Origin of the sequence: Paenibacillus sp. 1182 (assembly GCF_017833915.1) — a bacterium.
Taxonomy (GTDB): Bacteria; Bacillota; Bacilli; order Paenibacillales; family Paenibacillaceae; genus Paenibacillus; species Paenibacillus polymyxa_D.
Map to the genome: position 1 here is coordinate 346029 of NZ_JAFICR010000001.1, position 57671 is coordinate 403699.

Annotated in this window: 57 protein-coding genes, 3 pseudogenes and 1 riboswitch (1 of these 61 only partly in view); of the genes and pseudogenes, 45 read left to right on the forward strand and 15 right to left on the reverse strand. The window is 42.8% G+C overall.

The features are described from left to right. Nucleotides 1–178: 178 nt before the first annotated feature. Entirely contained in the window at nt 179–922 is a 744-nt protein-coding gene (locus JOD82_RS01725) for a BclA C-terminal domain-containing protein (protein ID WP_069010593.1), read from the forward strand. Nucleotides 923–1818: 896 nt separating this feature from the next. On the opposite strand, the gene JOD82_RS01730 is transcribed toward JOD82_RS01725, so the two are convergent. From JOD82_RS01730 to abc-f, 5 genes are all read right to left on the reverse strand, one after another. Beyond that, nucleotides 1819–2916, reverse strand: a complete 1098-nt coding sequence (locus JOD82_RS01730; RefSeq protein WP_029517853.1) for a GerAB/ArcD/ProY family transporter — start codon at nt 2914–2916, stop codon at nt 1819–1821. Nucleotides 2917–2945: 29 nt separating this feature from the next. Beyond that, complete coding sequence (locus JOD82_RS01735; protein WP_029517852.1) at nt 2946–4172, reverse strand: Ger(x)C family spore germination protein; 1227 nt, start codon at nt 4170–4172, stop codon at nt 2946–2948. A gap of 12 nt (nt 4173–4184) precedes the next feature. After that, a complete protein-coding gene (locus JOD82_RS01740) occupies nt 4185–5801 on the reverse strand; it encodes a spore germination protein (protein WP_069010592.1) in 1617 nt (538 codons plus the stop codon). Nucleotides 5802–5893: 92 nt separating this feature from the next. After that, on the reverse strand, nt 5894–6103 hold the full coding sequence (locus JOD82_RS01745) for a hypothetical protein (RefSeq protein WP_029517850.1): 210 nt from the start codon (nt 6101–6103) through the stop codon (nt 5894–5896). 635 nt (nt 6104–6738) lie between these two features. Continuing rightward, a complete protein-coding gene (gene abc-f, locus JOD82_RS01750; protein WP_069010591.1) occupies nt 6739–8226 on the reverse strand; it encodes a ribosomal protection-like ABC-F family protein in 1488 nt (495 codons plus the stop codon). An 825-nt stretch (nt 8227–9051) separates the two neighbouring features. Between abc-f and JOD82_RS28945 the strand changes: the two genes are divergently transcribed. The 5 genes and pseudogenes from JOD82_RS28945 (at nt 9052) to JOD82_RS28950 (ending at nt 10656) form a co-directional block, all read left to right on the forward strand. After that, nucleotides 9052–9363, forward strand: coding sequence for a phage holin family protein (locus JOD82_RS28945; RefSeq protein WP_256026039.1), 312 nt, complete (start codon nt 9052–9054; stop codon nt 9361–9363). A gap of 11 nt (nt 9364–9374) precedes the next feature. Then, a pseudogene (locus JOD82_RS29670) lies at nt 9375–9773 on the forward strand (glycoside hydrolase family 25 protein); the annotation flags it as partial. Nucleotides 9774–9897: 124 nt separating this feature from the next. Further along, a complete protein-coding gene (locus JOD82_RS29675; protein ID WP_397376019.1) occupies nt 9898–10098 on the forward strand; it encodes a stalk domain-containing protein in 201 nt (66 codons plus the stop codon). 2 nt (nt 10099–10100) lie between these two features. After that, nucleotides 10101–10508 carry a phage holin, LLH family gene (locus tag JOD82_RS01770; RefSeq protein ID WP_245231630.1) on the forward strand — a complete coding sequence of 136 codons (408 nt, stop codon included), beginning with the start codon at nt 10101–10103 and terminating at the stop codon, nt 10506–10508. Continuing rightward, the gene (locus JOD82_RS28950; protein ID WP_245231631.1) at nt 10489–10656 is read left to right on the forward strand and encodes a hypothetical protein; all 168 of its coding nucleotides are present in this window, start codon (nt 10489–10491) and stop codon (nt 10654–10656) included. The genes JOD82_RS01770 and JOD82_RS28950 overlap by 20 nt, the downstream gene beginning before the upstream one ends. Nucleotides 10657–10759: 103 nt before the next feature. On the opposite strand, the gene JOD82_RS01775 is transcribed toward JOD82_RS28950, so the two are convergent. Next, nucleotides 10760–11833 (reverse strand): TolB-like translocation protein, encoded by a 1074-nt coding sequence (locus tag JOD82_RS01775; protein ID WP_245248882.1) that lies wholly within the window; start codon nt 11831–11833, stop codon nt 10760–10762. A 102-nt stretch (nt 11834–11935) separates the two neighbouring features. Beyond that, the gene (locus tag JOD82_RS28955; RefSeq protein ID WP_245231633.1) at nt 11936–12745 is read right to left on the reverse strand and encodes a hypothetical protein; all 810 of its coding nucleotides are present in this window, start codon (nt 12743–12745) and stop codon (nt 11936–11938) included. A 230-nt stretch (nt 12746–12975) separates the two neighbouring features. Between JOD82_RS28955 and JOD82_RS01785 the strand changes: the two genes are divergently transcribed. Then, nucleotides 12976–14322, forward strand: a complete 1347-nt coding sequence (locus JOD82_RS01785; protein WP_208332695.1) for a helix-turn-helix domain-containing protein — start codon at nt 12976–12978, stop codon at nt 14320–14322. A 442-nt stretch (nt 14323–14764) separates the two neighbouring features. Next, on the forward strand, nt 14765–14998 hold the full coding sequence (locus tag JOD82_RS01790; protein WP_208332704.1) for a hypothetical protein: 234 nt from the start codon (nt 14765–14767) through the stop codon (nt 14996–14998). 35 nt (nt 14999–15033) lie between these two features. Here the strand turns inward: JOD82_RS01790 and JOD82_RS01795 are convergent, their stop codons facing one another. Beyond that, nucleotides 15034–15525 carry a hypothetical protein gene (locus JOD82_RS01795; RefSeq protein ID WP_069012688.1) on the reverse strand — a complete coding sequence of 164 codons (492 nt, stop codon included), beginning with the start codon at nt 15523–15525 and terminating at the stop codon, nt 15034–15036. A 208-nt stretch (nt 15526–15733) separates the two neighbouring features. Between JOD82_RS01795 and JOD82_RS01800 the strand changes: the two are divergent. From JOD82_RS01800 to JOD82_RS01825, 6 genes and pseudogenes are all read left to right on the forward strand, one after another. After that, nucleotides 15734–16158 (forward strand): annotated as a pseudogene (locus JOD82_RS01800) (NucA/NucB deoxyribonuclease domain-containing protein). Between the two features lie 173 nt (nt 16159–16331). Continuing rightward, nucleotides 16332–17384 carry a fibronectin type III domain-containing protein gene (locus JOD82_RS01805; RefSeq protein ID WP_209947419.1) on the forward strand — a complete coding sequence of 351 codons (1053 nt, stop codon included), beginning with the start codon at nt 16332–16334 and terminating at the stop codon, nt 17382–17384. A 180-nt stretch (nt 17385–17564) separates the two neighbouring features. Further along, nucleotides 17565–18611 carry a fibronectin type III domain-containing protein gene (locus tag JOD82_RS01810; RefSeq protein WP_069012686.1) on the forward strand — a complete coding sequence of 349 codons (1047 nt, stop codon included), beginning with the start codon at nt 17565–17567 and terminating at the stop codon, nt 18609–18611. 253 nt (nt 18612–18864) lie between these two features. Next, a complete protein-coding gene (locus tag JOD82_RS01815) occupies nt 18865–20010 on the forward strand; it encodes a hypothetical protein (protein WP_208332706.1) in 1146 nt (381 codons plus the stop codon). Between the two features lie 14 nt (nt 20011–20024). Then, nucleotides 20025–20414 carry a hypothetical protein gene (locus JOD82_RS01820; protein ID WP_029517406.1) on the forward strand — a complete coding sequence of 130 codons (390 nt, stop codon included), beginning with the start codon at nt 20025–20027 and terminating at the stop codon, nt 20412–20414. A gap of 677 nt (nt 20415–21091) precedes the next feature. Then, nucleotides 21092–21199: a sporulation protein YjcZ gene (locus JOD82_RS01825; RefSeq protein WP_080658622.1), complete on the forward strand. Its 108-nt coding sequence runs from the start codon at nt 21092–21094 to the stop codon at nt 21197–21199. A gap of 999 nt (nt 21200–22198) precedes the next feature. On the opposite strand, the gene JOD82_RS01830 is transcribed toward JOD82_RS01825, so the two are convergent. Continuing rightward, on the reverse strand, nt 22199–22519 hold the full coding sequence (locus JOD82_RS01830; protein WP_029517409.1) for a hypothetical protein: 321 nt from the start codon (nt 22517–22519) through the stop codon (nt 22199–22201). Nucleotides 22520–23124: 605 nt separating this feature from the next. Here JOD82_RS01830 and tet point away from each other — a divergent pair. Further along, nucleotides 23125–24502, forward strand: a pseudogene (gene tet, locus JOD82_RS01835) (Tet(L)/Tet(K)/Tet(45) family tetracycline efflux MFS transporter). 221 nt (nt 24503–24723) lie between these two features. Here the strand turns inward: tet and JOD82_RS01840 are convergent. The 5 genes from JOD82_RS01840 to lexA form a co-directional block, all read right to left on the reverse strand. Then, a complete protein-coding gene (locus JOD82_RS01840) occupies nt 24724–25263 on the reverse strand; it encodes a GNAT family N-acetyltransferase (protein ID WP_209947422.1) in 540 nt (179 codons plus the stop codon). Nucleotides 25264–25491: 228 nt separating this feature from the next. Beyond that, nucleotides 25492–25632 carry a hypothetical protein gene (locus JOD82_RS01845; protein WP_165146693.1) on the reverse strand — a complete coding sequence of 47 codons (141 nt, stop codon included), beginning with the start codon at nt 25630–25632 and terminating at the stop codon, nt 25492–25494. Nucleotides 25633–25672: 40 nt separating this feature from the next. After that, nucleotides 25673–25837 carry a hypothetical protein gene (locus tag JOD82_RS01850; protein ID WP_013310546.1) on the reverse strand — a complete coding sequence of 55 codons (165 nt, stop codon included), beginning with the start codon at nt 25835–25837 and terminating at the stop codon, nt 25673–25675. Nucleotides 25838–26072: 235 nt separating this feature from the next. After that, the gene (locus tag JOD82_RS01855) at nt 26073–26375 is read right to left on the reverse strand and encodes a hypothetical protein (RefSeq protein ID WP_029517411.1); all 303 of its coding nucleotides are present in this window, start codon (nt 26373–26375) and stop codon (nt 26073–26075) included. A 283-nt stretch (nt 26376–26658) separates the two neighbouring features. Continuing rightward, the gene (gene lexA, locus JOD82_RS01860; protein ID WP_013310545.1) at nt 26659–27285 is read right to left on the reverse strand and encodes a transcriptional repressor LexA; all 627 of its coding nucleotides are present in this window, start codon (nt 27283–27285) and stop codon (nt 26659–26661) included. Nucleotides 27286–27472: 187 nt separating this feature from the next. Here lexA and JOD82_RS01865 point away from each other — a divergent pair, with 187 nt between their 5' ends. The 4 genes from JOD82_RS01865 (at nt 27473) to JOD82_RS01880 (ending at nt 29735) form a co-directional block, all read left to right on the forward strand. Then, entirely contained in the window at nt 27473–27841 is a 369-nt protein-coding gene (locus tag JOD82_RS01865) for a LysM peptidoglycan-binding domain-containing protein (RefSeq protein ID WP_209947523.1), read from the forward strand. Between the two features lie 108 nt (nt 27842–27949). Continuing rightward, on the forward strand, nt 27950–28156 hold the full coding sequence (locus tag JOD82_RS01870) for a DUF896 domain-containing protein (protein ID WP_029517413.1): 207 nt from the start codon (nt 27950–27952) through the stop codon (nt 28154–28156). Between the two features lie 120 nt (nt 28157–28276). Then, nucleotides 28277–28786, forward strand: coding sequence for a hypothetical protein (locus JOD82_RS01875; protein ID WP_209947424.1), 510 nt, complete (start codon nt 28277–28279; stop codon nt 28784–28786). A 154-nt stretch (nt 28787–28940) separates the two neighbouring features. Beyond that, nucleotides 28941–29735, forward strand: a complete 795-nt coding sequence (locus JOD82_RS01880) for an HAD family hydrolase (RefSeq protein ID WP_029517414.1) — start codon at nt 28941–28943, stop codon at nt 29733–29735. 100 nt (nt 29736–29835) lie between these two features. Here the strand turns inward: JOD82_RS01880 and JOD82_RS01885 are convergent, their stop codons facing one another. Next, entirely contained in the window at nt 29836–30378 is a 543-nt protein-coding gene (locus tag JOD82_RS01885; protein WP_209947426.1) for a 1,2-dihydroxy-3-keto-5-methylthiopentene dioxygenase, read from the reverse strand. 281 nt (nt 30379–30659) lie between these two features. Between JOD82_RS01885 and metH the strand changes: the two genes are divergently transcribed. The 26 genes from metH to JOD82_RS02015 form a co-directional block, all read left to right on the forward strand. Beyond that, the gene (gene metH / locus JOD82_RS01890; protein ID WP_209947428.1) at nt 30660–34100 is read left to right on the forward strand and encodes a methionine synthase; all 3441 of its coding nucleotides are present in this window, start codon (nt 30660–30662) and stop codon (nt 34098–34100) included. Between the two features lie 79 nt (nt 34101–34179). Next, complete coding sequence (gene rnz, locus JOD82_RS01895) at nt 34180–35109, forward strand: ribonuclease Z (RefSeq protein ID WP_029517417.1); 930 nt, start codon at nt 34180–34182, stop codon at nt 35107–35109. Nucleotides 35110–35573: 464 nt separating this feature from the next. Continuing rightward, nucleotides 35574–36422: a TIGR01457 family HAD-type hydrolase gene (locus JOD82_RS01900; RefSeq protein WP_081317588.1), complete on the forward strand. Its 849-nt coding sequence runs from the start codon at nt 35574–35576 to the stop codon at nt 36420–36422. Nucleotides 36423–36495: 73 nt separating this feature from the next. Beyond that, nucleotides 36496–37314 (forward strand): Fpg/Nei family DNA glycosylase, encoded by an 819-nt coding sequence (locus JOD82_RS01905; protein ID WP_025724124.1) that lies wholly within the window; start codon nt 36496–36498, stop codon nt 37312–37314. Further along, a complete protein-coding gene (locus tag JOD82_RS01910) occupies nt 37304–38152 on the forward strand; it encodes a deoxyribonuclease IV (RefSeq protein ID WP_185156338.1) in 849 nt (282 codons plus the stop codon). Before JOD82_RS01905 ends, JOD82_RS01910 begins: the two co-directional genes overlap by 11 nt. Nucleotides 38153–38223: 71 nt before the next feature. After that, entirely contained in the window at nt 38224–38562 is a 339-nt protein-coding gene (locus JOD82_RS01915) for a cyclic-phosphate processing receiver domain-containing protein (RefSeq protein WP_029517420.1), read from the forward strand. Next, complete coding sequence (locus JOD82_RS01920; protein WP_029517421.1) at nt 38559–38873, forward strand: thioredoxin family protein; 315 nt, start codon at nt 38559–38561, stop codon at nt 38871–38873. Before JOD82_RS01915 ends, JOD82_RS01920 begins: the two co-directional genes overlap by 4 nt. Continuing rightward, the gene (locus tag JOD82_RS01925) at nt 38870–39643 is read left to right on the forward strand and encodes an ABC transporter ATP-binding protein (protein WP_029517422.1); all 774 of its coding nucleotides are present in this window, start codon (nt 38870–38872) and stop codon (nt 39641–39643) included. Before JOD82_RS01920 ends, JOD82_RS01925 begins: the two co-directional genes overlap by 4 nt. Nucleotides 39644–39665: 22 nt before the next feature. Beyond that, nucleotides 39666–40724, forward strand: a complete 1059-nt coding sequence (locus tag JOD82_RS01930) for a 23S rRNA (cytidine(2498)-2'-O)-methyltransferase RlmM (protein ID WP_029517423.1) — start codon at nt 39666–39668, stop codon at nt 40722–40724. A 179-nt stretch (nt 40725–40903) separates the two neighbouring features. Beyond that, nucleotides 40904–42397 (forward strand): serine/threonine-protein kinase, encoded by a 1494-nt coding sequence (locus JOD82_RS01935; protein ID WP_029517424.1) that lies wholly within the window; start codon nt 40904–40906, stop codon nt 42395–42397. Between the two features lie 40 nt (nt 42398–42437). Then, on the forward strand, nt 42438–43424 hold the full coding sequence (locus tag JOD82_RS01940) for an SAF domain-containing protein (RefSeq protein WP_029517425.1): 987 nt from the start codon (nt 42438–42440) through the stop codon (nt 43422–43424). Between the two features lie 22 nt (nt 43425–43446). After that, the gene (locus JOD82_RS01945; protein ID WP_039271283.1) at nt 43447–44160 is read left to right on the forward strand and encodes a hypothetical protein; all 714 of its coding nucleotides are present in this window, start codon (nt 43447–43449) and stop codon (nt 44158–44160) included. Next, nucleotides 44157–45014 (forward strand): hypothetical protein, encoded by an 858-nt coding sequence (locus JOD82_RS01950; RefSeq protein ID WP_069011704.1) that lies wholly within the window; start codon nt 44157–44159, stop codon nt 45012–45014. The genes JOD82_RS01945 and JOD82_RS01950 overlap by 4 nt, the downstream gene beginning before the upstream one ends. Continuing rightward, nucleotides 45015–46850 carry an ATPase, T2SS/T4P/T4SS family gene (locus tag JOD82_RS01955; protein ID WP_069011706.1) on the forward strand — a complete coding sequence of 612 codons (1836 nt, stop codon included), beginning with the start codon at nt 45015–45017 and terminating at the stop codon, nt 46848–46850. It abuts the gene before it with no gap. Beyond that, the gene (locus tag JOD82_RS01960) at nt 46840–48924 is read left to right on the forward strand and encodes a hypothetical protein (protein ID WP_069011708.1); all 2085 of its coding nucleotides are present in this window, start codon (nt 46840–46842) and stop codon (nt 48922–48924) included. The genes JOD82_RS01955 and JOD82_RS01960 overlap by 11 nt, the downstream gene beginning before the upstream one ends. Nucleotides 48925–48974: 50 nt before the next feature. Beyond that, the gene (locus JOD82_RS01965; protein WP_023988985.1) at nt 48975–49454 is read left to right on the forward strand and encodes a hypothetical protein; all 480 of its coding nucleotides are present in this window, start codon (nt 48975–48977) and stop codon (nt 49452–49454) included. A 40-nt stretch (nt 49455–49494) separates the two neighbouring features. Next, nucleotides 49495–49890 (forward strand): hypothetical protein, encoded by a 396-nt coding sequence (locus JOD82_RS01970; RefSeq protein WP_029517431.1) that lies wholly within the window; start codon nt 49495–49497, stop codon nt 49888–49890. A gap of 1 nt (nt 49891) precedes the next feature. Continuing rightward, nucleotides 49892–50446 carry a hypothetical protein gene (locus tag JOD82_RS01975; protein ID WP_165146629.1) on the forward strand — a complete coding sequence of 185 codons (555 nt, stop codon included), beginning with the start codon at nt 49892–49894 and terminating at the stop codon, nt 50444–50446. Continuing rightward, nucleotides 50433–51419, forward strand: coding sequence for a hypothetical protein (locus tag JOD82_RS01980; protein WP_209947430.1), 987 nt, complete (start codon nt 50433–50435; stop codon nt 51417–51419). Before JOD82_RS01975 ends, JOD82_RS01980 begins: the two co-directional genes overlap by 14 nt. A 187-nt stretch (nt 51420–51606) precedes the next feature. After that, nucleotides 51607–53160 (forward strand): ABC-F family ATP-binding cassette domain-containing protein, encoded by a 1554-nt coding sequence (locus tag JOD82_RS01985; protein WP_029517433.1) that lies wholly within the window; start codon nt 51607–51609, stop codon nt 53158–53160. A 94-nt stretch (nt 53161–53254) separates the two neighbouring features. Then, nucleotides 53255–53363: riboswitch (TPP riboswitch) on the forward strand. 264 nt (nt 53364–53627) lie between these two features. After that, on the forward strand, nt 53628–54221 hold the full coding sequence (locus JOD82_RS01990) for a thiamine phosphate synthase (protein ID WP_029517434.1): 594 nt from the start codon (nt 53628–53630) through the stop codon (nt 54219–54221). Between the two features lie 64 nt (nt 54222–54285). After that, nucleotides 54286–55434 carry a glycine oxidase ThiO gene (gene thiO / locus JOD82_RS01995; RefSeq protein ID WP_209947431.1) on the forward strand — a complete coding sequence of 383 codons (1149 nt, stop codon included), beginning with the start codon at nt 54286–54288 and terminating at the stop codon, nt 55432–55434. Continuing rightward, the gene (gene thiS / locus JOD82_RS02000; RefSeq protein WP_029517436.1) at nt 55431–55634 is read left to right on the forward strand and encodes a sulfur carrier protein ThiS; all 204 of its coding nucleotides are present in this window, start codon (nt 55431–55433) and stop codon (nt 55632–55634) included. Before thiO ends, thiS begins: the two co-directional genes overlap by 4 nt. A 2-nt stretch (nt 55635–55636) precedes the next feature. After that, the gene (locus JOD82_RS02005; protein ID WP_069011714.1) at nt 55637–56404 is read left to right on the forward strand and encodes a thiazole synthase; all 768 of its coding nucleotides are present in this window, start codon (nt 55637–55639) and stop codon (nt 56402–56404) included. Beyond that, nucleotides 56401–57462 (forward strand): ThiF family adenylyltransferase, encoded by a 1062-nt coding sequence (locus JOD82_RS02010; RefSeq protein WP_029517438.1) that lies wholly within the window; start codon nt 56401–56403, stop codon nt 57460–57462. The genes JOD82_RS02005 and JOD82_RS02010 overlap by 4 nt, the downstream gene beginning before the upstream one ends. A gap of 142 nt (nt 57463–57604) precedes the next feature. Continuing rightward, nucleotides 57605–57671, forward strand: the start of a protein-coding gene (locus JOD82_RS02015) for a response regulator transcription factor (protein ID WP_069011716.1). It continues 626 nt past the right edge of the window; only the first 67 of its 693 coding nucleotides appear in the window; the start codon lies at nt 57605–57607; its stop codon lies beyond the right edge, outside the window.

A 57671-nucleotide genomic window follows, 5' to 3' on the forward strand; every position in this document is an offset into this window, starting at 1 on the left:
GCAGGGGCTGGATCGGTTGATAGTAGGGCTATTAAGCTTTAGAAGGATAAGCAGTAATAATCTAACACGATAGGGTCAGACCTATGCCTATTTTCCCAAGATCAAGTCAACAGCCCAATCTTTTTGGTTAATTGCACAATAAGCTACTTTGACTAGACTTTGGAGGTGATCATTAATTATGTTTAGACATTATTATTGGCAAAAGAAAATGCATCGGAGAAAATTTAGAAGATGTGTAGTTAAAAAAGTCAAAGTTTTACCGAAAGTTATTGTTAAAGGGATCCGAGGACCTCAAGGACCTCAGGGACCGCAGGGAGCGCAGGGAGTGCCGGGTCCACAGGGAGTTCCAGGTGCTCAAGGCCAGCAAGGGCTACAAGGTTTTCAAGGAATTCCCGGACCAACAGGACCCGCAGGAGCAGTAGGGCCAGCAGGAGCAGTGGGGCCAGCAGGACCAGTGGGACCGGCAGGAGCGGTAGGACCCGCAGGAGCAACGGGGGCAGCAGGGCCAGCAGGCGGCGGGATATCAGACTTCTTAAGTGTCTTCCGAGCAGATCCTGGTACGGGAACGGACACAGTTCCGGGTAACTCACCAATTACCTTTACTGGAGTTTTGGCTAATGTTGGTGGTGCATTTACTTTCACTCCTCCATCTACAACGATAACAATCAACGAAACGGGAAGCTATCTAATAGATTTTACAATTCATAACCAAGGTGATGCTGCTTTTAACCTTACCGTAAATGGAATCCCTGTTACTCCTGTTCCCTTCACGGGTAACGGTGGCGGACCAATTTCGGCAGAAGTCATTATTACTGTAGGGGTCGTTCCTACAACTATTCAATTGGTAAATGCAAATGCAACCCCAGCCCAACTTCATAACTTTACCAATACTACTCTTACTATATTAAAGTTGACCGTTTAAGCCATTTTTAATGATATATAGAACATTATATGTAGCCGCTTTAGAAAAGACTGTACGATTTCATATCGTCAGTTTGTCTAATTCACTTATAGTAAGCAGACGAATTTATGGGGGAGGGATTGTATAGCATGGCAAGAGAACGTAGTGGCAGTAATAAGATCCATTAAACACTATCACTACTCCAAAGCCTATCTTTAAAGTTAAAATGGTAAATCCGCAGTAACATTGTAAAAAAAACAATGATATTATTCAAACATTGAAATATGAATGCTAAGAAGGTTAGGAAACTTTTCCTACCTTCTTTTTGTTGTGGCATTTAAAAAAGAAATTTATTCGAACGAAGATCAATAGTAAATCTGGATAAGTCAGACGTTATTCTGTATTTATAGTAGTTTGCGAATGTAGTCCATCCGGCATCGGTTAGCGTCAAAGATGGACATTGGTAGGGCGAACAGTTCCAAGTAACTCCAATCAGTGAGGCATTTTTAACTGGCTGTCAAAAAAGCATCAGCGGGCGTAAATAATTGACCTGAATCACACTAATGGAGATTTGCCGGAGCTACTTGTATCTGTATCGCACACAAGTTCACCAGTGGGAACGTGATCAATATCTGTACTTTACTAAATAGTGAAACCCCTTGGGGCTCTAAGGGATATGGCCCATTGGTGAGATAAACCAAGACACCTTCAAGGTAAATGGAAATTCTCTTTCTGAAAATGCCATAGTGGTAAGCGTAAAGGCACAGCATAGTAAAACAGCAAAGGCAATCGAATCATGAAGCTAAAGATTGCTGACAAATTGTCGAAAACATCAGTAAGTTCTTCAACATTAGTCATTAGAGAATCCAATGTGGCTAAGACAAAGAAGAAATTAGACAGTGTTGAGAAGGCTATAGCTAACTATAAGTCCTTCTCTTTTTCTTCCGAATTAGCATGGTCAGGAAAAGGAGGACAGGCAGAGCAATCTGAAAGATAGGCCAAACTCGAACCAAGGCTACATGAAGACCGAACCACAAAAATTCGGTTAACCTAGAGGAGAGAAACGTAAGGGCGTATATGATGATACTTAGCAACAGTAAAGCAGGCTTATATCTAAAGGGGGTTATCGTTTGAAGCCCAATGACGGCACCAAACATAAAACCAGCCGTTTTGATTCCGATTCCAATAAATAGAATCATCGAAAACAGGACATCAGCTCTCTCAACGATCTTCGGTAGCTGAATTAGTTGTGTAACCTCAAATAAGGGATAGGTGCTTGATGCTGCCCATTCCGGACCTAAAACCAGGATTGTTAGTTCATTCATTACAATAAGGAACACAGCAGTGATCCAGTAAACAATGACGATTGACCGCTGTAATTTACGTTTATCCGTAACAATCTTGAACAGCACAAGAAAAAGAACCGTCTGCCCGAAGGGAAAAGACACGATCTCGGGAATGGCAGCCTTCACTACGGGAGTTAGACCATTCTCCAATACAGGAAATAAAAATTCAAAGTGAATGAGTCCTGTAAAAGGAGTAAGCAATAATAAAATGCCATAACCAAAAACCAATAGAAGAAGGAAGATATGACATAGAAGGAACCAGACCCTCGGTCCAAACCACACTACATCGGCACAGACAATTAACGCTATAAACGTAATAACTTCGGTAGGAGTTCTGTTAAGTAATGTCAATGCGCCGAGCTCACCAATGTCCCTGACACTCCTGGAAGCTTCATAAGCAAAGTAACTGATGAACAGAAGACCACCCAGACTACCTATCCATTTTCCCCAATAATGGCATAGGAGCTCGTACAAATCTCGATGTGGATCAAGTTTATGCATGTATAAATACATGATTAGCAAGACGAAGCCTACAAGTGCGCCGATCAGCATGGCTAGCCATGCATCCTGCTTGGCTGTAGCTCCCAAGAGGAATAAGGTTGTACTGCCAACCTGAAACAAGGAAAAAGCGATAGCTAACCCGGATACCCTGGTGACGGTTTTATTCATACTTTTTAAGCCCCTTTATACAAAATGGGTTAGGTTTGACTTCCGATATGCTTCTGTAGGAGGCCAGGACGCTGAATCCGTGCATCCACTCGAATGTCCAGTTCTATCTTCTTGAATTCCTGATCCCAGTCTTTTTTCACCGTTCCCCACTCCCTTGGGAACCTCCGGTGAATCCGGTCAGCAAAACCAGTTGCGTCTACACCAAGTTCCTGAAGTTTAGCCCAGCCCTTATTTATCGTACTGGTCACTTCTTTTGCAATCTCTTCTTCCAGATCATGTATGGTCTTCGTCTTGGAAATATCCTTAGTGCATGTAGTTTCATTTAAAGTCCCATTAATTTTCACTCCAACCTGCATAGTGTAATGAGAACTGGTTTTTCTGGGTGTAAGCTTTACATTAGCAGAGTTTACTAGTATGGAAGAGTACATTTCCCTACCGGGCTGTTTGCTGCATGGGAACGAAATTTCGCTGTTGTTAATCTTTTGAGACAGATAAGATACACCCAGACTCTCTTCCTTGTTGAGAAACCCTTTGAGCTTTCCTTTTTGGAATACCGCCAATTTAGTCAATGCCAGTTTGAGCGGGGCCGAGGTTTTTTTGAAGACATCCAGACTCTCTGCTTCCTTCACATCCTGATAGTCCCCTTCTCCGGTCAACTCGGCGACCGGTACTCCAATAGATTTGGAATCCGAGTTCATGCTTAATACGAAATCATAAACCCTAACTTTCGGAAACACCGATAAAATATCACTCTCTTTGTCGACTAATTCAGCCATGGCGACGCCTTGAAGTTTTTCAGGCGGCAGTAATTTCTTTAATAGATCGGATGCTAAGCCGTCCGTTACAATCATAGTTACCATCTCCCTTGCTTCCGTATTACGAAGATAAAAATCAATTAAACGGTCCATTCCTTTCTCAGCCGCTCTCTTACCGATAAATACAACACGATTATGTGCTATGTAGATTTGTCTTGATGTTTTTAAATTGCTGTACGATAACGCCTGGTTATAGGTTTTGGACTTTACTGAGAATACATGGGATGCCGGTTGAGAAGATCCTCCCGTTCCTCCTCCGGTACCACTTGCAAGGGCGGAGGGAATAATAATCTGATAGGACATCATCCACTGTCCGTCGTCCATCATATCTACTCCTGTAGCCGCAGTTACCCACAGCTCATTCAGTTCGACTCGGTTCCAGCAACCCGCCAAAATGAATAATATGACCAAGGCCAAAATAAATCTGCCTAATTGGGACATATCGGTTCCTCCTTACGCCATGGGATCTCGGCTGTGTTCCCCCGCTTGTTCTGCAAATGATTCCTGTTCCGTTGCCTGTCTTACTGGATTGACATCCCCAATCATTTTCGGCCGTTTCTTCATCTTCCACCAAGGTACACGCACAAACAGGTCTTTCATATTGCTCGTATAGAAAGGTGCGAGCGGCATCATATAAGGAACGCCGAACGAATTCACAGATACTAATCTAACGAGGATGGGAACCAAGCCCGCCAAAACGCCGTATAATCCAAATAAACCCGCTAACAGCATGAGTCCAAATCTGAGCAAACGAACAGCCCCCGCCATATTGATCGCAGGTAGTACAAAGTTGCAGATAGCTGTGAATGAAACCACAATCACCATAGCTGCAGAAACCAATCCCGCCTGTACAGCAGCTTGTCCAAGAACCAATGCCCCAACGATAGAGATTGCAGGCCCTACGGCGCGCGGCATTCGTACTCCTGCTTCGCGAATAACCTCAAAGGTCAGCTCCATTAGCATTGCTTCAAGCAGGGCTGGCAATGGTGTATTCTCTCTCTGCGCAGCCAAAGTGATGAGCATTGTTGTAGGCAGCATTTCCTGGTGAAACGTTGTTGTTGCAATAAAGAATGAGGGTAATAGCAATGCCAAGAAAAAGGATGCCATTCGAACGATTCGAAGAAAAGATGCCAGATCATAACGTTGGTAGTAGTCTTCACTGGATGCGATGAACCGAAAAAAGGTTACAGGAGCAATCAATACAAATGGAGTCCCATCAACCAATATCGCTACTAACCCCTCAAGCAAGCTGCCTGCTACAGTATCCGGGCGCTCAGTGTTATATATGGTTGGAAAGGGGGTCCATACCCCATCTTGAATAAATTCCTCGATATATCCACTTTCGAGAATACTGTCCGTGTTAATGGAATCTAATCGTCTGGAGATTTCCTTAACCACCTCTGGATCTGCAATGCCTCGAATATATGCCACCGATACCTTCGTCTGCGTGTATGATCCGATAATTCGAGAATCAAAGTGGAGTTCAGTTGATTTGATCCTTCTCCGGAGGAGTGCGATATTGGTGGATATATCCTCTGTAAACCCCTCTTTAGGACCGCGAATTACTGTCTGCGATGTTGGCTCCTCAACCGCTCTTTTAGCCCCCCCGCTCATAGAAGCAGCAAAGGCCTTGGTGCTGCCTTCGACAAGGAGAACCACCTGTCCATAAAGAACGGCATGGATAAGTGCTTTCTCATTTTTAAGGCAAGTGATGCCCCCAATAGGAATACGATCCATCAACCAACTTTCAACATTACGATCGGAGAGATCCCCATTTCGAATACCTGCAGTAAGTTCCTCCAGCAGTGTCGTTAAAATTTGCTGATCAATCAGGCCTTGAAGAAAACCTACAGCGAGAACCGGATTGCCCTGTTTATCGTTCAAACAACGAAGAATGAAATCCGTGCTATGTCCTATTTCCTGCTTCAGCAAGGTCACGTTGTCCTTAAGCGTGCCACTCAGTTCCTTGGATAACTCAGTCGTTTTTTTATCATTAACTGGTTCAGAGCTCGTGCCATTTTTAGATCGTGAAGGCTGCTTAAACAGCCATTTTTTTAACTTGTCAACCATAGCAATACAGTTCCCTTCTAGATAGCGGTTAACTGTAATATGTTGCTATTCCACGATTTATATGTACACACCTTCCAAAAGATGTTTTTATATCAATTTATTTCAACTATGTTTACAATAGTAGAAGCTTTTTTAGTGGCATACGGCAAAAATTGTTGGCCGGTATAGACACAGTCTAAGAGAAGGGCTTGCGGATGTCGTTTTTGTATTGGATGGATTCGTTGTAGCCAAAGACCTTCATTCAGAGTTTTTAAAAGATGAGTCATTTCGAATGGTGGTATCTCCAGATCATCTGCTGGCATCTCGTTCCTCATTGATTGTTGATGACTTTCACAGAGAACAAATTTGGTTGCTTTACCATAGGATTTACCGGATATATCATTTTCTGCGCAAATGCTCTGGCATCGGGAAAAGTGGATTTTCACATCGTTGGCTGCTCTAATACATGTTGCAAAGAATGAATTAAAATCAAATGAAGCATCTGGCTCATAAGAGGAGCACTTGCGAAGTTATTTAAAGCACAAAAAAGTCCTCCGGAAATCACCATTTAAAGACATTCTTGCCAGATGTCATTTTTCGTTGGCTACCGTGAGGGAGGCAGAGCACTTAAATATTGCTTTTTGATAGCTGTCCACTTGACAGGGGTCGCTTCAGTTTGGAGAGGTTTTTACTCTTTTATAAGGGGAGACGATATTATGGAAGCAAAACCCGCTGTAGAATAATATAGCTCTCAGTCTTAGTGAAATAACTATTAGAATGCCCCCAATAGAAAGAATCGGCAGCCATGGATAAGAAAATAAAATAAAATCCTAGACTGCCGATGTTCTATTGAACTCTCGTGTCCCTTAAGTTCAATCGCTTCCCTTTTCATAAAAGTTGTTGTGTAAAGCTTTCTGCCGTTTAAATCATGTCTTACTCCAAGTCACTTTGTAAAATTCTAATCTCCACCGAGTTCAATCGTTTTCGTGGCGACACGGTCATGAAATTCCCGATCATGTTCCACGAATACAATGGTCGGCGTGTACTCAAGCAACAGCTCCTCAATTTGCATCCGGGAAATCACGTCGATAAAGTTGAGCGGTTCGTCCCAAATATGCAGATGAGCCTCCTCACATAGGCTTCTCGCGATTAGAACCTTCTTCTTCTGCCCGCCGCTAAACGCCGATATATCCTTCTCAAACTGGATGCGGGCGAAATCTAGCTTACGTAACACGGCCTTAAATAAGCTTTCGTCAATTCTGTGCTCTGCTGCATAATCGGAAAGCGTTCCTCGCAGATGAGAAGTATTCTGGGATACATAGGAAACGCGAAGCTGAGGCTCCCGTTGAAACGTACCTGTATAATGTAGCGTCTCATCGTTCAGCAGGCGGAGCAAGCTAGACTTACCTGAACCATTTGGACCTGAAATTGCAATCCGATCTCCTGGTTCGATCGTCAGACAAATGTTCTTGCAAACCGCTCTTTCCCCGTAGTAAATCGTGACGTGATCCAGCATAGCCAGTTCCGATTTGGGATACACGAGCTGAGAGATCGCAAGGCTTTCTGACTGTTCGATATTTCGGAGCAATTTCGATTTTTCCTCTAAAGCGGCGTGTTGCCGCTGTTCGATGGATTTCGAGCGTTTCATCATTTTCGCTGCCTTATGCCCGACGTATCCCTTGTCAAGCTTGGAGCCGGAGTTTCGTGTGCCGTTTTTCGATTTTTCGGTCTCGAAAGACCAGCCGCTAGTACGTTTAGCAGAAGCAGATAAACGCTGTATGTCTTTGTACAGCTTTTCGTTTTGTGCCATTTCGAACGTATCTTGGCGAGTTTTGTTCGTCCACCAACTGGAGAAGTTGCCTTTTTGGATTTCGATATTCGTTTTGTTGATCGATAGAATATGATCCACGCAGCGGTCGAGAAAAGCCCGGTCGTGTGAAACAAGAATAAAACCGCGCTTCGTATTCAGATAATCGGCGACAAGCTTGCGTGCGTGCAAGTCGAGATGATTGGTCGGTTCGTCGATGAGCAGAAATCGATTGTCTTGGATGAATAGCACGGCCAGCAATACCTTCGTCTGTTCTCCTTGGGACAGCGATTCGAATGGCCTGTACAACACGTCTTCTGAAACCTTAAGCAGGTTCAGTTCGCGCATCAACTTCCAGCTCTCATAGCTTGGCACGATCTCTTCGACGACGTCTAAGGTCAAATACTCCGGGTGCTCGACGGGAAACGGAAAATAATCAAAGGCGACTGGTGTGGAGATCGTACCGCTGTATTCGTATTTCTCCTGCAACAGGTTTAAGAACGTCGTTTTCCCCCGACCGTTTCGCCCCGTAAAGCCCAACTTCCAGTCTGTATCAATTTGAAAATGAACATTTTCGAATATGGGGTCATAGCTGCCTGGATAGGCAAAAGTAAGATTGGTTACCTGAATGGCGGGCATGGTAGTCATCCTTTCGTTTGGAAATAAAAAAGAACCGCAAGAAAGGTGCTATCTTGCGACTCTAATCCATACGAGGAAATACGGCCCCATTCCAAGGGGCCGTATGACTGTCCGGAGAGGGAGCGCAAACGAAACGCAGACCTTTCTTGCAGAGATGAATAAAACGACCACAGCCGATCGCTGAGTCCGTTCTTTTCGTGATCTCAAAGCAAGAAAGTTCTACATGTATCCGTTCAACTCCCGTCATCAAATTACATCCAGTTTATCACAATAGTAATTTAACTACAACCTGCGTAGCCCTGTTAGGCTGAAGCCTCGCGTAGTTCGACATGCTCCTTAGATTGATTACTGTTATTTAACTATCCTGCTCGTTCGTATTAGGTTGATAACATATAGGTTTTTAAAATACCTAGCGTTATAGCAGCAGAACCAATTTAATATTTAAGTATGGAAGGTCTCTGATAACTCAGGGGCTTATTTTGCGTCTTGAGGAGGTGATGAAACCCATGGCAAAATAAAGTCAACATGGATATATACAACTGGATCTAACAAGACCAGTTGAAGAATTGACTGTTAGTCATTTCTGCTGTCATTGCTTCACAGCCAGCAGGCCGGAAAGAAAAATACTTAAAGGATTGGATATAGCAATAGGAAGTGCATTAGCATAGATACAGGCCCAAGAAGAAAAAGATCAGAAACCAAACGATGATAGCCAAGGAAAAGTTTCCTGAACGGAGAGACGGGGGAAAGAAGGTTGGATGAGTGGGAGATTTTTAAATTTAGTGCCACTTTAGGTAGTAGCGCGGTAACGTATTTCTACGGTGGGTGGTCGGGAGTATTGGGGGTGTTGCTCGAAAGGTATTTATTTTTATAATAGTTGCTGTATCTCATCTAATTAATGGCGTCTTAGGCGATTCGCATCTTTTCCGGGATGCAGTCGCCTATTTTTATATGGCAAATGAGCTGATTGTTGAAAATGGCGGCAGGCTTGGTGCGCCAGTCCCGTCGATCATTCGGCAGGCTGTGGAAGTTTTAAAGAGTAAAAGCGGAGAAAAGGAAGGTGGTGGGGAAAATGCAGATAAGCAAAAAAAGGTATCGCACAGGGAACGACGTATCTCGCTATCAAGGCAATATTGATTGGAACCTGGTCAAAGCGGGAAGCGCGACATTTTGCTGATGTGGTGGATCAGGTAGGCGGTGCAAAAGCGCTGGACCTTCCTGCGGTGATGGATTATGAAAACAACCCCGGCAAGCTGTCCAAAACGCTTATTACTGTGGCGTTGGCCTTCCTGATCAAGCTGGAGCGGATTACAGGACGTAAGCCCATTATCTATACGGGCAATGCATTCGCAGCTAATTTTAATGCTTCATTAGGTGGCTACCCACTATGGATAGCCCGTTACAGTGAAACGCGCGTACCGAGCGATACAGTGACGTGGAAACGTTGGGATATTTGGCAATACAGCGATAGTGGCAAGGTATCCGGGATAAAAGGAAACGTGGACCTGAACGAATTTGATGGAACAACGGACGAGCTGCGTAAATCGATTTGGCGTTATTGTCCCTGGACAAGAGACAGAATCCGTACATCCGGCACATTCCGCGTAAACGGTAAAGAAGCGGGGGAAAGCCCTTCTATATGGCTCCAGAACCTATGTACCGCTGCGGTCTTTGGCAAATGCCTTGGGCGTGTCTTATCGTTGGGACAATACCAGCAAGGAAGCCTATTTAAATGGGTCCAAGCTGCAAACTGTCCAACTTGTAGAGGGTACAGCGTATGTGCAACTCAGACCAATTGCTGATGCTTACGGTACAGTAGTGTCATGGGACCCAAAAAATAAAATTGCAACATTAACGAGAGGGGATAAATAATCATGCAAACAATTATCGAAACTGTACAGCCTTATGTTAATACCAATGTCACAGCCGCTGCTGGTGTAGTACTTACAGCGTTTGTTTTAGGAGGTCTGAACAAACTCAAGACTAAGGTTAACGTGTGGATAGAAGCGCGTACAACGGCAGCGCAACGTGAAGTGATTCATAAAATTGCTGGAGAGAGTTTTGCTCTTGCTCAAACAGCATTTAAAGAAGCTGGGGGAGAACGCAAGCTTCAGGAGGCTTTGCAGTATGCTTCACTTACTCTTTCCAGTCAAGGTATTGTAGTATCCCAAGTAGAGTTAAAATCTGCGATTGAGAAGGCATATCTGGAGTATAAGGCCAAAACAAAAACGGTACTAGCTACTGAAGAACAGCCAAACGAGGATGCAGTACAGGCCAGTTAAGGAGGCTTTATCTGGTCTGGCTGCAAAGCTTAATGATTTCTTGGCTCAGGCTACGGCAGAGGTATCATCCGGTCAGATTCAGACTGCAACTGAGTCTATTCAAGAACCAACAGAATCAGTACAAGCGCCTGCTTTGGAGCAAGGATAATACGGCTAAAGTTACAAAGTAAACACTAAACAGATAAGGAAAGCCGGAAAGATAGCGTAACTTGCTCCTTTCCGGCTTTTTGGCATGTTGCTAATCAGAGCAATTACTTGTTCAGCAGCATGAAGTTATTGATGAAACCCTCTTCTTGTATAAAGATGGGGGTTTGAATTTTCGATGTGAAATCATAATAATATACGCCGCGCCCTTCCTCCTCATTTTTCTCAGAGGCGCTACCCAAATAGTAGACACCCTTGCCGTCGGGGGACATATAGACAAATTGGCGGGTTAAAATAGGCAACTTTATTTTGGTACGTTTACCTGTTGCAATATCAACCAGACTATACTCGGGTTTGCTGTGATTAGTTAGATTGGTAGTTACGAGAAGTAGTTTATCATTACTGCTGGACATTGATGATATTTTCTCTTTTCTCAGTGTGATGATAGAGCGTTCTTGCTTGGTGACGCTATTGATTTCTGTAACCTTGTTGTCCGGAGGGGCCATGATGGTTTGTGTTCGGTTTGAGATGACTCTTTGTTTCTCGTGCTCCTTATCTGAATACTGTGAACTGTAAATTGTTTTTTTGTCTGGATTATAGGTGATAGACCAAGTGGTAGTATCATCCTGATTTTCATCATGCATAATTTGCATGGTACGGGTTGCTTTATTATAGAACATAGTTTTAAGTATCCGCTCTCCTTTTTTGACCGCAACCAGGACGAGGGGGCCGTCTGGAGTAGTTGGTACAATACGATTGATGGCAAACAAATTATCGGTAAGCTGTTCGGTTTTTTTCGTAGTCAAGTCATACGAAAATAATTGGTCTCCCTTATCACCGACATCAGCAGAATAATAAATTTTGTGATCAGGCAAGGATACCACAGAAAGCGGGTATTGAGAGGTATACGGAACATCAGCCAGCTTGGTTATTTTTTTACTGCTTAAGTCGTACGTCATAACTCGCATAACCATGCCTTGATATGCGTTCTTCCCATTCACATATTCTGTATAGGTCATGGATAGATATTGGCCCTGACCGGCTAGAGCTGTCTTTTCCCCTGATTGGTTTTTTTGGGGTACAGCAGATTCTGCTGGTGGGGTAGAAGAGGGGGAGCAGGATGACAATAAAGCTGGCACGAGCAGGGAAAGTATAAAGAATTTGTAGCGGCGTGTTCTCAAAACGATGCATTCCTTTCTGAAATAAGTGATGAATCAAACTGAATATAATGCGAAAGGGGAAAAGGATAGGAACGAGACCCTATCCTTTTTGCTATAAAGATATTAGAAATTATAGGAGTATCTACCTGAAAATGAAGTATACGAATGCCATGTTAAACCTAGATCCTCTACACCAGTTTTCCAAATATCAACGATTGCATCTGGAAGAGATCCATTGTCAGCTTTATTAAAAGTGGCTACGATATCATTATCAGTATTCCTTACCCGAATTTCTGTCCCAAACTCGGGATTATCAATGGCCCCTTTTGTTGCGCAGTCACCTCTTCGGAGAGTATTGCCATTCTCACCTTTCTGGTCCGTGAAGTTGGTTCCTCTCCCTGTGCCTATAACAGAGCCATGCTTGTCTCCACTAATAGAAATTACATTATTAGATGCTCCGTATCTGTAATCCCCAGCTGGGTTTCGTGTTCCGCGTGGCAATGCATTAAGTCCATAAACATCCGAAGATAGTCTATTTTCTTTTGGCAGGATAATGTCCTTGATAAGACCTTCACCATCATAAATTACTTTTAGTCCAGGTTGTGGGGCAGGGTTTTCAATATGGTATACGGGCCGGGGTGTCTTGTCTTCTTCGATTTTCTTAATCATTGCTTCTTCTTTTTCCGATTCAATTTGTTGTTCAGCAGTAAGTGGGGCAATAGCGGCTGGAGATTTTTCTGATTCAGGTACAGGAGTCCCTTTTTCCACTATAACCATATTATTGTTATCATCGTATTGAATGATGGTATCTGCTAACATGCGGTCAGGTATTTTATCTCCTTTCTCAGCATGGGAGATAGCTGGACTGACGACTCCCCAAGAGATGAGTAGCGTTGCAGCCAGAAAAGCTCGTGGTAGAAACTTTACTTTCATAACAAAATGCCTCCTTGAAATATTTGTAAATACATAGCCAGCGTAAAGGACTCTACTGATATTGTCAACCTTTTTATGGCATATATGAATATATTTAATAGATTCGTGATGGGTGGGTATAGGCTTGAAATGAAAAAAAGGAAGGTTATTGACAACTGTTAAATTATGATCAACAATTGGATGCAATAATATAAAATTTTTGGAATTTCTGTGTGAAAGGTGGATATGACATGAAGCATACACCTACGATTCGGGCGGAATTAGACAGATACCTACAACAAGAGGGATTGAGCATAGCACAATTTGGGCAACTTGCAGGCATGAATAGGGGGGCGGTAAGTGCCATTGTGTCAGGAAATAAGTCTATGTCTGTTAATCAGATAGATCGCATTACCGAGGCTATGGGTTTACCTGAGGGCTATTTTTACGACTTGTTTATAGAAAACTTCATCATCGATTATCCTCCGAATATGAGGCGAATTGAGCCATTTTTGTTTCGATGTGCGGAGTTGGACAAGTTAGATGCGATCCGTCGAGTGGTGGGAGCCATCATGGACAATCTACTGTATTCACCCAAGCTATTTGAAATTGCAGAGGAATTGCTGGAGCAGGGAAGACATGCGGCTGCATTGTTGCTCTATGAGGGGGTAGCTGAAGCGGAGAGGTATCAACATTCTGAACGCCTAGCCATCTGTCAATATCGTATGTTCAAGATTCAGATTAGAGATGATCAGGAAAGAAATTTACAAGCAGCGCTCCAGTTTGAGTCATATGTCAAACGTCTCGACGCTATAGACCAGTTAGATGCCTTTGTAGATTTGGCTAATGTATACCGATCTTTGCGTAAATGGGAACGGGTTGAGAAAGTTGCTAAAGAATTAAGAGCTTTAGGCGAAGCGCAATATTCTATGGCACACTCTCTTAAAAGAGAACGAGGTAAGATGCCTTTGCGACCATTATTCTTTTATATAACATTCAGTGGTTCACTTATTGGAGGCGCTAACTATGAACAAGGAAACTATGAGTTAGCATTGCAAGCAGCCTATGAATCTTGTGACTTGGATTGGGTTAAAGAGAACGATGAAGAAACATTGCGCTGGAAAAATTTATTTCGGGAGTGGGGCCAGGCTAATGTGTATTTGGCCAAGCTTATGGCTGGAGATATAGAAGTACTTCCCTTATATACTGATCTCATCTCAACAAATAGAGAGGAATTACTACCAGGCTTGTGGAATATAATGGTTGTAGCCAATCGTTATAAGTTAAATGTAGACGGTCTTCTAAGTCAATTTGAGTGGGAAATATCCAACATACATGATCAAGAAGGAAGACAAACTAATGACAAGCAGAATATTAATGATCAGCTTGTTGGCCTTTTGAGTGAATTAGCTGACTATTATTTGACCAAAGGTCAGTACAAAAAGGGAATTAGTTACTTATTAGATTGTATGAGAATATCCACTATAGTCAATAATGAGCACTCTATTCTTCGTTGCGTCAGAATGTTTGAACGTTGTCGGCAATTTGTCTCAGATGAAGTAAAAGTGCAATATCGTAATTTAGTGGAAATGGGGTAATAGTATGAATCGCTTAATTAAAGGGCTGTTCGCGACTACTTTTTTATTGGTGTTAGCAGCAAGCGCACAAACAATGAGTAGCCAAGATTTAATTATGCCAAAGACTGTCTCTAACGGCGGTATCTCAGTGTTTGGCTGGCATGTAGGAAGTTAGAGCGTTTGTATAAATAGTATGGAGTGTTTGTTCATATGCAGTCTAATAATTGAAAAGGTGTGGATGAACAATGTTAAAAAAAATGGCTCTGATGATCGTCGCGGCTAGCTTTTTGTTAATTGTTACTGTACCTATTCACTCGCATGGCATAGAGCCTCAAGTACAGCATGAAGGGGCTTAAACGTAAGTAAAGCAAATCCCCGCTACCCTTAATTATTGGTAGACGTGGATTGTCTTGTTGAAGGAATTAACATACCATTCACCGAATAGCTATTTGAGGTGATCAGCATGAACCATACATATAAAGTGTTAAAGTCGGATATCGAACTATTTGCAGCTTCGTTAAACCAGGTAAGAGCATATGTAGTACAGCCGTTGGGCGAGGGTTTGATAAATATCGTGGATTACGGTGGAGCAGCGGAGAAGATTACACCGGAGTCGATCAAGATTAACGGATCTTATTTCTTACGTAAGCAGTTTGAATTTAGAGTAGATGTGAAAAAGGACTCCGCTGGTATGTAACCAGTATGGAGTCCTTTGTTATTATTGTAATTCTACTAGCGGTATAAACGGCCATCACCAAAGACATTACTAACTCCACCATAATTAGTGATTACTATTTTATATGTTCCTTCTGGCACATTGGTAAACGTCCTGATTGTATTTGTATTTGTGAATGTTCCGTTTATAAAAATGCTTTGTGAGTAATCACTTGATTGTAATGTGTATTGAATTACAGGACTATATTTTGAATCAGCGGTTCTTTGGTGGACGGATATGTTGACGTCGCCTGATCCATTAATTTGGAATGGTGCACTAGCAACCTCATTAGCCAAGTTTGTAAATGTGAATGTTTTTATGATGCCTGCAGCACTTAAGGTTTCCTGGGTTGCATCATTAGAGAATTGTAAACTCGCTTGAGGCACTACTTGATTAGATGAAATCGTGCTTTCTTGCTGAGTTATTTCTGTAGATCCGGCTGATACACTAGGCGCTAAAGCTCCGAATAACAAGCCCACAGAAAGAATAGTAGGCAATGGTTTTCTCATAATAAAACCTCCCATTTTTTTATTTCAATTTACATATTCCACTTAGTTTTATCATTATCCTTTTATATAACTGTGATTGTTATGTGAACTCAAACGTATAGAACGGCAGTTTGTAATATAGTTATTTATTATGCGACAACATGCACGATACTTCGACATAACTCTTCATTTAGTATAGAGAAGATTCAAATTACTATGGAGGTGTCATATGATCAGAGGAATCGCGCGAGGATTAATTGTATTTTTACTGGCGGCTATCTTTTCCGTACAAGGCGTCTATGCTGAACCGGCAGCAATCAGCCAACAAGCAGCTGGATATACGTTGGAGTTTCCAAGTTCACGGTATCCTGAAACCGGAGCACACATAAGGGACGCTATTGTAGCCGGACATTCTGCGGTATGCACAATCGACCGTGATGGAACTGAGGAAAATAGGAAGAGTCGCTCAAGGGCTATCCAACTAAAAAAGGATATGACCGCGATGAATGGCCAATGGCAATGTGTGCAGAAGGTGGCGCAGGCGCTGATATTCGATACATAACCCCTAGTGATAACCGGGGAGCAGGATCATGGGTAAGTCACCAGTTAGATAAGTATGTTGATGGAACAAAGGTGAGATTTATAGTGAAATAAAGATAAGAGACTCTAACGGTTCGCTACCAATAGAGTCTTTTTTATATCCAATAAAAAATAAATATGCAAAAATATAGAACATATTTATAGATAAGCAAGTTTATGTTTAGACACATTTTTAGAATTAATTTACCTTAGTAATAGTTCAACAAACCCTAGTAGGAGGATTTAATGTGAAGTTAAATTTTATGAAGAGGATAAGTATTTTGTTAGGCATTTTATTGTTTGCAACGAGCTTGATTTTAAATTCAAATACGTATGCAGCGTCGATCGGTGAGAGATTAACTTCTCCCGAAGAAGGTTGGGAAAGATATGACGATATGGACCCTGCCATTAAGTATGAAGGTAGTGGATGGGCATATGTTACAAATGAATCTAATAGTGTTTATGCAAAAACAGGTCACTATATGAAACTATCTGGAGCAACAACAAACGCCATAAAATTCAAATTCTATGGAACTAAATTGCGAATTATTGATCTTTATTGGACCAATAGAGTAAACAATGTGACCATAGAGATCGATGGCAAAGTTTCGACATACAATCCAAATAATCCTGCAAATCTGTATCAAGTACTTGTGTATGAAGTCTTAGATCTACCATCCGCTGTTCATGAAGTAAAGTTAACTACGAATAGCACAAACAACACATTTTCGCTTGATGCAATAGATACAGATGGAAAATTGGTTGATATCTACACTCCCATGAATCTTGTAGCCTCCCCTGGAGACGGTCAAGTTACATTAAACTGGGGGCAGGTTCAAGAAGCTGATGGTTACACAGTCAAATATGGAACAGAATCAGGGAAATATACTGAAACTGCCACAGCTACAAAAGACGTATATGGAAACTTCGTCATCCCAGGTCTGACCAACGGAACAAAATACTATTTTGTGGTCAGTGCTAAAGTTAAGGGAGTAGATTCTAAATATTCCAACGAAGCATCTGCAACTCCACAAGGGGGAGGCGGTCAAACTGATCCTGAGCAACCTGCAGGAAACCGTGCAATTTTAGTAGTCACCATGACAACAGGATTAAAAAAAGAATTCGACCTAAGCATGAAAGAGGTGAATGATTTTATTGCTTGGTATGAGGGCAAGCAGGCTGGTTCTGGATCGGCTTCATATGTGATCAATAAACATAATAACAATAAAGGACCTTTTAGCAGTCGCAAGGATTACATGCTGTATGATCGCATTCTGACTTTTGAAGTAAGTGAATACTAAATAATACGCAACACCAGGCCTGAAAAATGGTAGGGAAAAGATCGTATTTTCTATAGAAATTGTTGGTACCTACCCAACGAACCAGAACGAAGATGATCTCATGAACAACGGTCTGTCCATTTGCGGGTAACATACATTGTAGTCAATTACTGTTCAATAGATTACTTAGGGGGAATATTTGTGAAGATCGGTTTTACTAAGAAATTTGGTATTTTGTTTGGAGTTCTTCTGTTTGTAATGGTTACGTTTTTAAACTCAAGTTCCTATGCAGCTACATTAGGTCAGAATCTTTATACTCCTGAAGTGGGTTGGAAACGTTACGATGATACGCATAAGTTCATCAAATATCATGGATCATGGCTTATATTCAAAGATGGGATCAAACTATACAATGGGGCCATTCATCAAACAACTGATACCGATGCGTACATTTCTTTTTCCTTTAAAGGTACACAATTGAGGATTCTATCAGATAATTGGGATACTAAAACTAAAAGAGCCGTAATCTCGATAGATGGAAATGTTGAGTATTTTAGTGAACATTCTAAGGCTGCCGGACAAACACTCGTTTATGAGAAGAAAGCTTTGACAAATGCGATTCATGAAGTAATGATTAAGTTAGAAAGTGACGATGGACACTTAAATTTAGATGCGATTGATATCAATGAAGATGGAATGTTTGTAGATAATGAGGCTTCGATAAAACTTAATGCTACTGGAAATAATAGTCAGGCTACTTTAAACTGGGACCAGGTTCAAGACGCTGAAAGTTACACGGTAAGATATGGAACTGAGTCTGGTAAGTATACGGAAATAGTAACAGCAACAAAAGATGCATATGGAAACTTTGTTATTCCCGGTCTAACTAACGGAACGAAGTACTACTTTATTGTAAGTGCTAAGGTGAATGGCGTTGATTCTGAATACTCCAATGAAGCTTCGGCAACTCCACAAGGAGGAGGTAGTCAACCTGACCCAAAGCCAACTACTGGAGAGCGTGTAATTCTGGTAGTCACCATGACAACTGGCTTAGAGAAAGAATTTGATCTGAGCATGAAAGAGGTCAATGACTTTATCTCCTGGTACGAAGGCAAACAGGCGGGTTCTGGATCAGCATCCTATGCCATTAATAAACATGACAATAATAAAGGTCCATTCAGCAGCCGTAAGGATTACATGCTGTTTGATCGTATCCTAACGTTTGAAGTAAGTGAATACTCTAAATAAATAAAAAGCTCTGCTAACCTTAATTGGTCGGCAGAGCTTTTAACGTTTCTAACAGGTTCGTGTTAGGCTGAATTATATTTCGTTTTAGCTTCTTCATATAATTTGCCGAGGTTACGAAACTCAATTGATGTCCTTTATCACGTTGAAAATATGTTTACTATTTAATATTTTTCGTATATATTAATATTTGGAAATTAGTCTTCATAAATTTTTCCTGCAAAACCAGATTAATTTAACAAAGGAGATTATTTTAATGAGTATTTCATTAAGAATAGAACGCAAATCCGGTGGTGAGCCAATTGAGTTTGTAAAAGGTGAAATCACTGGCTTTACTTATAAGAATAATAGTTCCATAAACCTTTCAGCTAAGTCTCCAAACTTGGCTCATTCGCTACATATTCGAAGCAAAATTCCGCTTCATTCGCTTCCTTCAGTTATAGACAATGCGGATAATTCCAACATGCTGTATACATGGGCAAATACAGAATATAAACCTGATAGTGAGGATTACTATCGCAAATGTAATATCCAAATCGTTAGAAATGAAAACACAATCCGAGATATTACGTTTACACACGCTTATGTAGTAAAGTATCAAGAACAGATTGATACCAGCAAAGAGATCCTTGAGTTTGAACTCGTTCTAAAACAAAAAGAAGATCAATTGGGAAAAATTCAATACAGTCCTCAGTTAGAACCTAAGGAAACAAGAGAAAAGGATCAGTCTGATGTCTCGCAAAAAGTACTGGAAGGTGCATATAGTAAGAATATGTTAGTGTATGCAGGAAATATTACTTTTCCGTTTGAAAATCCTATGGTAGAACTAGAAAAGACTTGGGTACGAGGCGTAGAGAAGGTAAAAGATTCGACAGATACTGTAATACATTATCCTGATCGTAAAGCATTTACATTAGTAGCTGTTCCTATAGCTCGAAAGAAGTACGGAGACATCACAGCCAATTTACTTCAACATTCACTTGATTACAAACCAGGACATTTACACTTTAACGAGTGGTCGTATGAGGCGCAGCAAATTAAAAAATCCAAAGAACATAATATGTATGTAATTGATAAAGCAGTACAAAAAGCTAACGACAAAAAAGTTAAAAGTTTTTCAAGTGATGGGTCTATTGCAATTGAAAGTGACAGAGATTTGTATAACGCTTTTCACAAAATGAAGTACAAAATAGATGGAACATATGTAAAAGGACAATGGGAAATTACTACAATATATTATGATAAATATAATTTTGAATATAATTTTAAACAAATGTTTACTGGGGACAACAAACTCGGTTGGGCTGCGGCCAATCTAACAAATTTAATGGAATCATGGGGAACACTCAATGAGTATACATCTTATGTTACAGTAACTGATACAAAAAAGGCTTGGAAGTGAGGTGTGAATTGCAGATGAAACGCAGATACAAGATTTACATCTTGATCTCTCTACTAGTTATAACTACTACTATAATTTTTCTAGCGAATTCTGGAGACGATACGATAAGGAAGTACCCATATGGCAAAGATACGTTAGAGTTTTTTGGAGATGGGACTTTTCAGATTTACAGGGGAGGAGGATCGGGTGATCCTCCAATACTATACACTCATCAAATTGAAGCTCCTAATTCAGTGATTGATAACGTTCTGTCTTATAAAATAGAAAAAAATATCGTATATGTGGTTGGTGAAAATAGCTTCATTAAATTGGATTCAAGTACCAACACATACGAACAAAAGAAACTGATTTCTGACTTTACTTCCAAAGATAGAGATATATTTAATGAATTAATGGAAAAATAGAAGCTATCATAAGTAAATGTGATAGCAAGGGAGCTTTAACTTGTTCACAAAGGTTAACTTAACATGTGCTTTAGTTGAGTTATTGTTATGTAAGTATTTTAAATTTATAAGAGAATGGTTACCACCAGTGGTGATATTATGATTATTAAAATTGAAGGTTTCTTTTTTCAGAATTTGATTACTGGTCCCCTATGCACACAAGAAGAACTATATCAAAAGTATATACAAGCAAAAATGCTGAGTCTTAATATTAGAGATTTACCTGATATATTTTGTCGACTTCATAATTTTGATCGATTACGTTTTGAAGATGACACAGAGGTTGGTTTCGTGATTGATACAGATACGGACAGGATATACAGACCGATATATTGATGTTTAAAGCGATGTATTCGAAAGATATCTTCCCATCTCCTTTAATTACAAGTAATGAAGGACTCACATAACTGGCTACTATATTCGATTTTATAATCAAAGTCGATCACAACGAAAGTTAAATAAGTTGCCTCCGAAAGAATATCGAAAGCAGCTTATAGTCTAGGGGCTTTTTTCCGTGTCTATAAAATGGGGACTTGACCACTAGCTAAGCTAGTGTTTTTTTATTTACCTGCATGCCCTATCATAGAACGTATTTAAACATATATTAAGGTAACGACAAATAAAGGAGGTTAAAAGAGATGGGTGCCTATGAAAATACAGGTGGCGGCGGTGTATGGACTTCTACAGCGGCAATTTTAGTGCTCTTTATTCTCTTAGTTATCATCACTAAATCACTTTGGGTTTAGTTTGTAAAAAGAACTGTTGGAAAATATCATTTCACTCATGGATATTCAATAGTTGAGCCCATTGAGCGCATAAGCTATTTGGCAATAGCCACCGTATTCGCTTCTCTTTCGGCAAATACTTGGTGGATTCCTGCCATAATAGTTTTGCGCTTATTGTATTTCATTTTATCTTTTCAGTAGCGAGTCAAGACCACTGCTGGCTTATCAGGCTTCTGTTAGATAAAATTCTCAAAGAGGTGGTAGGATGAAGGTTGAAGTAAACAAATGTAATTGCAGCATCAAAAAACCAATATATCTAAAGAGTAATGTTACTATTACCACAGTGGGTAAGGGGGCTACAGTGCTGCAAATTGATGCTAACTAGGGATAATGGAGCTTTAACTTCGAACAATTCAAACCGGGCATTGAATGTAATTATTAAAAATTTAACAGTGCATGGTGTAGCAACAACCGAGCCTGATAAAGTGCCAAGTTATGTTAGCATTACAAATTATGGTATTCTGTTGGAAGGTAGTAGCTATGTGAACGATAAGGTACTCTTTGAGAAAGAACATAGAGATTAAAAATACAAATATGGGGCTCCATATAAAAGGATTTTCCGACGTAACGGTACAGAATAGTGAATTTCACGACAACGGTGGGGGTTCTAAAAAATCTAGCCAAAGTCCATACATGTATTGTGACGATACGTGAGCTTTAGCTTTAACTAATTGCCCAAAAAGTACCAATAACTCACAATAATGACCTTGCCAGTACGAAATCACAACTAATACATATGGAGAAGTTAGTACCTAGCGAGTGAAAGTTAAGACTGTGAAACTGCTATTAACGGTTGGCAAACCGCTTGACAACGATTGATCCACGCCGGATCGTAGCCTTTTCCACTGCTCTAAAGTCGGCTTGATTCCAAAAGTGTATTTAAGTAAGTGAATACTCTAAATAAATCGAAAAGCTCTGTTACCCTAATTGGTCGGCAGAGCTTTTAACTGTTCACGGTTTTTAAAATATATCCAGGTATTCTTTCTGGAATTTGATGAAATCTTGCACACTGTCGTGATAGGTAAATCTACCGCCATTTTTATCAATAATCCAGTTGATATTCTCGTCATTTAACAAGATTCCATACATGCAGTGATGAAGCAGTTCAATTTGCTTTTCATCCCTAATTCGGATCAAATGTTTTTCTTGTTCGATAATGAGGTACCATTTCGTTTCTGTTTCATCTACATCCGCATCCACATACAGTATTGATACCGACAAGGGGAATGGCCAGTCAAACCATTGTCCTCGCTTGTCTTCTCTATAACCTTCAAATGCCATGGTTATTCCCTCCTACTTGGATAATTTCCTGATTAGTTTAAATGTATCTAACGTGCTGCGATTGTACGCTTAATTAGGTTCTTGTCTTATCCTACTGGCACAGGAATATCGCCCCCATATTCTTCTCCTTGGCTTCACGTACACCATCATAAACATCTGTAAAAGTTCAGTGTCACTTTGGCAACCGTCTAATTCCGCTATTGTTGCACAATAGTTGTATCCGCTTTTATCGTTCATTGTTCTGATCTGTACAGTATACGGAAAACGACAGGTAATAAAGAAGCTGAACGCTTTGTTACCCGATATCAAAACGCTATTACCAATACTGTACAATTATTCTACTGAGCAATGATGTGGTCCAACATGAAGGACTGGAGATAAGAACAGGTAGCAGTGTAATGGACATAAAGGCGCGTCTGCTGGTTTTGGAAGAGGGGACCACAAGAGCGATATACGCTCTATATTGTAATCATAGGGGGCTGGGATGGTGACCAAAAGATCATTACATTTTCTCGTATGGAAATAGGCGCTGTATTAAACCTCCAATGATATGGAGCAAGGATACACTCATGTCTTGAATGTATCTTATTTCTGGAGGGTCAAAAGTGAAAACCCCTTATTCACAGTCCGTTTTGAGCTATAACCAAATTTTAATGTGGCTTTGTGTTCTTTCGTTTTTTAGTGTGTTAAATGAAATGGTTCTTAATATCTCTTTACCTGATATTGCTGATGAATTCAATAAGACACCAGCCATTACAAATTGGGTGAATACTGCCTTTATGCTAAGTTTTTCTATAGGAACAGCTATATACGGAAAGTTATCTGATCAGTTAGGTATTAAAAGGTTGCTCCTGTTTGGAATCATAGTGAATTGCATAGGATCATTAATTGGATTTGTGGGACATACTTTTTTTCCAACACTTATCTTGGGACGATTTATACAAGGGATTGGTGCAGCTGCATTTCCTTCACTTGTGATGGTCGTAGTTGCTCGCTATATCCCAAAAGAAAACAGGGGAAAGGCAATATGGCCTCATCGGGTCTATCGTAGCAATGGGTGAAGGGATAGGACCGGCTATTGGTGGGGTGATTGCTCATTATATTCATTGGTCTTATTTACTGCTTCTTCCTGTTTTAACGTTTGTAACTGTTCCCTTCCTGATAAAATTATTGAAAAAGGAAGTCATTTCAAAGGGCTCGTTTGACATTGCAGGAATCGTGCTTATATCTCTAGGTATTGTATTGTTTATGTTGTATACAACTTCTTACAGAATTTCTTTTCTGGTGATAAGTGTTCTATTTTTCTTGATCTTTTTAAAACATATCAGACAAGTAACCAATCCTTTTGTTGATTCTTCATTGGGGGAAAATACTGCATTTATGATAGGAATCCTTTGTGGGGGGCTTATGTTTGGTACCGTAGCTGGATTTGTTTCTATGGTCCCTTATATGATGAAAGACGTTCACCACTTAAGTACCGCAATGATTGGCAGTGGAATTATTTTTCCTGGAACGATGAGTGTTATTTTCTTTGGTTTTCTTGGAGGAGCACTTGTTGATAAGAAAGGTTCCTTACATGTGCTAGCAGTCGGCGTTGCATTTCTTGCCGTCAGTTTTTTGGTAGCTGCTTTCTTTATTGAAATGACACCTTGGCTGATGTCTATTATTCTAGTCTTTGTTTTCGGTGGTCTTTCTTTTATTAAAACAGTAATATCCACTATTGTTTCAAGTAGTTTAAAACAAGAAGAAGCTGGCGCAGGAATGAGCTTGCTTAATTTTATAAGCTTTTTATCAGAAGGAACGGGGATTTCAGTTGTAGGAGGCTTATTGTCAATACGTCTTATTCATCAAAAATTTATACCAATCATTAATTTTCCATCTGCTTATTTATATAGCAATATGTTATTGATTTTTTCAGTGGTCATTATAATTAGCGGGATTTTATCTGTTATTGTATATAAACGTTCAGTTTCAGATTCCTGATAAGAGCAAAAAAGGATTACATGCTGAAAATGATCTCATCCTCACGTTTGAAGTAAGTGAATACTCTAAAAATAAATCAAAAGCTCTGCTAACCTTCATTGGTCGGCAGAGTTTTGTGTGCTGATCAGTTTGATTTTACTAGATACGGGAAAAGTAGCAATGCAAAGTGTGCGTACAAGATGGTATTGTTTTTAAATTCGGCCTTATTACAGAAGGATAGGCTAATTTGAATACTTAAACTTATAATACCAAAAAATCGCTTTCTCATGGGCTGTGGAAAAGTTAGAATATAGCATAGTATCAACTCCGCCGATTACAAAGTTATTTTTAGCATAGAATCGACAAGCTAAAATATTCACATCCTGTGTTTCAAGCATAAGGCCAACAAGATTATTCTGCTTAGCCCACTCGGTTGCTTTACTCAATAAGGCTGCTCCGATTCCCTTGTGTCTCGAGTCTTTAGCAACGGCAATATCCTCAATTAGAGCATAGCCATTCCAATTAGTACAAAGTTTAATTTTCCCAACACAGTCGTTCTCATCATAATATAAAAAAATAGATTTTCCTTGTTCATTAATATAACTGATATCGACGTCATCATCCTCATACTGTTTAAAATATGGTTCGGGAAAACTTTCTTCTATATATGACCAAATGTTGTTCTCGTATTTAGGTATAATTTTTCCTGACACAATAAAGCCGTTATTCTCATTTGACTTTTTAAAATCCCCCATATTTGAAAGTGACATTTTAATTATCATGGCTTGTCTCCTTCTGGTTTAATTTCTCTATGCACATTATTCTAAAAGAGAACCACTTTTTCCTGTCTGTTAGATTTATAAAAGAGTAAAATAGTAGCGACTGTTCAACTATGTGTGATATTTACGATCTCGTCCGCTTGCTTAAACGATTCATAGCAGTAGTTAGGTGTGCTGCTTAACACAAAAAAGCAGGAAGAATTTCTCCCGCTTTTTGCATGAAAACGATTATTAACGTCTGCGTTGTCTATCGTTTACGCTAAACAAATTAACAGCCAGTGCGTTACCTCTTGCACGCGCAGTGGCTCTTTGATTGGAACGGATGTTCAATCTTCTTCTTCTTAAATCACGTCTGCAATGTCTTCTGCTCATAATATCACCTCCCTTCAAGAAATGAAGGTGCGGTTGAATCTTAGTGGCGTTTATGCTTACGCTTGGAAATTTTGATATTCAAGGCATTGGTTGCTAGTGCATTTCCGCTTCCTGTTTTTGCAGCTGCGGCTTGAAAGACTTTAACGACCAGATATCTGTTTTTCCCGATGCGATGCTTATACGTTTTAACTCTATTTCTGATCATCTGCATATCTCCTTTGCTTAGTTCTGCTATATACATATGTCAATTGTGATAGTAATGTATCAGCATAAATCTATTAGAAGCAAAAAGAAGCTAGTACCTATATCCCTAAAAGTTAACAAAAAAACTCATGCGAACCTGTCTTCGCCTTTTCAACTTTACGTTGCAGGAGATGTTACAGGCAGGTCGGCATGAGTCTAATGTGTAGAATAAAGATAATATGCAGTTTGTATGAAAATTATTTACTATTAAGGGTGTTAAGTTTTTTTTCGTAGTATGCCTCTTGGGCAAGAATATGATTCAGTTGTTCTGAGAGCTGTTTATATTCTTGGCTGGCCTCTGGGTAATTATTTCTTTCGGAAATTACAGCTTCAAGTTGCTTTTCTAAATACCTGAAATGGATGAGTATTTGTATGTACTGAATACGATCGTAGGTTGTTATGTGTGATTTCTCTTCTGCATACAAATGATCCATTGTTGGAACTGCACAGCTTACGACGATAAATATCATAACAAACGCTGAAATTATTATTTTTTTCATTTAATTCCTCCTACAGAGCTATGAGTAATTAATATACCATATTTAGCTAAAAGAAAGAAAGATCTATTAGTTTTGCCCATAACAGTATAGCTGTTCAAGATCAGTGGGGGATTATTTGAGATGATGAGGCTGATTTTATAGTAGATACAATAGGAATAGGTTGCAAAAAGGAAAGAATAGTTGTGAGATACATAGTAAGCATAATAACAATACAAAACCGGCTTGCCCTAGGCAGCCGGTTTTGTATTAGGGGATAGAATAACGGGGAAGGAAGAACGAGAAATCAGTGGAAGTCCCGGAAGAGTCCTACAACTTTGCCCAAAATACTGACGTGTGTCAGACGAAGCGGTTCAAAGGCTGGATTTTCAGGTTGAAGCCGGATATGATCTTTTTCTTTGTAGAAGGTTTTAACTGTAGCTTCGTCTTCATCTGTCATAGCTACAACAATATCGCCATTATCAGCGGTCTGCTGCTGACGTACGATTACATAGTCTCCGTTAGCAATCCCGGCCTCAATCATGCTTTCGCCTACAACAGATAACATGAATATTTTATCCTCACCAACAAAGTGTTGGGGAAGAGGAAAGTAATCTTCAATATTTTCTGTCGCCGTAATAGGAAGACCAGCGGTTACTTTGCCGACGACGGGGACACGACTAATGGAGTAATTAATCAAGTTGCTGTTATCCGATTCGTCTTGACCGAGTAACTCAATAGCCCGTGGTTTTGTAGGATCGCGGCGAATGAGTCCTTTTTTCTCTAAACGATCCAAATGACCGTGAACCGTAGAACTGGAGGCCAATCCGACAGCCTCGCCTATTTCGCGTACAGAAGGGGGGTATCCCTTTAGACGCACTTCATTGCGGATAAATTCAAGAATGGCCTGCTGGCGGCTCGAAATCTTAGACATACCGTATCAACCCCATTTAGTAACGTTTGGGAAAATTATAGCATAGAACCTCCGTTCGTACAAACATAAGTTCTAAATAATCCCTAAAAATAATTGCGAACTTTTGTTCTCTTTTCTATTGAACAAAACAAACGTTCGTGTTATATTGTGAAAACATAAGAACAAACGTTTGGAGGACACAACCATGATGAAATATAGCACCTATCAAAGTATTTTTCCAATGAATATAGAAAATTTACAGGAGACCCGAAAAGAGGGTAGGGCGCGTTATATGCAGATTATTACCCATACTCTTTTACTTAAGCTTCTTATTATAATGATTGTTGCTTGGATTGCAGGAGCAGGTGTACTTACGGTTTTCGCGGCTCCTTCAGCTTCCAAGGAAGAAGTGACTAAACTGACAGTACAACCTGGGGATACGTTGTGGCAGATTGCCGCGAATCATAAACCGGAACGAATGGATACACGGGTATATATAGAAGGAATTGTGCGGATTAACGGTTTAGAGGATCGGGGAGTGCAGGCAGGTCAGGTACTCAAGCTTCCTGACTTATGATCTATAGACTATTAGAGCTTGTCAGGGAGCGTAATGCGGGAGCCTTGACAAGCTCTTTTCTACATGTCAAAGTGTATTATATCTTTGCTTTTATGGAGGGGACACAATTTGGATATAGACAGCTTGGTACAGCGCATTAATGAATTAGCGCGCAAAGCAAAATCCGAGGGATTAACAGAAGAGGAAACCACAGAACGTGCCAACCTTCGGGAAATTTATTTAGGTAACATTCGCCGTAATTTTCGGCAGCAGCTAGAAACGATTGAATTTGTGGACGATGATACATCGAAGGGAAATGACGGGCTGAAGCATTAATGTTGTTAAAGCGCCCAAGCCTGCAATTTGCCTTTTGTTTTAGGTACCTCTCATGGTATCTATATAGATCAGCTTTGAGGCAATTGTTTTAATGTAATATATCTGGGAAGGAATTGAGAGATGGCCCGATCATTTGAAAGAAAAGTACGCAAAAACACAGCGCATTTAAATAAATCGCGCAAAAAGCAAGGTATTCAAACCATTAGCGGCGCAGGTTCTGCAATGGATATTTTCCGTGGACGTAACATTACTGTGCCAATTATGCTGGCTGGTCTTTCTGTATTGTACATGCTTATGAGTTACTTTTTGACTAAGACCGGTATGCAAGGGATGGATTGGCTTGTATTCGGCCTGTACTTGATGCTGGCTGTTATCTTTTTTATCCGTCGTCCTTATCTGAAAGTGGGAAAGGATACTCTCTATATGCTGAAAGGTGGTAGGGAACGTCCAATGACCGCTGGGGACATGAAAGCCATCAAGATTGAAAAGGGTTACGTAACCGTTGAAAGAAAAGGTAAGGGTGGTAATTTTATTTTCACAAAATCATTAGGTCGCTATGACACGGATGCCATTGCAGAGCGACTTGAGAAGTTTGCGCTATCCAATCAGATACAGGTTGACAAGAAATAACTGATTTAGCCTGTACTCTGTAACAAAGGCCGTATGATGTTATTTCATATAACATGCTGCGGCCGCTTGCTTAATATGGGCACACATAACGATTCAAATGCTTAATCAAGCAAATAGGCGTACATATACTGTGGAAAGAGAGTGGATAATTCAGATGACGATTCAGGCGGTAATGTTTGATCTTGATGATACCCTTTTGTGGGATGAACGTAGTGTAGAAGAGGCATTTGATGCAGCGTGTCAAACAGGCTCCCGTGAAGCAGGTGTTGATCCAAAAGCTTTGGAGGAAGCCGTACGTAAAGAAGCACGCGCTTTGTATGAATCCTATGAAACTTTTAGTTTTACTCAAATGATCGGCATTAATCCGTTTGAAGGATTGTGGGCGAATTTTACAGCAGGTGAGCAACCTGAATTCCGTCAATTGGAACAGTTGGCCCCTGTTTATCGAAAGGAATCATGGCGCAGAGGACTCCAGCAACTAGGGATAGATAATGAGAAGTTGGCGGAAAAGCTGGCTACCCAATTTGCTTCGGAAAGACGCGCACGTCCCCATGTATATGAAGAAACGTTTGAAATTCTAGAACAATTGAAGGGACAATACAAGCTATTATTATTGACAAACGGTTCCCCTGATTTACAACAGGAGAAACTGGATGGAGTTCCTCAATTAGCTCCTTTCTTTGATCATGTGGTCATTTCAGGTTCATTTGGTCGAGGCAAGCCTGATCCGTCTATATTCCAGCATGCGTTGGGGCTTCTTGGTATTGAGCCTGAACATGCTTTAATGGTAGGAGATAAGCTGACGACTGATATTCAAGGAGCGTTGGCAGCAGGTGTTCACTCGGTGTGGGTGAACCGAAACGCCAAAACCAATACCACAGAGATCAAGCCGAAGTTCCAAATCAAGCATCTGTCTGAATTGGACGGAATTATTCAATCGTTAAAGTAAGAAATCCACAGTCTTTGGAAACGAGTATTAAGAAAACTCCCTTCGCTCGATTGTCACAGAGCAGAGGGAGTTTTTTATTTACACAAGGATAAATTCGTAATTATGCTTTAATGAAGGTTGGATCTTCGAACGGTTCCGCAATCCAGCCATTTTCTTCAATGAACAAGCGGACTGCCACGATCTTTTGATTCTCCATTAAAGTGAAAAAGTGAGGTATATTTTCGGGTACGGAGATAACGTCCCCCGGTGAAAGCTCTACGTTAAAATAGCCGATCTCTTCAGGTCCTTTAATGATAAAGATGCCTTTACCAGCGACAATGGCACGGATTTCATCCTCGGTATGGGTGTGAATTTGCTCAAACTTGGCCAGCAGATCGTCCAAATTCGGCGTTGCTTCAGATAGAGTGATAACGTCCCATATTTTATATCCGCGACGTGCGGCTAAATCCTTGATTTCGGGTTCAAATGTTTTGAGAACAGCGGCCTTTTGATCATCTGTTAAGGTAAAGTTCTCTTGCAGCTCCCCGGACAATTTGGAAGCATCCCAATGTTCATACAATATCTCGTGACTCTCCAGAAATTCACGTACTTGTTCTTCACCGTTAATTCTTTCATTCGTATTACGTATTAAGATTTCGGCCATGTATTTATTCCCTCTTTTCCACTTGGATTAATGTTATATAAAGAATACCATGTCTTGAAACGTTGTACAATACAGGATTTCAACATTTTATAATGCAAATGGCTATAGCTAAAGGATACAGGGTTAAGTACGTTCTAAAATGCTACAAACTATAAAAATGGATTAGAGAAGTCATTTTTACAAAGAACAACCTGTATAAAACGTATGTTTTTACTTCAATCTATCTAAATGATACGGTTTCTGCTAAACTAGGATTTAACGTTTTGCGGGGGTGAAGAAATTTGGATAAAGTTAGCTTGCAGGATGCATTACAACGAAGAATACTCCTTCTTGATGGGGCCATGGGCACCATGATTCAACAGGAAGACCTTTCCCCCGATGATTTTGGTGGGGAAGAGCTGGAGGGCTGTAATGAAATGCTGGTCTTAACGAGACCGGATGTCATTCAAGGGATTCATGAAGCCTACTTGAAGGCTGGGGCAGACCTAATTGAAACGAATACATTTGGAGCAACATCCGTCGTTTTGGCGGATTACGATATACAGGAACGTGCCCGTGAAATTAATCTGGTGGCGGCCAAACTGGCGCGTAACGCGGTGGATAAATACAGCACTGCGGACAAGCCTCGCTTTGTAGTAGGAGCTATGGGCCCAACCACGAAAACCTTGTCTGTCACAGGTGGTGTTACATTTGCTGAGCTGATTGACAGCTATCAAGAGCAGGCCTTGGCGCTTATTGAAGGCGGCGTGGATGTACTCCTTTTGGAAACCTCACAGGATACGCTTAACGTCAAAGCTGGAAGTATCGGAATTCGGCAGGCTTTTGAGCAGACAGGTATCGAGCTTCCGCTAATGATTTCAGGCACGATTGAGCCTATGGGAACGACGTTGGCTGGACAAAATATCGAATCCTTTTGCATATCACTGGAACACTTGCATCCAATTTCAATTGGGTTGAATTGTGCTACAGGTCCAGAGTTTATGCGTGATCATATTCGCTCTCTGTCTGAAATGTCCTCTGCAGCTATTAGCTGTTATCCAAATGCGGGCTTGCCCGACGAAAATGGTCAATACCATGAATCGCCTGATTCATTAGCACGTAAAATGGCTGCTTTCGCTGAAAAAGGCTGGCTGAATATTGCTGGGGGATGTTGTGGTACCACGCCTGATCATATTCGAGTTATGAGTGAAAGTATGGCGCAGTTTGAGCCGCGCCCGCTGGTAGGTCATCATCCTCCTGCCGTATCAGGCATTGAGCCTGTATATATTGAACAGGACAATCGTCCGTATATGGTTGGTGAGCGAACGAATGTTCTGGGCTCCCGCAAATTCAAGCGTTTGATTGTGGAAGGCAAATATGAAGAGGCGTCTGAAATTGCCCGTGCTCAGGTAAAAAGCGGAGCGCATGTCATTGATATTTGTGTGCAGGACCCGGACCGCGATGAAATGACGGATATGGAAGCGTTTTTGAAACTGGTTGTAAACAAGGTAAAAGTACCTTTGGTGATAGATACAACGGATATTAAAGTCATTGATAAAGCACTTCAATATTCGCAAGGTAAGGCGATTATTAACTCCATTAATTTGGAGGATGGTGAAGAGAAATTTGAGAACATGGCTCCTCTTATTCATAAGTACGGCGCCGCTGTTGTTGTTGGTACGATTGATGAACGCGGACAGGCTATTTCGCGTGAGGATAAGCTTGAGGTAGCTAAACGTTCTTATGATCTGTTGGTGAACCGTTACGGTTTGGCAGCAGAGGATCTAATTTTTGATACGCTCGTATTTCCAGTAGGAACAGGTGATGAGCAATATATCGGTTCAGCTAAGGAAACGATTGAGGGTATTCGCATTATTAAAGAGGCGCTTCCCGGAGTGCATACTATCTTGGGCATCAGTAACGTTTCTTTTGGTTTGCCGGAAGCGGGTCGTGAAGTGCTCAATTCCGTCTACTTATATGAATGTACCAAAGCAGGTCTGGACTATGCGATTGTAAACACTGAGAAGCTTGAGCGTTATGCATCCATTCCAGAGCATGAGCGGAAACTTGCGGAAGACTTGATCTATAAAACAAATGACGATACTTTATCCGCTTTTGTAGCAGCTTTTCGTAACAAGAAAGTGGAGAAAAAAGAAAAGATATCAAACCTTTCGCTCGAAGAAAGACTGGCTTCCTACGTAGTGGAGGGAAGTAAGGAGGGACTCATTCCGGATCTGGAGCAAGCGCTTGTGAAATATTCTTCGCTGGAGATTATTAACGGCCCGCTGATGAAGGGGATGGAGGAAGTAGGACGACTGTTTAACAATAACGAATTGATTGTAGCAGAGGTGCTGCAAAGCGCTGAAGTAATGAAGGCGTCCGTGGCTTATTTAGAGCCGTTCATGGAGAAGAATGAATCCTCAGTAAAAGGTAAGATTTTGTTGGCTACAGTCAAAGGTGATGTGCATGACATTGGTAAGAATCTGGTGGAGATTATTCTATCCAACAATGGTTACCATATTGTGAATCTGGGTATAAAAGTACCACCAGAACGCATTATTGAGACTTACCGTGAAGAAAAGGCCGACATGATTGGCTTATCCGGGTTGCTTGTTAAATCGGCACAACAAATGGTGCTGACCGCACAGGATTTGAAAAATGCGAATATTGATATTCCAATAATGGTGGGTGGAGCTGCTTTAACACGTAAGTTCACTAAAAATCGTATCCGTCCTGAGTATGATGGTCTGGTTGCCTATGCAAAGGATGCTATGGATGGCCTAGATATTGCCAATAAGCTTATGAATCCTGAGTCCCGTAAAAAAATGGCCGAGGAGATGGAGGCTGAGCGAGAAGCTGAAGCGGCAATCGTCGTGGAAGCCAAGCCGCTCCCTAAACTCACTCGAGCTGTGCGCTCTAACATTGCTCAGGATCTGCCCGTCTATATTCCACCAGATACGGATCGCCATGTACTGCGTAACTATCCACTGAATTATATTTTGCCTTACGTGAATATGCAGATGCTAATGGGGCATCATCTTGGTTTAAAAGGCAATGTTGAGCAGCTGCTGGCTTCGGAAGATCCGAAAGCGATTCAGTTGAAGGAAACCGTGGACAGCATCATGTTTGAAGCTGTGACAGACGGAATCATCCAGGCACATGCCATGTATCGTTTCTTTCCAGCGCAGTCGCAAGGGAATCAAATTCTGATCTATGATCCGTCGGATGTGAGCAAGGTACTGCACACATTTACATTTCCGCGCCAGCAGGTAGAGCCTTATCTGTGTCTGGCTGATTTCTTGAAATCAGTGGAATCCGGAGTTATGGACTATGTGGGTTTCATGGTCGTTACAGCTGGTCATGGGATTCAGCAGATATCTACCCAGTGGAAAGATAAAGGGGATTATCTGCGCTCGCATGCACTTCAAGCGGTAGCACTCGAAGTAGCAGAAGGGTTAGCGGAACGGCTTCACCATATTATCAGGGATAGCTGGGGTTTTCCGGACCCTGCCGATATGACAATGAAACAGCGGCACGGTGCCAGATATCAAGGCATTCGGGTATCCTTTGGCTACCCTGCATGTCCAGATCTGGAGGAACAGGGGCCGTTGTTCCAGTTGTTAAAACCTGAGGATATTGGCGTTGAGCTGACGGAAGGGTTTATGATGGAACCGGAGGCTTCTGTATCAGCCATGGTGTTCAGCCACCCTCAGGCGCAGTATTTTAACGTCGAAAAGGTTTAACACCTTTATCAGATGGGATAGCAAATACCCTCCGAGCTTCGGAGGTTTTTTGCTGGTCAGCAGGAAGAAGGTTAATGTTATGGAATTTTATTTTCTCGGCACAAATGCAGGGGTGCCTACGATTCAGCGAAATGTAACGTCCATCGCTCTTCGTTTGCTGGAAGAACGAAGAAGCATGTGGCTGTTCGACTGCGGTGAAGGCACTCAACAAGAGGTATTGCGTTCGCCGCTCAAACTAAGCAGACTTGAAAAAATATTTATCACCCATTTGCATGGGGATCATCTTTTTGGTCTGCCGGGGCTGCTGTCGAGCAGAGCGTACCAGGGGGGAACGACACCACTGACGGTATATGGACCGCCTGGAATCCAGCAATATATCGAGCTATCTTTAGGGATCAGCCAATCGCGTATCAATTACCAACTACATATTGTGGAGCATACGGGCGGGGTTCTGTTTGATGACGGACAATTCCGGGTAGAGTCAGCTTTGCTGGATCATCGGATCGACAGCTATGGCTACCGAGTTGTAGAGATGGATAAGCCCGGTAAGCTTAACCAAGAACTGTTGGAGCGATATGGAATCAAGCCCGGCCCGGTGTACGGTAAGTTAAAGCGTGGGGAAAGCGTGGAGGTAGAGGGTGGAGTTATTTTGCACCCTCAGGATGTTTTGGGTTCGCCGAAAAAGGGGCGTATCATCACGATTTTGGGGGATACGAGACCTTGCCCGAATACGGTAGTGCTGGCTCAAGATGCAACTGTCGTCGTTCATGAAGCCACTTTTCTGCATGAACTGGCAGATACAGCGTACGAGTATCATCATAGTACGGCGCTTCAGGCAGCGGAGGCTGCAAAAGCCGCAGGTGCGGGTCAGCTAATCATGACACATTTTAGTTCTAGGTATAAAGATCAGGAGCAGCTTCAGCCATTGCTGGAGGAAGCGCGAAGCATATTTCCCAATTCATTGCTTGCGGAGCAGCATGTGTTGTTACCGGTACCCGATATCGGTTAATAAACGATTGGAGAAAGATATGTGCATGGGTACCGGGGCTTGCTCCGGTGCCTTTGTTTTTCACCGAAATTATTTTCCGGGAAAGCGCAGGATGCGACAAGAGATGAGAACCCGTACACGGTGGTGGGGATGAATTTGTTCTACCACATATGGAGGTATGTCATATTCGCGTTTCTATATATCGAATTTAAAGGATTTTATGTCTTGAGCATGATCAGGAAATACAGAAGATTTCCTTTGAGGAAATAGCGCCTTCGATGGATTTCGACGAAGATGTGAACTTATGTCATGTGAAAGCGACGGCTTTTAGCGAGGAATGGCGCTATTTTGCACGGTTTACCAGCAATTCATGGACTTCATAAGCATTTTTGACTTAAGATAGATGGGATGAATGGAGACAGCCGATTATTTTATAACCTGAATCATTAAGGTGGTTAAATAAGAAGGAGAACATCGTTCATAGGATGAATTATAATTTTCAATGCTATGATGTGAATGGATTTGAAGTGGGGGAGGGGATTGCGATAAAATCGTTACTAATTGATCTGGATGGAACCCTTTATCATGGAAATCGGATGATCAAGGGTGCGGATCTGTTCATATCCCGATTGCGTACAGACCAGATACCTTATGCTTATGTTACAAACAATGCTTCACGCACACCCGAATCGGTGGCTGAGCATTTGGTTGGTATGGGAATTAAAGCGGCCAGCCATGAAGTATATACTTCGGCGTTAGCAGCTGCACAATATGTAGCACAGCAAAGTCCTGGAGCTCGTGTATATTGTATTGGTGAGACAGGATTACGTGATGCACTCACAGGAGCCGGTTTGCAGCTTGTTGAGAACCATCCTGATTATGTGGTGCAGGGGATAGATCGTCAATTTACATATGATGCGCTGGCCGCTGCCATGCGTTGGATTCGGGAAGGAGCCACTTTTATTTTGACAAACCCGGATCTCCAATTGCCTTCACATGATGGGCTAACGCCAGGAGCAGGTACGATTGGAGCAGCAATTGAAGCGGCTTCACAGGTAAAGCCTATTGTCATCGGTAAGCCTTCAAGCGTATTGATGAATTATGCACTGAACCGCTTAAACATTAGGGCGGATGAAGCTCTGGTTGTGGGCGATAATATGCTTACAGATATTGCGGCAGGTGCAGCAGCAGGTTGTAAAACAGCTCTGATCCTGTCGGGCGTGACGACCCGCGCTAATATGGACGAGCATGTGCGTACCGTTGGAGTAAAACCTGACCTGATGTTTGAAAATCTCGCTGAATTGCAGGACTGGATGAAAGAAGAGCTGAGATAATAGAAAAAAGTATATGCCTTAGAAAACTTGCGAGCATTAAAAGCTATGTAGCTACGAAAGGAAAGATGTTGATATGCCGGAACTTCCTGAAATGGAAAACTACAGAATCTTATTATCCAAACAAATTTTGGACATTCCGATTACTGGAGTGACGGTTAGCCGTGAAAAGTCCATTAATACTGAAGTGGAAACGTTTGAGAAGCAATTGCTCGGAACGACCGTTGTATATTTAGAGCGTCGAGGCAAGCATTTGATTTTTCATTTAAACACGGGCGGACGGCTCGTACTTCATCTGATGTTGGGAGGGCTGTTATTTCTGGGAACGGAGGAGCAGCGTCCAGATCGTACAGTTCAGATCGAATTAGATTTTAGTGGAGTAAAGCTTTATTTTATCGGACTGCGCTTAGGTTATCTGCACTTGCTGACGGCTAAAGAAACAGAGGAGGCTTTGTCAGACCTGGGACCTGACCCGTTAGACCGCCGCATGACGTTGGAAAAGTTTACAGCACGGCTGAAGGGACGCCGGGGGATTTTAAAAACAACACTGGTGAATCAGCAGATTTTTTCAGGTATTGGCAATTGTTATTCGGACGAAATTGCTTATATCGCCGGATTTACACCGGGTTCCAAAGTACAAAACATTGTGCAGTCGCCAGAAAAAGTGGAAAAGCTATACCATGCCACTCAATCCGTACTACGTGAAGCTACTGCGGAAGGCGGGTACATGGAAATGCCTCTAATGGAGGGAGACACGCTAACAGGTGGATTTGATCATCAGTGTCGAGTATATGACCGCGAAGGAGAAGAATCTCCAAGTGGCGGAAAAATTGTAAGGGTTGAACTGGCGGGGAAAAAAGCATTTTATTGCCCGGTACAGCAGCATGATGCCTAAATTGCTCATCGGCTCCCATGTGAGTACGCGTGGTGGCTTTTTCAAAGCCGCTATGCGTGCGCGAGAGCAGGAGGGGCGTTCATTTCAATATTTCCCGAAAAATCCTCGTAGTCTGAGACTGAAGGAATGGAGTGCTACTGATGCTGCTGCTTGCAACGCTTACTGTGTAGAGCACCAGCTTCAATCCATTGCTCATTCGCCATATCCCGTTAATCCGGCTCATGGGTCTGAGCGTGGTCAGGAACTTTATGAGCTGACGATTGCTTCATTACGCAATGATCTGGATATTGCTGAAGCCTGTGGGTCAAAAGGGATTGTCGTTCATTTTGGTCACATGCATTCGTTAGACCCTCTAGAGGGCTATCGTAACATCATTAACTGTTTTAATGATGTGCTGGAAGGCTGGCAGGGAAATGCTAAAATATTGATTGAAAATCAGGCGGGGGATCATGGACCTATGGGAACCACGCTTGAGGAAATGGTGCAAATCCGTCAGTTGTGCCGGTATCCTGACAGTATCGGCTTTTGCTTGGACACTTGTCATGCGTATGCAGCAGGATTGTGGAACGGTGGAATGGACGAGGCTTTGATTGATAAAGGAAACCGTCTCGGCTATTGGTCAGCTCTATGCGGAGTTCACTTGAACGATTCTAAATACCCGTATGGCTCTAAAAAAGACAGACACGCTCGTGTGGGGCAAGGTTACATTGGTACTGAGGGCATGCGCTGGATGACAGATCAGGAGGCTGTAAGAGGCATTCCTATCGTTTTGGAGAGTGAGACGGGACCTGATGGAACACATCAGGAGGATATTCAAATGATTCTAAGCTGGGAGTAAATCAATCTGATTGATAATAACTATCTTTGAGGCATGTGAGCTTGCATATATGGGAAAAGGAGGAGAAGTTGATGTATTTGTTTATGGACGATTATCGGCCTTGTCCTCCGGGCTTTAAGCTGGCAAGAGATGCGGAAGAGTGTCTGCTGCTGCTTCATGAATATCCTATTACGATACTATCGCTAGATTATGATTTGGGTTCAGGTCAACCCACGGGAAAAGATGTGGCTGCTGCTATCGCAGGGAAACGGTTATATCCGCGTGAAATTTACTTGCATTCCTCCAGTCCAGAGGGGCGGCGAGCCATGTATGAGCTGCTCTATGCGAATAAGCCAGAGGGAGTCACCGTGCATAATGGGCCCATACCCGAGGAGCGTATGCGAGAGATCAGAAAAGGGTCTGAACAATGAAAGAGATCGGACAAAAAGACGCGCGCCGTGCCATATGGGAGGGATGCAAGCTGGCTTTGTTTGTGTACACTCCCATGTGCGGAACATGCGCGGCTGCCCGTAAGATGCTGGAGGTAGCAGAGCATTTGCTCCCCGAAGGAGCAGTGGTGCAGAGCAACATTAACTATATTCCTGAACTGGTACAGGAGTACCGGATATCCAGCGTTCCCGCGCTTCTTATATATAATGGTGAAAACAATAATCCTGAAATCATCTACAAAATGGAATCTGTAGAACACTTGCTGAGCAAAATAAGGAGCGTGATGGAATGATATCCATGAAGAGCATTACGTTGCAGCGGGAAGAAAGACGGATATTGGACGATGTAAGCCTGGATATACGAGAAGGTCAACATTGGGCTATTCTGGGTCGCAATGGTTCCGGTAAAACAACTTTGCTGGAAATGATGACAGGGTATATGTTTCCAAGTCGTGGTACGGTTGAAGTGCTTGGGCAAATGTATGGTCAATGTGATGTGCGGGAGGTCCGCAAGCAGATCGGATATATCAGTCAGACCTTATTGGAAAAGCTGGCGCTAAAAGATCCAGTTTGGGAAGTAGTCGCTACAGGTGCGTATGCTTTTTTGCGCTTTTATCAGGAAATTCCAACAGAGGCAAAAGAAAAGGCCATATCTTTGCTGGAGGGTATGAATTTAGGTGACTTGATTCATCATCCGCTGGGGACGTTATCTCAAGGAGAACGTAAAAAGGTGATGTTGGCCCGCTCACTGATGGCGGAACCCCGTCTGCTAATTATGGACGAGCCTTGTGCTGGGTTGGATCTATTTGAGCGGGAAAAAATGCTGGTCGAGATTGATCGGCTCCGCAAGCGGGACTTATCAGTGGTCTATGTGACTCATCACATTGAGGAGATTGTCCCCCTATTTACACATGTTGCATTGATTCGTGATGGTAAGGTTGCAGCAGCTGGACCGAAAAAAGAAGTTTTAACGAAAGAATTGATTATGCACACATATGAAGTTTCGGTTGAGCTGGATTGGGATGGAGAACGTCCCTGGATTCGGGTGTGCGCTGGAGGGTAATGTTATTTTGGAGGAACTATATATGAGTACAGATGAACAAAGTGAATCTACTTTGTCATCATCAAGATTTATTTGTACGGCCAATCACGGTTTTGCACCCTATGCTCAAGAGGAGCTTAGAAGAATATTTGGCTCTGTGAAAAGTACGATGCTTTTACCTGGTGAAATTTTTCTGGCTACATTACCTGCGGAAGAAATTGAGACAGTGAGGACAATTACAGGTCAGCCGCCGATGTTTTTACGTCACTTGTTTCCTGTTCATTTTCAGGAAGAAGGAACGGATCTGGTTCAGGTGCAGGAGCGTCTGGTTGCATTCATCCGTAACCGCAAGGAACTGATGGATCAACGTGTTTCTTTACAGGTGCGCAAAGGATCTAATAGCAGCTGGACTGAAAGCGCAGGTGCACTTAAGCAGGCTTTGAGTGAACAATTAAGTGATCTACCTATGGAGCAAACAGTACAAGGCGCCGATGTTATTGTGTCCGTTTTTGCAGATACAGATACGTGGTATGCAGGTGTATCACGTCCTGAGGACAACCTATCGGATTGGAGCGGAGGTGCGGTTCGTTTTCAGAAAGAAGACGGACAAATTTCCCGTGCCAAATTCAAGCTATTGGAAGCAGAAGTAACGTTCGGCATAGATTTTGGCGCTTTCCATCAGGGACTGGATATTGGGGCAGCACCGGGTGGATGGACTTCCTTCTTACTGGAGCGGGGACTGAAAGTTACTGCGGTTGATCCGGCAAAGATGGAGCCATCACTGATGAAGTACGCCAATCTGACTTTTTTGCGTAAAAATGCAAGTGAAGTAAAATTTAAAGAGAATTCGTTCGATCTGCTGGTTTGTGATATGAGCTGGAGTCCTAAGCAAATGGCAAGGCTTGTTACTGATTTACTATATAGTTTGCGAAGTGGTGGTACTGCTATCGTTACGGTCAAGCTAATGCATAAAAAGCCCTTGGCGCTCATTCATGATGTAATTGCTTCATTTGAGGAGTCCGGCATGCAGATTCAGCGAGCTAAGCAGCTATTCCATAATCGAGATGAGATTACCCTGTACATGATTAAGTATGGAAAATAACACTTTACAATAGATACAGGTGTGCTATATAATAAATCCAAATTGTTCCTTAAAAATAATAATGATGTTTAAATCAAGGGAAAGCATCCCGCGAAACGGTTTTCATGGCGACATGGAAATTTGATTTTGCGGCAGCTTTCCCTTTTTTGCGTTGTTTGCTTAAGAAAGGAGGTAGGAGAATAATGAAGCAACCATCACAGTTGGAATTCGGATCAATTGTTGGTGAGCGTTACCGTATTGTGCGCACATTGGGTTCGGGAGGAATGAGCCGCGTGTTCATGGCAGAGGATTTAAAACTGCCAGGCAAGCAATGGGCAGTGAAGGAGTCGGTTGCCGAGCCACAAGTGATGAAGCTTGTACGCACGGAGGCAGAGATGCTGATTTCACTAAGCCATCCACGTTTACCAAGAATTGTTGATTTTTTTGAGCATCCCCCATCTGGTGCGGTATACCTGGTTATGGATTACATCGAAGGAATTACGCTGGAAGCATATATGAAGGGTTACCAAGGCTATATTCCACAGGAGCAAATCGTCCCATTCGCTTTGCAGGTACTGGATGTGTTGGATTATTTGCATACCCGTCAACCACCAGTCATTTACCGGGATCTGAAACCAACGAATATTATGCTGACACCGGAAATGGAATTTATACTGATTGATTTTGGAATAGCGAGGAGCTACAAGGCTGAGCTGGATCAAGATACGGTAAAGCTGGGCACAGTGGGCTTCGCTGCCCCGGAGCAATATGGAGCAGGTCAGACGGATGCTCGTTCAGACTTATACAGTTTGGGAGCGCTGCTATTGTATCTCTGTACAGGAGGCAAATATAGCGAGTGGACTGCGGGAGTAGAAGGATATATACGCGGGGAATTGTCTCGTCATTTGATTCCAGTAATTCGAAAACTGCTGCGTGAGAATCCTAAGGAACGATTTCAATCCGCCGGGGAGGTCATTGGAGAACTGCGTCGCAGTGCTGATTTTCAACCTGCTCAACAAGGAATATCCGTTAATGATGCCTCAATGGATTATGCAGGTACAAGGGTAGTGGCTGTACTGGGTGTCTCTGCCGGCTCCGGTGCTACGCATACAGCAATTATGGTGAGCCACTATCTGGCTCGAAGATCCCGCTCCGTAGCTTTGGTTGAGCTGCACAGCACAGCCAAAGCATTTGCCCGACTTCAAGAAGTCGTAGAAGGCACATCCGTTGGACAAATGAGTTCAAGTCGGCGTTTTGAAGTCGATGGAGTACATTACTGGCGACAAACATCGCGTGCGGATGTCATTTCTTTGTTGGGTGGTTCTTACAGATTTATCGTACTGGACCTGGGGAGTGGGCAGGATAATGAACGTCTGGAAGAATTCTTGAGAGCCGATTATCCGCTCGTCGTTGGCTCAGGGGCCGAATGGAGGGTTCAGGATATAGCAGGGCTAACCCGATCTCTTCAGCGCCACCCACAGCACAAATGGAATTACTGCTTGCCATTGGCAACTTCGGAGGCGGTTCGCAGGCTTCGTAAGGAGCTGGATCACGATAAAGTATTTGCTCTACCGTTCCACTCAGACCCCTTCGAACGGGATGATGAGATGGATCAGGTGCTGGACGAGCTGTTTCGCGGAGTTATTCCAGACACCCGGAGAAGACGCTTCGCATTCCTTAAGCGACGGCGCTAAATAGAAAGTATATATCAAAAAGAGGCAGGGGAGAAGTTGTGTGTCCAAGCTAAGAAAAAGCAGTAAACAAAAACTGTATGCCGGTTGCATTGGCGCTGGGATTGTTGGCATTATCTTTGCCGGCTACCTTATGGTTAATATCCATCAAATGAATGAGGTTAGGAAACAGGCTGAGGTAGAGGCAGAACTGAAATGGAAAGTGTATGAACAAGAGCAACGAACCGCGAAAAAAGGCTGGGCGGTTGTCCGTGATATTTCTCCAGGTGAACAGATTGCATCTAATGATTTGAAGGGAATTAAAGTTCCCGGTTCTCAGGCTCCATCAAATTTGCTGGCAAATAAAAGTGAAGTTTCCGGAACCACAGCCAAGATTGAGCTTAAAAAAGGATCTGTGCTTACATCGTCTATGATTACTGCTGATGAACCCACACCTAAAGATTTACGCAACCGTGAGCTAAAGGTGGTGGTACTACCCAACAGTCTAAAGTCGGGGGACGAAGTAGATATCCGCATACAATTTCCAACAGGTCAGGATTACATTCTATTATCCAAAAAGAAGATTTCCCGACTGGAAGGTCCAATTGTCTGGGTCACTTTGAATGAGCAGGAAATATTATCGCTTTCGAGCGCGATTGTTGATGCCTATCTGCATAAAGCATCCATTTATGCTCTGACGTATGTCGATCCCCAATTTCAGCCTAAGGCAATCCCGACCTATCCACCTAACGCGCAGGTGTTAGCGTTAATGAATAGTGATCCGAATTTGATACACATTGCTGAACAAAAGCTGTCTAAGCAGCTGCGGGATTCCCTTGAAAATGCAATTAGTTCATCAAACAGTGTAATTTCAACACCTGTGGAAAGAAGTCTGAGTGAGGAAATTGCAGCTCAACATGCGGGTGCTACTATAGAAAACCCAACAAGCGGGATTGATGTTACAAGAAATGAATATGAGAATGAGCAGGATCATCAAGAACAAACAAAGATTCTGACGCAGGGTGGAAGCTCTGACCCGTATGCCAAATAAATGAGAGAAAAGGAACGGAAGTATGAAAACATGGATATTTGCCGGGCTTTGTGACAAAAGCGATACCTTGTTATACATCAGCAGCATATTAGCAGCTTCCGGCCAACGGGTACTGCTTGTAGATGCTACGCTGCGGGGACGGTATCGGTATAGCATAGGGATGCTTGACAAACCACTTCCCATTACGCAGTTTAGTGGTTTTGATGTAGCAATTGGATTTACAGCATGGGAAGACCTGCATATAGGTATGACGGCTGATCAGAAGGCAGAGCAGGTTTATGACATTGTTATTTTAGATGTAGAGTTACTTGATTTTTGTCCAATTTCTGTTTGGAAAAGGGCAGAACTGCGAGTTTGGGTCAGTGATTATAGCCGCATGCTAATGCATAACGGACAGAATTGGCTTCAGCATTTATTCAGTCAACCTGAATTCCCCAAAGATCTTGTATTTCACAAGCTATTTTTACAGGCCGTGGATTGTGGTCTGGAGGAGCCGTATCTGTGGGAATACATGAATCATTTCCCGGCATCTTGGCAGCAAGAGCCATATATACTGCCATGGGATGAGGGGTTGCTTGCTCTGAAACTGGAAAATGAGCATAAAAAACAGCTAATACTAAAACCGCTATCCAGAATGTATAAGAAAGAACTATGCCGTTGTATTGGGGAATGGATGAGTTGGGAATTAAAGGTGATTCGTCGTGCGCTAAAGCGTGCGGAAAGGAGTAGAGCATGAGTACCATTTTGTTTTGGAGCCCCATTAAGGGGGCTAGTGGAAGTAGCTCTTTGGCGGCAGCAATAGCAATTACCATAGGCAATCTATATAGAGGAAGACTATTATTGACTCATTTGGGTCGTAGACATACTGGTATTGAATCAGGATTACCTATACAAGAGTATGGTATGGATGATCCAACCCTACAGCTTCAGGAAGGGGGCTGGGATGCTGCCGCACGTTTAGTTCTGCGAGGGACACTGTCTAAAGAAAATATTCGTAATTATACGACACCTGTACTCGAACATACTTTGGATGTACTTGAGGGAACCTCCAGCTTTGGAGCTGCACCGCCGTTACTGTCTCCAGGGCTTGTACGGGCAGTAATAGATACAGCGAACAAATATTATGATTTAACGCTAATTGATGCAGGAAGTGGAGCAGGATGGGGGGCTGTACAGCATGAAGCATGTGCACGAGCCAAACTGGCTGTTCTTTCACTCACTCAGAATATGCGAGAGTTAGACGCTTATTTTGAATCCGTGTCTCCGTTATCTACCTACTCATCGTTACCCTTATTAATAGTACTTGGAAAATATGATGTGCATTCTCAAGTGAATGAAGCGAATATTCGCAGGAGATATGGCTACAAAGGTGCTCTGTATACAGTCCCTTATAACACCGGATTTATGGACGCATGGAACCGCAGGGATGTGATCGGCCATGTGCAGCGTGAGGTACGAAGTGGAAAAGGGCAGCCTCGCAAGCTTTTTATGACTGTAGGATGGGCGCAGAGTATACGTCATATCAGCAAAGCTATTCTGGAGGCGGCAGAGTCCGATCTTCGGCTCAAGGCTTTGGAGAGGGGCGCTTAAATGCTGTCCGCTCAAATGATCAACGGATTGATTCTTACCTGTATAGTATTGATGTGCATCGTACTGATTATTGTTAAATATCGAGGGAATTTTCACTCGCGACATTCAACCCTTCGAGTAGAAAAAAAGAATGAAGATGCCACATTCGAAACATTAATAGAGTATATCAAAAATGCACTTCATGAACTAAGTCATAGCCAGATGGCGGATGCCGGATTGCATGAAGAGGAATATAGACGGCGTATCCATCAAAGGGCGGAACTACGCAGGGCATTAAAGGACTGTGCCAATGGTAGCAGTGGAGATAAACGTTTTGTTAAAAATCTGATGGCTGAGCTTCTGATTCACGGTTACGGCTTGAACGAGAAAATCGTCGATACTGTTATGCCATTCTCCAGACCTGAGTTGTTTAGCATACAGGATCAATTCGAAATTATATTTTACCAATACCAGCAGAAGTTTGGCGCTGATGCACTATCACGTTTACTGGATACTTATGACTTGGCCGAAATGAGATATTCACAGCAAGGTGAAGAAGATGGAAGTTATCTCGTTACCGCAGAGGACATTCGTTATATCTATGATTGTGAGTACCGGCCCCTTTCCTTTTTGGAGAAGGTGGATATTATTGTCCAGCGGATTTATCAGCATTATAAAGGCTTTTCCGTCATTGATGATATTCGTGACCAGCGGATCGACGGTGTAAGTGGGGGCGTCAGTGGTATGCCGGAAGGTGGGATTCCTGCATCATCAGACTGGCCTTCCGATGGGTATGTATTTGAACAAACAACTATGCCTACTGCCAATAGTTATGAGAGCGTATGGATTTTTTATAAAGGTAAAACGATCCATCTTTCGTTCCTTTCCTTCGGATCTGAGCGTGAACTTAAAAGGGTGTGCCAAAATATTTACAAATACAATTACCCGGGACAGCTTTCCGAAGCAAATGGTTATAAGGTCAATGAAATGAAGGATGGGTCACGGGTAGTGGTGGTACGACCTCCTTTCTCAGAATCGTGGGCTTTCTTTGTCCGTAAATTTGATATTCAAAGCGCATCGCTGGAACAGTTAATTAAGGGACAAAATGCTGATTTTCCAATCCAGCTACTTTCTTATTTAATGAAAGGCAGCCGGATTACTGCTATCACAGGCGCGCAGGGCTCAGGTAAGACGACGTTGTTAATGGCGATGGTCAAGCACATTTATGCTTCGTATACGCTTCGCGTTCAGGAAATGGCTTTTGAACTGCATCTACGCAGCATCTACAGTCGCCGTAACATTCTTAGCTTTCGAGAAACGGATCATATTTCAGGACAACAAGGGCTTGACTTACAGAAAAAAACAGATGGAACCGTCAATATTCTAGGCGAAGTAGCAAGTGATGAAGTAGCTGCTTGGATGATTCAAATGTCGCAGGTTGCCAGTCTGTTCACCATTTTTACTCATCATGCCAAAACATTTCGTGATCTCGTGTTTTCACTTCGTAATTCATTGCTCAAAACAGGAGTATTTCAGCATGAAGGCATTGCTGAGGAACAGGTAGTTCATGTCATTAACTTTGATGTGCATCTCAAACGTGATGCGGAAGGGCGACGCTACATCGAACGGATCACAGAATGTGTGCCGCGTGACCCGGATCATACGGATGCAGGCTCCAATGCTTCAACGAGCTACAGTTATCGCCACGTTATGGAATATCAGAACGGAAGCTATATACCGATGGAGCCCTTAACAGCCAAAAATGTACAAGAAATGTGTGAGCAGATGAATGTAAATGATGCCAGAGATTTCCGCAGTTTTTTGACCCGCTATTGGGAGGAAGACTATGAGTCTTAAAGAAATTTTATTATGGATTTTACTTATATCAGGTGGGGGCTTTACGCTTCTATATATAGCTTTATGGGGGTTGCGTAAGCGCAGTAGTCATGCAGTTCGCACAGGACGAATTTATTCTGTGAAGGAAGGTCGCAAGGGAAAAGCGGTACTGCAACGTGAGCTACAAGCCTTACTGCATAAGTTGTACACGCTGTGTATGAAGGTCCCTTTCTTGTCCGGATACATCACGAGTATACGTAAGCGACTAGCTGGTCAGCATGCCTACGATGAGTACAAGCTTCGCCTACAGACGATGAAGATGACACTGTTCATCTGGGGAGCTTTTGCTTGCAGTGGTGTTGTGCTGGTCATGATGAAGCCAGGAATAGAGTTTGCTATATTAGCCGTTTTATGCGGAGTGGTAATCAACAGTCTTATTTTGGATATGGCCATTAGCCGGATGGAAAAAAGGCTACTTGCACAGATGATCGAATTATTCGCCAATGTGCGTCACTATTACCATCAGCACGGTATGGTGGAGGAAGCTATATCCGAAGCGGCCGATTTGGCGGAGGCAGAGGCCGGAAGACACGCACGACTCATCCATGAGGCGCTAACAGATGTTGATCCGCACGAAGCATTGGAAAGATACTATGAATCGGCTCCTAATCGATTTTTAAAAGCTTTTGCCGGTATCTCGTATATGGTAATGGAGTTTGGTGATCGGGTTGAGGAGGGTGGCTCCATTTACTTGAAGGGGCTCGGCAGTCTCGCACGCGAAATCCAGTTGGAGTTGCTGCGAAGAAATAAACTGGACTATCTGTTAAAAAGTCTAAACGTGATCGCACTAGCACCTGTTTTCTTTACCATCCCAATCGAGACATGGGCGAGATCCAGCTTTCCCTCCATGGATGAGTTTTATCAGGGAAAATTGGGTTATATCACAAAATTATCCGTTTATATTGTGATAATCGTATCTTATTTCCTATTACAGAAGCTACAACAGACCGACGAGACAGGATATCGTGCGGGTAGAGGACGGAGGGTTTGGGAGCAGAAGCTATACCGTTTTCCTATCATTCGTAATGTGGTGGATTCTTTAATTCCGCGTCAGAATATGTCTTCTTATTTTCAAATAACCCGCCTATTAAAGGAAAGTGGTGCGGAGATTAGGCTGGAGTGGCTCTACATACGCAGAATGGCTCTTTGTATCATAGGATTGGTGCTCAGTATCAGTACGATATTTTTTTTACATGAAGCTGAGAGAACGCATATCCTTCACGCACCAGTGCAATCGGGTCAAATGTTTGGACGTTTAAGTCCGGTGGAGCAAAAAGAAGCTTTGAAGCAGAGTGAGATTGATCGCAAAATCATGCATTCGCTGAACATGAGGTCGAACAGCACATACGAACATACGTACGCTGTTTTAGAGCATAATGCTAATGGAACTGCTACTCCTGAACAGTTATCCACAAATACTTGGCGTATCCTCCAAAAGCTAAAAGATTGGAATGATGAATACATCAAGTGGTGGGAAGTGCTGATTAGTTTGATTGTTGGGTACGCAGCCTATCAAATGCCTATGCTTTTATTATATTTGCAACGAAAAATGCGTCGGTTGGATATGAGGCATGAGGTGTATCAATTTCAAACAGTTATTTCCATTTTACGGGTTATGGAACGAATGTCTGTCGAGGAAATATTGGAGTGGCTGAACAGATTTTCAGTTGTATTCAAAAGACCTCTGCAAAAATGTTTGCTTCATTATGAACATGGGCCAGAGGCAGCTCTCGACTTGCTAAAAGAAGAAGCGCCTTTGCCGGAATTTCAACGTCTCGTGGATAAGCTTCATTTGTCTTTAGGTAAAATTACGATTCGAGAGGCCTTTGATGATTTGGAATCCCATATGTCCTACTATTTCGAACAAAGAAAACAGGAGTATGAAAAAATAATAGACAGTAAGGCTATCTGGGGAAGGATGATTGGTTTTGCCCCGATGTATGGTCTTATCTTTTTATATTTGGTGATTCCGTTGATCGGCATGAGCTTTGTTCAAATGGATAACTATTATGAACAAATACAAAAAATTCAGTAAGAAAGTTAACCTATGACTAATACAAAATAACAAGCTAGGGGAGAAAAATAATGAATAACGCATCAACAGCTTTAAAGGTAGCCGCTGGGATATTTTTGACCATCGCTCTAATTACGATTGTAGTTATACTATTTATTTCAGCCCAGGAGGCGACTAAAACGGCACAAAATAATTTTGCTGATATTCAGACCGAATTGTCTCAAGCCTCTTTTACGGTATATGACGGCACAACGATTAGCGGTTCCCAGGTGACCAATGCGCTGCGGAAGTTTCAGGGGAAGGACCAATTCGGCATTCAGATTAAAACCGGCAAAAATATGGCAGGCCAGTGGTACGGTAATGCTCTGAACATTAGCCCAGACAGTGAACAGTATGGCGCCGTGAATGGTGGCAGTGATAAGACAGGTAAAATCACGAATACACTTAATGAGAAAGAGAATGAATACGTAAATCCGAGTGGTAAATTTAAAGCTGAAATCGTCAAAGACAAATCGAACGTGGTACGTGGGTTGTTGTTTACCCAGTCCTAAGCACTACAGCAGAGATAATAATCATAAAGGGGATGAGAGTATGTCTGATCACGCTTCAAGTATGCTGCGGCTTGGTGTGTCAGTTATTCTGTTCATAACCGCATGTGTAACGGCAGCAGACTTGTCCAGCCAGCTGGATGGTGCACTGGAATTAAGATCACAGCAAGAGGAGCATTCTGAAGGGCGAATAGCCCGTACTGCTGGGGTGGGGTTGCCGGAGCGGATTAAAGGAACTCAGGTCATACAGGCAATTCGCATGAACTTACAGGAGGGGATTTCGATTCAAGTCGACGGGACAGAGTATGATGTATTTTCTGAACCGTTTGAGCCTGATGTATCGACCCTGGATGCTTCCTCATTATATTCCATGTACCCCCAGCGTAATGGGAATGGGGACATAACATCTGTACGTTTTGAGAAATTGGGGGAAGACTGAAGTGGTTCAAACAATATCGAAGCTGTTGGGGGCGCTGCTCGCTGTATTGCTTTTGTACATCGTACCCGCAGCTCAAGCTGCTGAACGGCAGGATGATATATCCGGGTTAAATACATATCATGCAACTGTACGTTTTGTTGATATGGTAAGAACCAAGGGTTACATTACACCGACGATGTATAACGATTTTATGCGTGATCTGGAATTGACAGGCAATACGTACGAAGTTGACTTGGAGCATATGCACAAAAAGTATGTACCGGACTATGCAGATGCCGCGAAGCCAGACAGTTTTCTGGGCAATTATGAAGCTGTATATGATGGGTACTATAATTCGCAAATTTTTCCTGTACTGTTTCCTGACAATCAGCAGCCAAAATCAGATCAGACGCGTCGATATACCTTGATGGCCGGGGATTATTTTACGGTCCGGGTACATAATACGAATCGGACTCCTGCGGACTTGTACAAATCATGGCTTCTTGGTGGGGCAGATAGCGGCAAGCCAGCAGTTACAGCTTCTTACGGGGGCATGGTTCTGAATGAGGATTACTGATTTTGCGGTCATATTTATACTTTTGTTTTTGCCCTTTGGTGTAGTTAGTGACTTACGGGTGCAGAATCAGCGTGAAGTGCAGCAGCTAGAAATGAAATATACGTCGGCTCTCCGTACCGCAGTTCAGGATGCAGGGGTTGTGCTCTCACAGAATGAACGTCAGGAACGCGAGGCCGGATACGGATCGGATAAGTTTTTTCGGGTAGATAAAGAAGCAGCGCTGATCACGTTCCTGCACACCCTTTTTCTTAATGTAGGCATTGATGGGGATATAGTAGCACAACGTGCATTATTGGATTACATACCGGCTATTGTAATTCTGGATTATGACGGTTATTATGCGTTCACCTCAGAAGCCTATACAGACGAGCATGGACAAGCTGCTATTGGCCACAAATGGAGCGAAAAAAAGCCATATGCCTATGTTGATTTAGTAGGCAACAGTGTGGGGTTCACCTTGGATAATTATGTGCACGCATACGATGCTCGGAATCACAGGTGGATAGAGGGCTTTCAAAAGGAACTTCAGGATCAGACCGCTATATCTTTGCTGAATAATTCAGAAACTTTTGAGCAAATACGTCGTTCCACCATTGTTCGCAGCGTTCAAGAGGACTTGGCGCGAATTATTAATGTCCATAACGAAAAAGCAGCGCGTAACGGCATAACTTATTCGTTCACGCTACCGATCATTCCGCAAGAGGAGTGGTACAACACGGTAGATGATGTGGGGCTGATCGCGTTTATCCAAGGCATTCCGGTTGGAGACAGGTATTACAATAACTATGGATTTGGTGGTGGGAGAGTCGTTAGAAAGCAAGACATTATCGGTGGCATAGAACCAGATACTGGAATAAAGTATTTTTATAGAGATTCATGTCCAGCTCCCTTTAAAGCGAGTGAACGTTTCACGGATGAAAAATCTGCAGCAGCTGCGGGTTACTTTGAGTACAAATGTTATAATGGCTTATAATAATCACCCTCATGGGTGGTTTTTCTTTTTTTAGGCAGATCCATACCAAAAAACCTTAAAATTCACTGTTTTCAATATTCCGATATGGTTGCAGAATGTGCTACAATAAAGCTTTGAGAGAAACGAAATGCATATGAAATAAGAACAGTCGGCAATGCCGATGACAATAAGGAGCCAAAAACAGCTTATGAGTTTATTGACTGTAGAAAATGTATCCCACAACTTTGGGGACCGCGCATTATTTAAAAATGTTTCCTTTCGATTGCTTGCGGGGGAACGTGTAGGTTTGGTAGGAGCTAACGGTGTTGGTAAATCGACACTCATGAACATTCTCACTGGAAAATTGCTTAAGGATGAGGGTAAAGTGGAATGGACTCCACGTGTGCGTTACGGCTATCTGGATCAGCATACCAAGCTGACACCGGGCAAAACGGTACGTGATGTATTGAAGGATGCTTTTCTTCCTTTGTTGGAATTGGAAAAGGAAATGATGCAGATTACTGACAAAATGGGGGATGCTTCTCCTGATGAGTTGGAAGTGTTGCTGGAACAGATGGGTGAAATTCAGGAGCAACTGGATATGGGGGATTTTTACCTCATTGATGTGAAGGTTGAAGAAATGGCGAATGGACTAGGTCTGTCGGCCATAGGACTGGATCGGGATGTATCCGCACTTAGTGGCGGGCAACGGACAAAGGTTCTTCTTGCTAAGTTGCTGTTGGAAAAGCCGAATGTCCTGCTGTTGGATGAGCCTACCAACTATTTGGATGTAGAGCATATTGAATGGCTTACGCGCTATTTGAAGGACTATCCCTATGCCTTTATTCTTATTTCACATGATACTGAATTTATGAACCAGGTCGTTAATGTTATTTACCATCTTGAATTTGCCAAGATGACCCGTTATTCAGCTAATTATGAAAAGTTTCTCGAAATGGCGGATCTGAACAAAGCCCAGCATATTGATGCTTATGAGAAGCAACAGGATTTTATTAAGAAACAGGAAGATTTTATTCAGCGTAATAAAGCGCGTGCCTCTACGTCAGGCCGAGCAAAGAGCCGTGAAAAGCAGCTTGATCGGATCGAACGTATTGATAAGCCTGAAGAAGCCGCAAAACCAACCTTTCAATTCAAAGAGGCACGTGCAAGCGGAAAGACGGTATTTGAGGGTATTGATTTTGAGATTGGTTATACACATGCCCTTTTGCCTAAAATGTCCATGACGATTGAACGTGGCGAAAAGATTGCAATTGTCGGCTACAATGGTGTCGGTAAATCGACATTGCTCAAAACCATATTGGGAAAAATTCCGCCAATCAGTGGAAAAACTTATCAAGGTGATTTTTTGCAGCCCGCTTATTTTGAGCAGGAAGTAAAGGCCGAGAAAATTACACCGATTGACGATGTGTGGAATGAATTTCCGCATTTGAACCAGCATGAAGTACGAGCGCATTTGGCGCGTTGCGGTTTGAAAAATGAGCATATCACGCGTCCGCTATCTGCGCTCAGTGGTGGAGAACAGGCTAAAGTCCGTCTTTGCAAACTGTTAATGCGTGAAAGCAACTGGGTACTGTTCGATGAGCCTACCAACCACTTGGATGTTAAAGCAAAGGATGAGCTGAAACGTGCCTTGAAGGAATACAAAGGGACCGTATTGCTTGTATCTCACGAACCGGACTTTTACGAGGATTGGGTAACCAAAACGTGGAATGTGGAAGAGTGGTCAAGTAAAGTTAACTAAAATCAGCTAAATCCAGTTCCAGCAAATTTCACACGAAGTGGGGTTTGCAGAATTAGAAAAATATGCTAAGCTATCTTTAGCTTATACAATAAAATAGTCACACTAGGGGAGCCGCCCATGCGGCTGAGACGGAATAAATGGATTTCGGACCCTTTGCACCTGATCTGGGTTATGCCAGCGTAGGGAAGTGAGCGCCGTACAAACAAGGCAACACCATCTTTATTTTTGTTTGTGCGTGGGACGATACACGTATACGGATTCATGGTCCGTTCGATTATTGGACGTTCGTTAAACCACTTCCTTGGGGAAGTGGTTTTTTTGCGTTTCGTTCATTTTAAGTAGTTCGAGCTTCCGTAGACGATTCACATATAATCCCCTTTCATTCCTGCTGGTAGACGTGGCTGGCTAAGCTTAGATCCTTTAGTCCAATGTGAGGTGAAGACAAAATCGAATTACACGCAATTTCGATGGAAAAGGGCACTTTTGCACAAGCCGCCCAAGTGGCTGCTGTGATTTGTCCGTATGTTCATTATGTACACGCACGTTTAAAACAGAATGGTGCCTCTGCATTGCTTTCTTTGACTCGCAGCCTGGTGGAGCAGGAAGTTCCTTTGCAACAAATTGTAGTAAATGATCGTGTGGATGTAGCTTTACTTACTTTGGTCGGAGCCGTTCAATTACCAGCTAATGGATTACCTGTTGTGGATGTGAAAAGCCTACTTCCAAAGGGTACACGCTGTGGAGTGTCTGTACATTCCTTGGAGGAGATGCAAATTGCTGAGCGGGCAGGAGCGGACTATGTACTTTATGGTCACGTATATGAGACCCATTGTAAGCCCGGTATTGTACCGCGGGGTTTAGCTCAGCTTGAACATATTTGCAGGTTGTCGAACATTCCGGTGATTGCGCTAGGCGGCATACAACCGCATCATATCCCGGAGCTTTATAGGGCCGGAGCAAGCGGAATTGCGGTGATGTCTGGTATATGGGAGGCTGAGTCGCCCGTTGCAGCTGCAATGGAGTATAGGCGAATGGCAGACCTTGTAGTTCACAGCCTGTAGCGAGAAAACGAGAGTAGAGGCAAGCTGAAAGCAGAAGGGTTTATGGAGAGGAGATACGGAACAAATGCTAAAGATACACACAGAGGAAAGAGCGATTGGACACGCTGAATGCTTGGTCATAGGTGGAGGTGTCATCGGCAGTTCCATTGCTTATCATGTGGCCAAGGAGGGAAGAAGTACGATTATGCTGGAACGATTGATCCCGGGTGAGGGAGCCTCAGGAGCAGCGGTTGGAATGCTGGCAGCGGAAAGTGAAGAGTTCACCGACTCTGAGCTATCACGATTTGCTCGCATAAGTCGAGATGCATTCCCTGAGCTTGTCTGTGATCTAGAGCGTTTGTCAGGTATTTCGGTGGAATTCCGTACTGAAGGGTTTGTGACCCCTTTCCGTACGGAGACTGAAGGCCAAAAACGCTGGAAAGCTGCTAAAACGCGAAAGGGTGATTGTCCTATCTGGTGGGATGCGAAAGAATTGGCCCGACGAATTCCAGGTTTGGATGAACAAGCGATCGGGGCAATATATCGTTCAAAGGAGACACAAGTGGCTCCTGTCCAGCTTTGCCGTGCTTATGCAGGTGCTGCTGCGGTGCTGGGAGCAACGGTATGGTCTGGTACACAGGCAGAGCAACTGGTCATACAGGATGATCGAATTTGCGGTGTCCGCACAGATAGTGGTTTTTTTTCCTGCGATCAGGTCATTATTGCCGGAGGCTTGGATAGCATGAAATTGCTAGCGCAGGTTGGGTTTGAATATCCACTTTATCCGGTCAAGGGCGAAGCGGTAGCGGTCTCCTTGAAGGATCACCCGTTAGAATATACCATTTATGCTGATGATATTTACCTCGTGCCTAAACAGAATAACGAGCTTTGGATTGGGGCAACGAGCCTTCCACATCAATATGACGAAGAGGTGACCGTAGGAGGCTTGGAGGGGGTGTTGGCACGTGCCTCTGCCTGGCTGCCGCGCGTCCGTGAAGCTTCTTTTATACGCGCTTGGGCGGGCTTACGTCCGCAGGCTGTATCAGGTCATCCTTTTATAGGCATTGTTCCTGGGGTCGAGGGCGTATATGCTGCAGTCGGGCATTATCGCAACGGTGTCCTGCTGAGTGATGCTACCGGGCGTGCGATGGCAGCTATGCTTAATGGGGCTTGTGCAGCAGAACTTGGGATAAGTAGTTTTTCTTCTGAGCTCCTCAAGGAGAAAAGCTTATGAAGCTGACGATTAACGGCCAGAGCCTGACCTTTTCTAATCGAATCACTCATGTGAATCAATTGCTACATGAGCTTGATGTAAAGGTGAAAACCGTAGTGGTGGAGCTGAATCGGCATATATTGACCCGTGAAGATCATGATGAAGCGGTACTGAAAGATGGAGATTGCCTAGAGATTGTACATTTTGTGGGAGGCGGTTGATTATGTTAACCATTGGAAAAGCATCTTTTACCTCGAGGTTATTGTTGGGAACAGGAAAATTCTCTGATCTGGATATCCAATCCCAAGCCGTAGAGGCTGCTGAGACGGAAATATTGACGTTTGCTGTACGGAGATTGAACTTGGAGGAACGGGATAAGCAGCATTTTCTCGATATGCTGGATTTGAGCCGGTATACACTTCTTCCCAACACAGCAGGGGCTACAACAGCAGAGGAGGCGATTCGTATTGCCCAATTGGCAAAAGCCTCCGGCCTGTGCGATATGATTAAGGTGGAGGTCATTGGGGATAGCAAGACACTGCTGCCGGACCCATTTGAAACGTTGAAAGCTAGCGAAAAGCTGTTAGAAGAAGGCTTTATCGTGCTGCCCTACATATCGGACGATGTGATTCTAGCAAAGAGGCTACAAGAGCTTGGAGTACATGCCGTTATGCCTGGAGCTTCACCGATTGGTACAGGACATGGTTTGCTTAATCCGTTTTCATTAGGTCTAATTATTGAACAGGCGGAGGTTCCGGTTATTGTCGATGCGGGTATTCGCTCACCCGGTGACGTGGCAATGGCGATGCAGTTAGGGGCAGATGCTGTTTTGTTGAATACAGCCGTATCAGGAGCGAAGGACCCGGTAAAAATGGCCGAGGCCATGAAACTGGCTGTTCGTGCTGGAAGATATGGTTTTGAGGCGGGGATGATTCCTGTAAAACGTTACGCTTCAGCAAGCAGTCCGATAGAAGGTATGGTTCAGGCATGAAGGTAACTGACAAATCCGGTGCAGGAGGAACACATTCAAGTGACCGTTATTCCAGACAGGAAAGATTCGCGCCCTTTGGACCGACAGGACAACGTCGGCTTGCTTCTTCCCACGTACTAATCATAGGTGCCGGAGCGTTAGGTACAGGTATTGCGGAAACGCTCGTTCGCGGGGGTGTAGGTACAGTGAGCCTCGTAGACCGGGATTATGTGGAATGGAGCAATTTGCAGCGCCAGCAGCTTTTTCAGGAAAGTGATGCTGCGCAAAGATATCCCAAAGTAGTAGCTGCTCAGCGAAGATTAAAGGATATTAATTCGGAAACGGTTATACATGCACATGTACTGGATGTTGGGGTGGAAGAGCTGGAAGAGTTGATCCAAGGGGTAGATCTCTTGATGGATGCAACCGATAATTTCGATACCCGACTTCTTATGAACGACATGGCACTCAAGCATCGGATACCTTGGATTTATGGGGGATGTGTAGGCAGCTATGGTGTAACCTACACCATTTTACCGGGTCAAACGCCTTGTCTTCACTGTCTGCTGGGAACTGTACCGTTTGGTGGGGAAACCTGTGATACCGCCGGGATTATTCCGCAGGCTGTACAGATGGTCACGGCTAACCAAACTACGGAAGCCTTCAAACTTCTTGGCGGATATCCGGAAGATTTGAGAGGAAAGTTACTTTCGTTTGATTTGTGGAAAAATGAGTATGTAGCGATAGCGGTAGATAGCGTTAAAAAGGAGAACTGTCCTTCTTGCGGCAGCCAACCGACGTATCCCTATTTGTCGGCCTCTCATCGGCAGAAAACAGATGTTTTGTGCGGTAGGGATACCGTTCAAATTAGACCAGCAAACCCGATCCATCTGAATCTTGCAGAAACGGCAGATAGATTTGCTTCTTTGGGAGAAGGAAAAGTAGAGCGAAATCCGTTTTTGGTTTCCTTTAGTACAAGCGAGCATCGGTTGGTTGTTTTTGCAGATGGCAGAGCGCTGATCCATGGGACAAAGGACGTGGCAAAAGCAAGAAGTCTGTATCATCGCTATTTGGGTTAAACGATAAAAGCAGAAAGCCATTCTTTGGAGAATGATTTTCTGCTTTTTTGTTACAATAATATTAATATGCTTTAATGGCTTATAACACAAACTTGTTCGTATCCAATATGTAATGCTATGTCCAAACCAGGTGGGTGAAAAGGTGAGCCCGTTAATTTTGCTTGTGGATGTAAATGAAGCGTCTCCCGTAATTGTTCGTCCATTGGAGC

What these genes read in the sequence shown, in the direction of transcription:
- JOD82_RS01925 (WP_029517422.1), top strand. Translation starts at nt 38,870, where the DNA reads ATGATATCCATGAAGAGCATTACGTTGCAGCGGGAAGAAAGACGGATA.
- JOD82_RS01980 (WP_209947430.1), top strand. Translation starts at nt 50,433, where the DNA reads ATGAGGATTACTGATTTTGCGGTCATATTTATACTTTTGTTTTTGCCC.
- JOD82_RS02010 (WP_029517438.1), top strand. Translation starts at nt 56,401, where the DNA reads ATGAAGGTAACTGACAAATCCGGTGCAGGAGGAACACATTCAAGTGAC.
- JOD82_RS01770 (WP_245231630.1), top strand. Translation starts at nt 10,101, where the DNA reads ATGCAAACAATTATCGAAACTGTACAGCCTTATGTTAATACCAATGTC.
- thiO (WP_209947431.1), top strand. Translation starts at nt 54,286, where the DNA reads ATGCTAAAGATACACACAGAGGAAAGAGCGATTGGACACGCTGAATGC.
- JOD82_RS01945 (WP_039271283.1), top strand. Translation starts at nt 43,447, where the DNA reads ATGAAAACATGGATATTTGCCGGGCTTTGTGACAAAAGCGATACCTTG.
- thiS (WP_029517436.1), top strand. Translation starts at nt 55,431, where the DNA reads ATGAAGCTGACGATTAACGGCCAGAGCCTGACCTTTTCTAATCGAATC.
- JOD82_RS01905 (WP_025724124.1), top strand. Translation starts at nt 36,496, where the DNA reads ATGCCGGAACTTCCTGAAATGGAAAACTACAGAATCTTATTATCCAAA.
- JOD82_RS01965 (WP_023988985.1), top strand. Translation starts at nt 48,975, where the DNA reads ATGAATAACGCATCAACAGCTTTAAAGGTAGCCGCTGGGATATTTTTG.
- JOD82_RS01745 (WP_029517850.1), bottom strand. Translation starts at nt 6,103, where the DNA reads ATGCCAGCAGATGATCTGGAGATACCACCATTCGAAATGACTCATCTT.
- JOD82_RS01930 (WP_029517423.1), top strand. Translation starts at nt 39,666, where the DNA reads ATGAGTACAGATGAACAAAGTGAATCTACTTTGTCATCATCAAGATTT.
- JOD82_RS01955 (WP_069011706.1), top strand. Translation starts at nt 45,015, where the DNA reads ATGCTGTCCGCTCAAATGATCAACGGATTGATTCTTACCTGTATAGTA.
- JOD82_RS28950 (WP_245231631.1), top strand. Translation starts at nt 10,489, where the DNA reads ATGCAGTACAGGCCAGTTAAGGAGGCTTTATCTGGTCTGGCTGCAAAG.
- JOD82_RS01915 (WP_029517420.1), top strand. Translation starts at nt 38,224, where the DNA reads ATGTATTTGTTTATGGACGATTATCGGCCTTGTCCTCCGGGCTTTAAG.
- JOD82_RS01990 (WP_029517434.1), top strand. Translation starts at nt 53,628, where the DNA reads ATGGAAAAGGGCACTTTTGCACAAGCCGCCCAAGTGGCTGCTGTGATT.
- JOD82_RS01740 (WP_069010592.1), bottom strand. Translation starts at nt 5,801, where the DNA reads ATGGTTGACAAGTTAAAAAAATGGCTGTTTAAGCAGCCTTCACGATCT.
- JOD82_RS01785 (WP_208332695.1), top strand. Translation starts at nt 12,976, where the DNA reads ATGAAGCATACACCTACGATTCGGGCGGAATTAGACAGATACCTACAA.
- JOD82_RS01840 (WP_209947422.1), bottom strand. Translation starts at nt 25,263, where the DNA reads ATGATAATTAAAATGTCACTTTCAAATATGGGGGATTTTAAAAAGTCA.
- JOD82_RS02005 (WP_069011714.1), top strand. Translation starts at nt 55,637, where the DNA reads ATGTTAACCATTGGAAAAGCATCTTTTACCTCGAGGTTATTGTTGGGA.
- JOD82_RS01910 (WP_185156338.1), top strand. Translation starts at nt 37,304, where the DNA reads ATGATGCCTAAATTGCTCATCGGCTCCCATGTGAGTACGCGTGGTGGC.
- abc-f (WP_069010591.1), bottom strand. Translation starts at nt 8,226, where the DNA reads ATGCCCGCCATTCAGGTAACCAATCTTACTTTTGCCTATCCAGGCAGC.
- JOD82_RS01880 (WP_029517414.1), top strand. Translation starts at nt 28,941, where the DNA reads ATGACGATTCAGGCGGTAATGTTTGATCTTGATGATACCCTTTTGTGG.
- JOD82_RS01960 (WP_069011708.1), top strand. Translation starts at nt 46,840, where the DNA reads ATGAGTCTTAAAGAAATTTTATTATGGATTTTACTTATATCAGGTGGG.
- JOD82_RS01825 (WP_080658622.1), top strand. Translation starts at nt 21,092, where the DNA reads ATGGGTGCCTATGAAAATACAGGTGGCGGCGGTGTATGGACTTCTACA.
- JOD82_RS28955 (WP_245231633.1), bottom strand. Translation starts at nt 12,745, where the DNA reads ATGAAAGTAAAGTTTCTACCACGAGCTTTTCTGGCTGCAACGCTACTC.
- JOD82_RS01795 (WP_069012688.1), bottom strand. Translation starts at nt 15,525, where the DNA reads ATGAGAAAACCATTGCCTACTATTCTTTCTGTGGGCTTGTTATTCGGA.
- JOD82_RS01730 (WP_029517853.1), bottom strand. Translation starts at nt 2,916, where the DNA reads ATGAATAAAACCGTCACCAGGGTATCCGGGTTAGCTATCGCTTTTTCC.
- JOD82_RS01735 (WP_029517852.1), bottom strand. Translation starts at nt 4,172, where the DNA reads ATGTCCCAATTAGGCAGATTTATTTTGGCCTTGGTCATATTATTCATT.
- JOD82_RS01985 (WP_029517433.1), top strand. Translation starts at nt 51,607, where the DNA reads ATGAGTTTATTGACTGTAGAAAATGTATCCCACAACTTTGGGGACCGC.
- JOD82_RS01850 (WP_013310546.1), bottom strand. Translation starts at nt 25,837, where the DNA reads ATGATCAGAAATAGAGTTAAAACGTATAAGCATCGCATCGGGAAAAAC.
- JOD82_RS01820 (WP_029517406.1), top strand. Translation starts at nt 20,025, where the DNA reads ATGAAACGCAGATACAAGATTTACATCTTGATCTCTCTACTAGTTATA.
- JOD82_RS01865 (WP_209947523.1), top strand. Translation starts at nt 27,473, where the DNA reads ATGAAATATAGCACCTATCAAAGTATTTTTCCAATGAATATAGAAAAT.
- lexA (WP_013310545.1), bottom strand. Translation starts at nt 27,285, where the DNA reads ATGTCTAAGATTTCGAGCCGCCAGCAGGCCATTCTTGAATTTATCCGC.
- JOD82_RS01790 (WP_208332704.1), top strand. Translation starts at nt 14,765, where the DNA reads ATGAACCATACATATAAAGTGTTAAAGTCGGATATCGAACTATTTGCA.
- JOD82_RS01920 (WP_029517421.1), top strand. Translation starts at nt 38,559, where the DNA reads ATGAAAGAGATCGGACAAAAAGACGCGCGCCGTGCCATATGGGAGGGA.
- JOD82_RS01855 (WP_029517411.1), bottom strand. Translation starts at nt 26,375, where the DNA reads ATGAAAAAAATAATAATTTCAGCGTTTGTTATGATATTTATCGTCGTA.
- JOD82_RS01970 (WP_029517431.1), top strand. Translation starts at nt 49,495, where the DNA reads ATGTCTGATCACGCTTCAAGTATGCTGCGGCTTGGTGTGTCAGTTATT.
- JOD82_RS01900 (WP_081317588.1), top strand. Translation starts at nt 35,574, where the DNA reads ATGAATTATAATTTTCAATGCTATGATGTGAATGGATTTGAAGTGGGG.
- JOD82_RS01950 (WP_069011704.1), top strand. Translation starts at nt 44,157, where the DNA reads ATGAGTACCATTTTGTTTTGGAGCCCCATTAAGGGGGCTAGTGGAAGT.
- JOD82_RS01725 (WP_069010593.1), top strand. Translation starts at nt 179, where the DNA reads ATGTTTAGACATTATTATTGGCAAAAGAAAATGCATCGGAGAAAATTT.
- JOD82_RS01830 (WP_029517409.1), bottom strand. Translation starts at nt 22,519, where the DNA reads ATGGCATTTGAAGGTTATAGAGAAGACAAGCGAGGACAATGGTTTGAC.
- JOD82_RS01845 (WP_165146693.1), bottom strand. Translation starts at nt 25,632, where the DNA reads ATGAGCAGAAGACATTGCAGACGTGATTTAAGAAGAAGAAGATTGAAC.
- rnz (WP_029517417.1), top strand. Translation starts at nt 34,180, where the DNA reads ATGGAATTTTATTTTCTCGGCACAAATGCAGGGGTGCCTACGATTCAG.
- JOD82_RS01875 (WP_209947424.1), top strand. Translation starts at nt 28,277, where the DNA reads ATGGCCCGATCATTTGAAAGAAAAGTACGCAAAAACACAGCGCATTTA.
- JOD82_RS01815 (WP_208332706.1), top strand. Translation starts at nt 18,865, where the DNA reads ATGAGTATTTCATTAAGAATAGAACGCAAATCCGGTGGTGAGCCAATT.
- JOD82_RS01885 (WP_209947426.1), bottom strand. Translation starts at nt 30,378, where the DNA reads ATGGCCGAAATCTTAATACGTAATACGAATGAAAGAATTAACGGTGAA.